The organism is Streptomyces sp. CB01580 (assembly GCF_001905795.1).
Classification (GTDB): Bacteria; Actinomycetota; Actinomycetes; order Streptomycetales; family Streptomycetaceae; genus Streptomyces.
Genome location: NZ_LIXJ01000005.1, coordinates 57,672 through 113,764 on the forward strand (window position 1 = coordinate 57,672; position 56,093 = coordinate 113,764).

55 protein-coding genes and 3 pseudogenes (2 of these 58 cut by a window edge) are annotated in these 56,093 nt (G+C 69.8%); 25 read left to right on the forward strand and 33 right to left on the reverse strand.

The window, feature by feature from the left end:
- Positions 1–174, reverse strand: the 5' portion of a protein-coding gene (locus AMK22_RS10440) for a flavin-containing monooxygenase (protein ID WP_073783699.1). It extends 1,626 nt beyond the left edge of the window; only the first 174 of its 1,800 coding nucleotides appear in the window; its start codon is at positions 172–174; the stop codon falls past the left edge of the window.
- A 236-nt stretch (positions 175–410) separates the two neighbouring features.
- Here AMK22_RS10440 and AMK22_RS10445 point away from each other — a divergent pair, with 236 nt between their 5' ends.
- Positions 411–1,421, forward strand: a complete 1,011-nt coding sequence (locus AMK22_RS10445) for an SMP-30/gluconolactonase/LRE family protein (RefSeq protein ID WP_073784029.1) — start codon at positions 411–413, stop codon at positions 1,419–1,421.
- 12 nt (positions 1,422–1,433) lie between these two features.
- On the opposite strand, the gene AMK22_RS10450 is transcribed toward AMK22_RS10445, so the two are convergent.
- The 6 genes from AMK22_RS10450 to AMK22_RS10475 form a co-directional block, all read right to left on the reverse strand.
- Entirely contained in the window at positions 1,434–2,015 is a 582-nt protein-coding gene (locus AMK22_RS10450) for a helix-turn-helix domain-containing protein (protein ID WP_073783701.1), read from the reverse strand.
- 376 nt (positions 2,016–2,391) lie between these two features.
- Positions 2,392–3,747: a DUF3100 domain-containing protein gene (locus tag AMK22_RS10455; RefSeq protein ID WP_073783703.1), complete on the reverse strand. Its 1,356-nt coding sequence runs from the start codon at positions 3,745–3,747 to the stop codon at positions 2,392–2,394.
- Positions 3,744–4,970 carry an amidohydrolase gene (locus AMK22_RS10460; RefSeq protein ID WP_073783704.1) on the reverse strand — a complete coding sequence of 409 codons (1,227 nt, stop codon included), beginning with the start codon at positions 4,968–4,970 and terminating at the stop codon, positions 3,744–3,746. The genes AMK22_RS10455 and AMK22_RS10460 overlap by 4 nt, the downstream gene beginning before the upstream one ends.
- A gap of 9 nt (positions 4,971–4,979) precedes the next feature.
- Entirely contained in the window at positions 4,980–6,536 is a 1,557-nt protein-coding gene (locus AMK22_RS10465; protein WP_073783706.1) for an aldehyde dehydrogenase family protein, read from the reverse strand.
- On the reverse strand, positions 6,533–7,420 hold the full coding sequence (locus tag AMK22_RS10470) for an NAD(P)-dependent oxidoreductase (RefSeq protein WP_073783709.1): 888 nt from the start codon (positions 7,418–7,420) through the stop codon (positions 6,533–6,535). The genes AMK22_RS10465 and AMK22_RS10470 overlap by 4 nt, the downstream gene beginning before the upstream one ends.
- A gap of 361 nt (positions 7,421–7,781) precedes the next feature.
- Positions 7,782–8,657, reverse strand: coding sequence for a MurR/RpiR family transcriptional regulator (locus tag AMK22_RS10475; protein WP_073783711.1), 876 nt, complete (start codon positions 8,655–8,657; stop codon positions 7,782–7,784).
- Positions 8,658–9,103: 446 nt separating this feature from the next.
- On the opposite strand from AMK22_RS10475, the gene AMK22_RS10480 reads away from it, so the two are divergent.
- The 4 genes from AMK22_RS10480 (at position 9,104) to AMK22_RS39985 (ending at position 11,902) form a co-directional block, all read left to right on the forward strand.
- Positions 9,104–9,898 (forward strand): alpha/beta fold hydrolase, encoded by a 795-nt coding sequence (locus tag AMK22_RS10480; protein ID WP_242433910.1) that lies wholly within the window; start codon positions 9,104–9,106, stop codon positions 9,896–9,898.
- Positions 9,899–9,944: 46 nt separating this feature from the next.
- Entirely contained in the window at positions 9,945–10,142 is a 198-nt protein-coding gene (locus AMK22_RS38240) for a transposase (protein ID WP_107430526.1), read from the forward strand.
- A 267-nt stretch (positions 10,143–10,409) separates the two neighbouring features.
- Positions 10,410–10,952 (forward strand): MOSC domain-containing protein, encoded by a 543-nt coding sequence (locus AMK22_RS10485; protein ID WP_073783715.1) that lies wholly within the window; start codon positions 10,410–10,412, stop codon positions 10,950–10,952.
- A 53-nt stretch (positions 10,953–11,005) separates the two neighbouring features.
- Positions 11,006–11,902 (forward strand): transposase family protein, encoded by an 897-nt coding sequence (locus AMK22_RS39985; RefSeq protein ID WP_073783717.1) that lies wholly within the window; start codon positions 11,006–11,008, stop codon positions 11,900–11,902.
- Here AMK22_RS39985 and AMK22_RS42265 read toward each other — a convergent pair.
- The 5 genes and pseudogenes from AMK22_RS42265 to AMK22_RS10520 form a co-directional block, all read right to left on the reverse strand.
- Positions 11,868–11,954 (reverse strand): annotated as a pseudogene (locus tag AMK22_RS42265) (adenylyltransferase/cytidyltransferase family protein); the annotation flags it as partial. The gene AMK22_RS39985 and the pseudogene AMK22_RS42265 overlap by 35 nt on opposite strands.
- 447 nt (positions 11,955–12,401) lie before the next feature.
- Complete coding sequence (locus AMK22_RS10505; protein ID WP_073783721.1) at positions 12,402–13,847, reverse strand: NF041680 family putative transposase; 1,446 nt, start codon at positions 13,845–13,847, stop codon at positions 12,402–12,404.
- Between the two features lie 194 nt (positions 13,848–14,041).
- Positions 14,042–14,392, reverse strand: coding sequence for a hypothetical protein (locus AMK22_RS10510; RefSeq protein WP_073783723.1), 351 nt, complete (start codon positions 14,390–14,392; stop codon positions 14,042–14,044).
- A 101-nt stretch (positions 14,393–14,493) separates the two neighbouring features.
- Positions 14,494–15,390: an aminoglycoside phosphotransferase family protein gene (locus AMK22_RS10515; RefSeq protein WP_073783725.1), complete on the reverse strand. Its 897-nt coding sequence runs from the start codon at positions 15,388–15,390 to the stop codon at positions 14,494–14,496.
- Positions 15,391–15,465: 75 nt separating this feature from the next.
- The gene (locus AMK22_RS10520; protein ID WP_073783727.1) at positions 15,466–15,846 is read right to left on the reverse strand and encodes a hypothetical protein; all 381 of its coding nucleotides are present in this window, start codon (positions 15,844–15,846) and stop codon (positions 15,466–15,468) included.
- A 791-nt stretch (positions 15,847–16,637) separates the two neighbouring features.
- On the opposite strand from AMK22_RS10520, the gene AMK22_RS10530 reads away from it, so the two are divergent.
- Entirely contained in the window at positions 16,638–17,276 is a 639-nt protein-coding gene (locus tag AMK22_RS10530) for a DUF998 domain-containing protein (RefSeq protein ID WP_158072035.1), read from the forward strand.
- A gap of 823 nt (positions 17,277–18,099) precedes the next feature.
- Here the strand turns inward: AMK22_RS10530 and AMK22_RS10535 are convergent.
- Positions 18,100–18,348: a MerR family DNA-binding protein gene (locus tag AMK22_RS10535; RefSeq protein ID WP_079186047.1), complete on the reverse strand. Its 249-nt coding sequence runs from the start codon at positions 18,346–18,348 to the stop codon at positions 18,100–18,102.
- Between the two features lie 22 nt (positions 18,349–18,370).
- On the opposite strand from AMK22_RS10535, the gene AMK22_RS10540 reads away from it, so the two are divergent.
- On the forward strand, positions 18,371–18,679 hold the full coding sequence (locus tag AMK22_RS10540) for a hypothetical protein (protein WP_199883182.1): 309 nt from the start codon (positions 18,371–18,373) through the stop codon (positions 18,677–18,679).
- A 268-nt stretch (positions 18,680–18,947) separates the two neighbouring features.
- Here AMK22_RS10540 and AMK22_RS10545 read toward each other — a convergent pair whose 3' ends face one another.
- Positions 18,948–19,841: a LysR family transcriptional regulator gene (locus tag AMK22_RS10545; protein WP_073783731.1), complete on the reverse strand. Its 894-nt coding sequence runs from the start codon at positions 19,839–19,841 to the stop codon at positions 18,948–18,950.
- A gap of 181 nt (positions 19,842–20,022) precedes the next feature.
- Here AMK22_RS10545 and AMK22_RS10550 point away from each other — a divergent pair, with 181 nt between their 5' ends.
- Genes AMK22_RS10550 through AMK22_RS10560 form a run of 3 tightly spaced genes read left to right on the forward strand, consistent with a single transcriptional unit; the run spans position 20,023 to position 23,854 of the window.
- Positions 20,023–20,820 (forward strand): enoyl-CoA hydratase/isomerase family protein, encoded by a 798-nt coding sequence (locus AMK22_RS10550; RefSeq protein WP_073783733.1) that lies wholly within the window; start codon positions 20,023–20,025, stop codon positions 20,818–20,820.
- Between the two features lie 41 nt (positions 20,821–20,861).
- Positions 20,862–22,499: an acyl-CoA synthetase gene (locus AMK22_RS10555; protein WP_073783735.1), complete on the forward strand. Its 1,638-nt coding sequence runs from the start codon at positions 20,862–20,864 to the stop codon at positions 22,497–22,499.
- Complete coding sequence (locus AMK22_RS10560; protein WP_073783737.1) at positions 22,496–23,854, forward strand: MFS transporter; 1,359 nt, start codon at positions 22,496–22,498, stop codon at positions 23,852–23,854. Before AMK22_RS10555 ends, AMK22_RS10560 begins: the two co-directional genes overlap by 4 nt.
- Positions 23,855–24,004: 150 nt before the next feature.
- On the opposite strand, the gene AMK22_RS10565 is transcribed toward AMK22_RS10560, so the two are convergent.
- Positions 24,005–24,481: a hypothetical protein gene (locus tag AMK22_RS10565; protein WP_073783739.1), complete on the reverse strand. Its 477-nt coding sequence runs from the start codon at positions 24,479–24,481 to the stop codon at positions 24,005–24,007.
- 248 nt (positions 24,482–24,729) lie between these two features.
- Here AMK22_RS10565 and AMK22_RS10570 point away from each other — a divergent pair, with 248 nt between their 5' ends.
- Entirely contained in the window at positions 24,730–25,119 is a 390-nt protein-coding gene (locus tag AMK22_RS10570) for a hypothetical protein (protein WP_073783741.1), read from the forward strand.
- Positions 25,120–25,176: 57 nt separating this feature from the next.
- On the forward strand, positions 25,177–25,665 hold the full coding sequence (locus tag AMK22_RS10575; protein WP_073783743.1) for a hypothetical protein: 489 nt from the start codon (positions 25,177–25,179) through the stop codon (positions 25,663–25,665).
- Positions 25,666–25,677: 12 nt separating this feature from the next.
- On the opposite strand, the gene AMK22_RS10580 is transcribed toward AMK22_RS10575, so the two are convergent.
- Positions 25,678–26,355 (reverse strand): LacI family DNA-binding transcriptional regulator, encoded by a 678-nt coding sequence (locus AMK22_RS10580; RefSeq protein WP_158072036.1) that lies wholly within the window; start codon positions 26,353–26,355, stop codon positions 25,678–25,680.
- Positions 26,356–26,437: 82 nt separating this feature from the next.
- Between AMK22_RS10580 and rhaI the strand changes: the two genes are divergently transcribed.
- From rhaI to AMK22_RS10595, 3 genes are read left to right on the forward strand one after another with little or no spacing between them, the layout of a single operon-like run.
- Entirely contained in the window at positions 26,438–27,601 is a 1,164-nt protein-coding gene (gene rhaI / locus AMK22_RS10585; protein ID WP_073783747.1) for an L-rhamnose isomerase, read from the forward strand.
- Between the two features lies 1 nt (position 27,602).
- The gene (locus AMK22_RS10590; RefSeq protein ID WP_073783749.1) at positions 27,603–29,639 is read left to right on the forward strand and encodes a bifunctional rhamnulose-1-phosphate aldolase/short-chain dehydrogenase; all 2,037 of its coding nucleotides are present in this window, start codon (positions 27,603–27,605) and stop codon (positions 29,637–29,639) included.
- Positions 29,636–31,060, forward strand: a complete 1,425-nt coding sequence (locus AMK22_RS10595) for a rhamnulokinase (RefSeq protein ID WP_073783751.1) — start codon at positions 29,636–29,638, stop codon at positions 31,058–31,060. The genes AMK22_RS10590 and AMK22_RS10595 overlap by 4 nt, the downstream gene beginning before the upstream one ends.
- Positions 31,061–31,675: 615 nt before the next feature.
- Here the strand turns inward: AMK22_RS10595 and AMK22_RS39455 are convergent.
- The 4 genes from AMK22_RS39455 to AMK22_RS10610 form a co-directional block, all read right to left on the reverse strand.
- On the reverse strand, positions 31,676–31,831 hold the full coding sequence (locus AMK22_RS39455; protein ID WP_158072037.1) for a hypothetical protein: 156 nt from the start codon (positions 31,829–31,831) through the stop codon (positions 31,676–31,678).
- A gap of 18 nt (positions 31,832–31,849) precedes the next feature.
- Positions 31,850–32,995 (reverse strand): CU044_5270 family protein, encoded by a 1,146-nt coding sequence (locus AMK22_RS10600; protein WP_073783753.1) that lies wholly within the window; start codon positions 32,993–32,995, stop codon positions 31,850–31,852.
- A complete protein-coding gene (locus AMK22_RS10605; protein WP_073783755.1) occupies positions 32,992–33,555 on the reverse strand; it encodes an RNA polymerase sigma factor in 564 nt (187 codons plus the stop codon). Before AMK22_RS10605 ends, AMK22_RS10600 begins: the two co-directional genes overlap by 4 nt.
- 265 nt (positions 33,556–33,820) lie before the next feature.
- Entirely contained in the window at positions 33,821–34,327 is a 507-nt protein-coding gene (locus tag AMK22_RS10610) for a hypothetical protein (protein WP_073783757.1), read from the reverse strand.
- Between the two features lie 454 nt (positions 34,328–34,781).
- Here AMK22_RS10610 and AMK22_RS10615 point away from each other — a divergent pair, with 454 nt between their 5' ends.
- Entirely contained in the window at positions 34,782–35,657 is an 876-nt protein-coding gene (locus tag AMK22_RS10615; protein ID WP_242433925.1) for an endonuclease/exonuclease/phosphatase family protein, read from the forward strand.
- Positions 35,658–35,731: 74 nt separating this feature from the next.
- Here AMK22_RS10615 and AMK22_RS10620 read toward each other — a convergent pair whose 3' ends face one another.
- Entirely contained in the window at positions 35,732–36,862 is a 1,131-nt protein-coding gene (locus AMK22_RS10620) for an RNA-guided endonuclease InsQ/TnpB family protein (RefSeq protein WP_073784031.1), read from the reverse strand.
- Positions 36,863–37,011: 149 nt separating this feature from the next.
- Here AMK22_RS10620 and AMK22_RS10630 point away from each other — a divergent pair, with 149 nt between their 5' ends.
- Both AMK22_RS10630 and AMK22_RS10635 read left to right on the forward strand, forming a co-directional pair.
- Entirely contained in the window at positions 37,012–37,455 is a 444-nt protein-coding gene (locus AMK22_RS10630) for an NUDIX hydrolase (RefSeq protein ID WP_073783761.1), read from the forward strand.
- Between the two features lie 421 nt (positions 37,456–37,876).
- A complete protein-coding gene (locus AMK22_RS10635; protein WP_143203541.1) occupies positions 37,877–39,097 on the forward strand; it encodes a hypothetical protein in 1,221 nt (406 codons plus the stop codon).
- A gap of 129 nt (positions 39,098–39,226) precedes the next feature.
- Here AMK22_RS10635 and AMK22_RS10640 read toward each other — a convergent pair whose 3' ends face one another.
- The 3 genes and pseudogenes from AMK22_RS10640 to AMK22_RS10650 all read right to left on the reverse strand — a co-directional run bounded on the left by AMK22_RS10640 (position 39,227) and on the right by AMK22_RS10650 (position 41,842).
- The gene (locus AMK22_RS10640) at positions 39,227–40,201 is read right to left on the reverse strand and encodes a helix-turn-helix transcriptional regulator (protein WP_073783765.1); all 975 of its coding nucleotides are present in this window, start codon (positions 40,199–40,201) and stop codon (positions 39,227–39,229) included.
- A 415-nt stretch (positions 40,202–40,616) separates the two neighbouring features.
- Positions 40,617–40,848 (reverse strand): annotated as a pseudogene (locus AMK22_RS42270) (3-oxoadipyl-CoA thiolase); the annotation flags it as partial.
- A 121-nt stretch (positions 40,849–40,969) separates the two neighbouring features.
- The gene (locus AMK22_RS10650) at positions 40,970–41,842 is read right to left on the reverse strand and encodes a 5,10-methylenetetrahydrofolate reductase (RefSeq protein WP_073783767.1); all 873 of its coding nucleotides are present in this window, start codon (positions 41,840–41,842) and stop codon (positions 40,970–40,972) included.
- A gap of 21 nt (positions 41,843–41,863) precedes the next feature.
- Between AMK22_RS10650 and AMK22_RS42005 the strand changes: the two genes are divergently transcribed.
- The 3 genes from AMK22_RS42005 (at position 41,864) to AMK22_RS10665 (ending at position 43,757) form a co-directional block, all read left to right on the forward strand.
- Entirely contained in the window at positions 41,864–42,061 is a 198-nt protein-coding gene (locus AMK22_RS42005; RefSeq protein WP_079186050.1) for a carotenoid oxygenase family protein, read from the forward strand.
- A gap of 246 nt (positions 42,062–42,307) precedes the next feature.
- Positions 42,308–42,850 (forward strand): GNAT family N-acetyltransferase, encoded by a 543-nt coding sequence (locus tag AMK22_RS10660; protein WP_073783769.1) that lies wholly within the window; start codon positions 42,308–42,310, stop codon positions 42,848–42,850.
- A gap of 364 nt (positions 42,851–43,214) precedes the next feature.
- Positions 43,215–43,757 carry a GNAT family N-acetyltransferase gene (locus AMK22_RS10665; RefSeq protein WP_073784032.1) on the forward strand — a complete coding sequence of 181 codons (543 nt, stop codon included), beginning with the start codon at positions 43,215–43,217 and terminating at the stop codon, positions 43,755–43,757.
- Here the strand turns inward: AMK22_RS10665 and AMK22_RS42275 are convergent.
- Positions 43,741–44,057 (reverse strand): annotated as a pseudogene (locus AMK22_RS42275) (transposase); the annotation flags it as partial. The gene AMK22_RS10665 and the pseudogene AMK22_RS42275 overlap by 17 nt on opposite strands.
- On the opposite strand from AMK22_RS42275, the gene AMK22_RS38255 reads away from it, so the two are divergent.
- Positions 44,017–44,436 carry a hypothetical protein gene (locus tag AMK22_RS38255; protein ID WP_242433912.1) on the forward strand — a complete coding sequence of 140 codons (420 nt, stop codon included), beginning with the start codon at positions 44,017–44,019 and terminating at the stop codon, positions 44,434–44,436. The pseudogene AMK22_RS42275 and the gene AMK22_RS38255 overlap by 41 nt on opposite strands.
- On the opposite strand, the gene AMK22_RS10675 is transcribed toward AMK22_RS38255, so the two are convergent.
- The 4 genes from AMK22_RS10675 to AMK22_RS10690 all read right to left on the reverse strand — a co-directional run bounded on the left by AMK22_RS10675 (position 44,333) and on the right by AMK22_RS10690 (position 46,379).
- Positions 44,333–45,043, reverse strand: a complete 711-nt coding sequence (locus AMK22_RS10675) for a hypothetical protein (RefSeq protein WP_242433913.1) — start codon at positions 45,041–45,043, stop codon at positions 44,333–44,335. The genes AMK22_RS38255 and AMK22_RS10675 overlap by 104 nt on opposite strands.
- Positions 45,040–45,549 (reverse strand): RNA polymerase sigma factor, encoded by a 510-nt coding sequence (locus tag AMK22_RS10680; RefSeq protein WP_073783771.1) that lies wholly within the window; start codon positions 45,547–45,549, stop codon positions 45,040–45,042. The genes AMK22_RS10675 and AMK22_RS10680 overlap by 4 nt, the downstream gene beginning before the upstream one ends.
- Positions 45,550–45,663: 114 nt before the next feature.
- Positions 45,664–45,957 (reverse strand): DNA-binding protein, encoded by a 294-nt coding sequence (locus AMK22_RS10685; protein ID WP_073783773.1) that lies wholly within the window; start codon positions 45,955–45,957, stop codon positions 45,664–45,666.
- A complete protein-coding gene (locus tag AMK22_RS10690) occupies positions 45,945–46,379 on the reverse strand; it encodes a hypothetical protein (protein WP_073783775.1) in 435 nt (144 codons plus the stop codon). The genes AMK22_RS10685 and AMK22_RS10690 overlap by 13 nt, the downstream gene beginning before the upstream one ends.
- A 145-nt stretch (positions 46,380–46,524) precedes the next feature.
- Between AMK22_RS10690 and AMK22_RS10695 the strand changes: the two genes are divergently transcribed.
- Both AMK22_RS10695 and AMK22_RS10700 read left to right on the forward strand, forming a co-directional pair.
- A complete protein-coding gene (locus tag AMK22_RS10695; RefSeq protein WP_199883183.1) occupies positions 46,525–46,983 on the forward strand; it encodes a transcriptional regulator in 459 nt (152 codons plus the stop codon).
- Positions 46,984–47,481: 498 nt separating this feature from the next.
- Positions 47,482–48,012, forward strand: a complete 531-nt coding sequence (locus tag AMK22_RS10700) for a DUF6985 domain-containing protein (protein ID WP_073783777.1) — start codon at positions 47,482–47,484, stop codon at positions 48,010–48,012.
- A 167-nt stretch (positions 48,013–48,179) separates the two neighbouring features.
- Here AMK22_RS10700 and AMK22_RS39995 read toward each other — a convergent pair whose 3' ends face one another.
- Positions 48,180–48,362, reverse strand: coding sequence for a hypothetical protein (locus AMK22_RS39995; RefSeq protein ID WP_073783779.1), 183 nt, complete (start codon positions 48,360–48,362; stop codon positions 48,180–48,182).
- A 291-nt stretch (positions 48,363–48,653) separates the two neighbouring features.
- Here AMK22_RS39995 and AMK22_RS10710 point away from each other — a divergent pair, with 291 nt between their 5' ends.
- Complete coding sequence (locus tag AMK22_RS10710) at positions 48,654–50,297, forward strand: alpha/beta hydrolase (RefSeq protein ID WP_073783781.1); 1,644 nt, start codon at positions 48,654–48,656, stop codon at positions 50,295–50,297.
- A 301-nt stretch (positions 50,298–50,598) separates the two neighbouring features.
- Here AMK22_RS10710 and AMK22_RS10715 read toward each other — a convergent pair whose 3' ends face one another.
- The 3 genes in view from AMK22_RS10715 to AMK22_RS39460 are tightly spaced (at most 1 nt apart) and all read right to left on the reverse strand, a layout consistent with a single transcriptional unit that may run on beyond the window.
- Complete coding sequence (locus tag AMK22_RS10715; RefSeq protein WP_073783783.1) at positions 50,599–51,048, reverse strand: hypothetical protein; 450 nt, start codon at positions 51,046–51,048, stop codon at positions 50,599–50,601.
- 1 nt (position 51,049) lies between these two features.
- Positions 51,050–51,967, reverse strand: coding sequence for a hypothetical protein (locus tag AMK22_RS10720; RefSeq protein ID WP_073783784.1), 918 nt, complete (start codon positions 51,965–51,967; stop codon positions 51,050–51,052).
- A protein-coding gene (locus AMK22_RS39460) for a hypothetical protein (RefSeq protein WP_158072039.1) crosses the window boundary here: on the reverse strand, positions 51,968–56,093 show its 3' portion. The gene runs 191 nt beyond the window's last position; the window shows 4,126 of its 4,317 coding nt (coding positions 192–4,317); the start codon falls outside the window, past its right edge; the stop codon is at positions 51,968–51,970.

Here is a 56,093-nt window from a genome sequence, read left to right on the forward strand (position 1 = left end):
ATGCACCGGTTCGCGCTCGGCCGCCTCTCCCACGTACGGATCGACGCCGTAGTGGCCGAACTCGGCGTCGGTGCCGCGGTACTGACGGGCTCCGTCGGGGCGTACGCGCCGTTCACGCTCGATGCGGTAGCGCTGCCTCAGCTCAGTGGGGGTCGGTTCTTGCGGGGGTGCCATGCGGGGCCTCAATCGTGTCGTTCTGCGGGCTGCGGCCGGGCCGCATGCGCAGCCAACTGCCGTGACAGTCATGGTCGTTCGTGCGGTCGTGAGTTACGGTAGCAATAACCGGACAGTGTTGTCCGGTTGGGTTGTGGATGTGCGGGCGACCATGCACGGCATGGCCGCGGCCGGCTGCGCTCCGCGCCCCGCCCGACAGCGACCTCCGCACACAACGGACAGAAAGAGTGGCCTCCATGCGACGCCTGAACCGTGCCCTCGCCCTGCTCGCCGCAATGGGCACGCTGGCCCTCACCGGGTGCGGCACGGAAACGGGAGGCCCGCGCGCAGCCTCGACGACCGCAGACCGAACCATCCATGCACACAAAGTCATGAAACTGACGACACCGCACGAACAGACAGGCATGACCCTCCTGGAGGGCCCCACCTTCGACCAGGACGGAAGTCTGCTCGTCGTCGATGTCACCGCCCCCGAGGGTGCGCCGAAGCTGCTGCGCGTCAACGTCGACAAGAAAACGTGGCGACCGCTCTTGAGGGCTGGTCAAGGGGCATACACATCAGCGCAGTTCAGTCCGCACGACGGGCGAATCTATTTGACGGACTACGCTCACGGAAAGATCGTGAGCCTGGCTCCCGACGGAAGCGATCCACGGATCTTCTTTTCCGGGAAGGTCGACGGAGTACATATGAAGCCGGACGACATCGCATTCGACAAGGAGGGTGATCTGTACATCAGCGACTCACTCGGTATGTCCGAGGGCAAGGCGCGCGGGCGTATCGTACGAATCGACCGTGACGGCAAGAAGACCGCCGTAGTGGCCGACGGACTGGCCTCGCCGAACGGAATCTCGTTCGACGTGGACCATCGCGGGCTGTGGATCAGCGAACTCACGCAGAACCGCATCTCCTACCTGAGCCTTGACGACCACGGATCGGTGGCTTCCCGGCACACTGCTGTCCGCGTCGACGGCGGGATCGCCCAGACGGACTCCATCGCCGTGGATGCCGACGGCAACATCTACCAGGCGCTGCACGGACGACCTGCGATGGTTGTCTACGACCAGTACGGTGAGCACTTGGCGACGGTCGAGATTCCAGGCCGCGTCAAAGGCCTCACGTCGGCGACGAACGTGGCGATCAAGCCCGGCACGACCACGGCGTACATGACCGTCAGCGGACCCGCCGGAGGGTATCTGTACACCTTCGACGCGTTGGCGAAGGGGATCCGGCAGTCCAACGGCGGCTGACGGTCCCGCGCCTCACTCGGCGAACGGTCGCACCGGCCCCACCTCGATGTCGAGCAGCCGCCAGGCAGCGAGCGCCCTGCGCTCCCGCTCTTCACGAGAAGGGCCGGTGGCCGCACCGGAGACCATGGCGACAGCCAGCATGAGGTCGTTCGCGGCACCCAGCCGATGGCCCTTCGGCAGGAGATCCCGCAAGACGCGCTCAACGCGTTCGGACAGCACGCGAAGGCTGGAGCGGCCACCTTCCTCATCCGGGTGGTGCAGGAGGCTGATGAAGGCCGCCGACTCCGTTATGTGCCATGTCAGCACGCCCAGGGCTGCGGCGAAAGTAGCGTCCTCGACGGCGGCTGCTTGCTCGACCTGCCGAACGTTCTCCCCCAGAACTGCGGACGCCACAGCAGCCCGGTCGGGAAAGTGCCGGTACAGGACGCCTTGCCCTACTCCGGCCCGGCGGGCAATCGCGGACAGGGGGGCGTCCAGGCCGAACTCCGCATAGATCTCCCGGGCAGCGGCGGCCAAGGCGGCCCGGTTGCAAGCGGCAGCCTTCGGCCCCTGATTCGCTCGCCGCCGCTCGTCCGACATGGGTTGCTGCGTCACTCCGAAAGGATACCGGGCCGGAGAAGCGGGACAGCGGCCTCATGAAGCCCGGGGATGTAGTGCTGTCGCGCGGACCGTCCGGCATGGCGCCGGCGCATCGTCCGGGCCGGTTCCGGCACAGCCGCCGAAGGCCCCATCGGGCCGGCGCCGACACCGATCACGTCGACGCCGGCCCGGACCGACACACGCGCCGTCGCCCGCCCGATGCCACCCCGGCCCCGGTCACCACGGCGAGCGGCTCCGCCGGGTCGAACGCGTTCCCGCTTCCCTCTCCATCCGCGGCGCACCGTGATCGTGCGGTCGGTCTCGGCCGGGAAGCAGGCGGCGCCGGTGGCGGAGCCGTCGCGCGGTCATGCCCGCGGTGTGGAGGGGGGAATCAGCCCCACGCACCGAGGGTGAACTCGGCGATCAGCACCGAGAGCAGGAACGAAGCGGTGATCGCGACGAGCCCGACCGGGACGATCTTCCAGCCGATGCGGCGCAGCAACGGCAGATCCTTGCCCAGCGACAGTCCCGCGAGGGTCAGCATGATCGTGGCGATGGACAGGAAGTCCACCGAGCCGACCAGGCTGTTGAGGCTGCCGGAGGCGAAGAACCACGGGCTGGACACGTACGCGCCCACCGTGGTGATCCACACGATGGCGGAGATCTTCCGGCTGACCTTGGCGAGGAACAGACCGAGCAGCACCAGGCCCAGCAGCACGGCGTAGCCGCCGATGATGTTCCAGCTGATCGCGCCGGCCGCGACCGAGGCGGTGCCGAGGCCTAGCACCGTCAGGACGCCGAGCGACAGCCAGAGCGGGATCCTGATCTCGCCCGAGGCGGCGGCGACTTCCTCCCGGAAGGCGCGGTTCGCGGCGGCGGCGTCGTCCGTCGGGGCGTCGGCGGCGTCGGGCGTCGTCGTCTCCGGCGTGCGGGTGTCCTGACGGCGGGTGAGGACGCGGTAGAACCGGTCCGCCAGCGGCAGTGCCACGTAGATACCCACGTAGACGCCGAGGATGGTGGTGATGAGGTTCGACACCGCCGCCATGCCGAGGATGGCCTCCTCGTGCCCCGGGTACGCGGCCACGATGCTGGCCGAGGACGCGGCCATCATCGATCCCGAGCCGACGCCGGCGCCCATGGCGAGGGCCAGTGGGTCGAAGATGTTCCAGTTCGCCACCAGCGAGGTCAGGAGCGTGATGAACACCGCTCCGAACATCGTGCCGAACACATACATGGCCAGGACGCCACGGTACTGGTCGGAGTCCGGCCCGTACTTCTCCGAGACCATCGCGAAGGACGGCTCGCGGTCCAGCGAGAAGGTGGCTCCGACCGTGGCCTTGCCCAGGCGCAGTGCGACGGCGAGCGGCAGGGCGAGGGCCACCGTGCCCAGCAGATGGCCGATCTCCTGGAGCAGCAGCGCGGGCCCGGCCTTGACGAGCGTCGGCAGGCTGGGGCCGATGTTGAAGGCGAGCCGGGCGACCAGGAGCATCACCGCCACGCCGACGAGCGCGGACGCCACTTTCTGGAGACGGATGCCGAGGGGCCGCACCTTCTGGAGCGACACCACCAGGCCCAGGATCAGGCCCCACACCATGGGGAAGACGATGACGGAGCCGACGCCCAGGTCGATCTCGAGCTGCCCGAGGGCCTGCACGACCAGGGCGATGACCAGGGCGAGGGCGGCGATCGGCAGGGTCTGACGCGACCCGGCGACGCGGTCCTTGGCCGCGGCGGTGAGGTTGCTCATCTCGCCACCGCCTCCTGACGGACGTCACGGCGGTAGGCCGCGGCGATGAATCGGGGCCGGTGCTCGGCATGGCCCGCCGCGTCGACGACGGTCCAGGCGAGCGCACGGGCCGCCTCGAACATCATGTCGTACGCCAGGGGTGTGTCGGCGACGGCCGCGAAGGCGTGGGAGTGGATGGGCGCGTCGGCTCCCGGAATGCTCAGCCATGGATGCAGGCTGGGGATGACCTGGCTGACGTTGCCCATGTCGGTCGAACCGCCGGCGAGCCGGCCGCCGGAGGTGACGTCCCGCCCGAAGGCAGCCATGGCCGACGTCCAGAAGCCCGCCAGCGCGTCGTCCTGCACGAGCGGCTCGTAGAGCGGCTCGGTGGCCTCGACGGTCAGCTCGGCGCCGGTCGCCAGGGCCGCGCCCTCGAAACACCGCCGGACACGCTCCAGCAGCGCCTCGTACTCGGGCAGGGTGAACGCCCGGCACTCGAAGTCGATGACGGCCCGCTCGGGGATGATGTTGGTGGCGACGCCGCCTTCGGAGACGAACAGCGCCACCCGCTGGTCGCCCGGCAGCTGCTGGCGCAGCAGGCCGACGGCCACCTGGGAGAGCGTGGCGGCGTCGGCGGCGTTCACTCCCTGGTGGGGTGCGGCCGCGGCGTGCGCCGCACGTCCCCGGAACACGGCTCGGTACCGGCCGACCGCCTGCGCGGTGCTCCCTGCGGGGTTGTAGCCGACCCCGTCCTGTACCGGGTGGACCATCAGGGCCAGGCCCACCCCGTCGAACGCGCCGGCCTCCAGCAGCAGCGCCTTGCCGCCGCCGTGCTCCTCGGCCGGGGTGCCTATCGCCTTCAGCGTGATGCCGAGTTCGTCGACGTAAGGGGCCAGGGCCAGCGCGGCGGCAACCGAGGCGCCGGCGATGAGGTTGTGGCCGCAGGCGTGGCCGACCTCGGGCAGCGCGTCGTACTCGACGCAGAGCGCGACCGTCAGTTCGCCGCTGCCCGCGGTGGCGGTGAACGCGGTCGGCAGGCCGCCCGTGCCGCGCTCGACCGTGAACCCGCCCTCGGTGAGCAGCTCGGTGATCGCCGCGGCGGACTCGGTCTCCTGGAAGGCGATTTCGGGACGCGCGTGCAGGGCGCGTGCCAGCTCGAGCACGCGGTCCTGCCAGTCCGACACGCCCGTGGAGGTGTCGGACTTGAGCCGGCTGTCGGAGCCGGCGGGATTCTTCGTGGCCACGGGTGCCTCCTAGTAGCTCAGTGAGGGGAACGGGGCGCCGGCGGCCCGGGTGGGCGTCCAGACGGCCTTGGTCTGCGTGTATTCGTCCAGCACTCCGGGACCGGAGGAGCGGCCGTGTCCGGAGTCCCCGAAGCCGCCGAAGGGCACCGCGACGTGGATGGTCTTGTAGGCGTTGATCCAGAAGGTGCCGGATTTCACGGCGCGCGCGACGTGGTGGGCGCGGGCGACGTCCTGGGTCCAGACCGCCCCGGCCAGGCCGAAGTTCGTGGCGTTGGCGCGGGCGATGGCCTCCGCCTCGGTGTCGAAGGCGTCGGCGCCGACCACCGGTCCGAATACCTCGGTGGTCTCCAGCGGGTTGGCGGGCGTGACCCCGTCCAGCAGGGTGGGCAGCACCCAGTGTCCGCTCGCCAGCGCCGAGTCGGTGAGCCGGTCGGGCAGCTGTGTGCCGGTCACCCGGCGGGCGCCGCCCGCGAGCCCGGCCTCGATCAGCGAGGTGACCGTGCCGAACTGGGGCCGGGTGATGATGGGGCCGACCTCGGTGGTGGGGTCGAGGGGGTCCCCCAGTCGCAGCCGGGACGCTCGCTCGGCCACGCGTGCGATGAACTCCGCGTGCACGGAACGCTCCACGAGCAGCCTGGAGCCGGCCACGCACGACTGGCCCGCTCCGGAGAAGACGGCCGACACGGCGCCGTCGGCCGCGCGGTCCAGGTCGGCATCGGCGAAGACGATGTTGGCGCTCTTGCCGCCGAGTTCGAGGACGGTCGGGATGCCGGCGCCCGCGGCGGCGACCGCCACCCGACGGCCGGTGGCGACCGAGCCGATGAAGGACACCTTGCCGACCCGGGAGTCGGAGGTGAGGGCGGCGCCGACGGTGGCGCCGAGGCCGGTGGCGACGTTGAACACGCCCTCCGGCAGCCCCGCCCGGTGGGCCAGCTGGGCCAGCCGCAGTGTGGAGGCCGGGGTGAATTCGCTGGGCTTGACGACGACGGCGTTGCCGGCCGCGAGCGGTGCGGCCGAGTTCCAGCCGCCCGTGAACAGGGGCGCGTTCCACGGGGTGACGGCCACCACGACGCCCCAGGGGACCCGCTCGGTGTAGGTGTGCCAGTTGCCCGGGACGGGGATCGTGTGGCCCAGCAGCTTGTCCGCCCAGCCCGCGTAGTAGCCGAACATCTCGGCGACCTTGGCGGCCTCGGCGCGGGTGTCGCGGACGGGCTTGCCCGTGGTGGCGGATTCGAGGAGGGCGAGTTCCTCGGTGTGCTCGCCGATGGTCCGGGAGACTTCACGCAGGATCGCGGCCCGTTCGAACGGGTCGGTCGCGGCCCAGACCTCGGCCCCGCGGACGGCGGAGGCCAGCACGGAGTCGGCCCCTTCGGCCCCGGCGTCGGCGTAGTCGGCGAAGCCCTCTCCGGTCGCGGCGGCGGTGAGGTGCACGGTCTCGCCGCGGCCGGTGACGACCCGACCGTCGACGAACGAGCCCAGGCCCTGCGGGAAAGCGGCGTCGAGAGCGGCGCGGGCAGTGACGGCGCCGGACGTGCTCAGGTTCGTCGGGAAGGTGGTGGTGCTCATGCTGCGGTGGCTCCTTCGGAGGTGAGGGAGGGGGCTACTGTGCGGGCGATCTCGGTGAAGTCGGCGCCGGGGCCGAGCGCGGCCAGGGCCTCCTGCCAGACGCGGCTGGCGGCGGCCAGCAGCTGCGGGGTCTCACCGCGCTGCCCGGCGGTCTCCACGGCGAGTGCGGCGTCCCGGGCCATGAGCCCCAGGGCGAAACCGGAGTCGAAGGTGCCGGTGAGCACCCAGTCCGGGTACATGGCCGCGGACGCCTTGCTGGCGCCGGACGCGCCGCTGATGCCCGCCGCGGCGGCGGAGGGATCGACGCCGTACGCCTTCGCCACGGCGAGGGCCTCGCCGACCGCGACCAGGTTGACCGCCGCAAGGGCGTTGTTGAGGAGCTTGACCACGTTTCCGGAGCCGGGGGCGCCGAGGTGGCGGTACTGGCCGCCGGTGAGTGCGTCCAGGACGGGCCGGGCCGCGTCGAGCGCGTCGGGGCCGGCACCGACGAACGCGGCGAGCCGACCATCGGCCGCGCCGTCACGGCCGCCCGAGACGGGTGCGTCCACGAAGGCCGCGCCCTTGTCCGCCGCCAGGGCCGCGCACTCGGCGGACGTGCCCGGCTCCGACGTCGTGGTGTCGACGATGGCGAGCGTGCCCGGCCGCGCCAGCAGAGCGCGCACGGTCGCCTCGACCACGCGGGCCGAGGGCAGCGACAGGACCACATAGGGCGTGCCGGCCAACTGGTCGAGGTCCTCGACGACCTCCACACCCGCCTTCGCGGCGGCGGACCGGGCAGCGGGCGCCGGATCGAATCCGCGCACCTGCCACCCCGCCCGCAGCAGGGCGGTAGCCATGGCACCGCCCATCGAGCCGAGGCCGACGACGGCGATGTGCTTGCTCATCAGTGCTCCTGTCATGAGGGGACGTGTGTACGGACACGGGCGAGGCCGGGGGGACGGGCCTCGCCGGCCCGGGGGGAAGGACGGTGTTCAGATGGGCCGCGGCGAACCTTGGGAAAGGGCGGCCGGGGCGGGCCCGTCGGCGCGGTCGGCGCTCATACACGGGCAGTGAAGGGGGTGTGTCGAAAGGCGCGCAGGCCACCGGCACTCCGAAGGCGGCGCCGGTCGGGCGGCGAGGGAGCGTGTGCGGTACGGCGACGACAGCCGGTGGGGCGCGCCGCCCGATAGGGGCCGTGCTGCGGGGCGTCGCCGACCGCGCGGACCGGATCGGACGGTCCACGCGATGCGACGGGGGGAGAGCGGTTCAGTCGAGGTAGACGTCCAGGTCCTTCCAGAGTTGCTGGGTGCGGCGGATTGCGGCACGGCTGCGCTCGGGTCGAGCCGTCTGCATGCCGGCGAGGAGTCCGTAGACCACCGAGGTGGCGGCCGTGACGGACTGGAAGAAGGAGATGCCCTCCGACGGCACGATGAGCAGATGGTGGGCGATGGAGGTGGCGAGCCGACCGCGCCGCATGTCGGTGATCGCCACTACCGTGGCGCCCGCCGCACGGGCCGCGTCGGCTGCGACGATGATCTGTTTCGTCGACCGCCACATGTTGACGACCACGAGCACGTCACCCGGACCGAGGCAGTTGACGGCGGTCGCCAGATGGACGCCGGCCCGGTGCTCCAGCGTGATGGGGTAGCCCATGGTGGAACCGAGGTGCGCCATGACACTGGCCGGACCGGCGAAGGAGCCGACCCCGACCACCAGGATCGACCGGGCCGAGGCCAGCGTGGCGATGGCCGCCTCCGCGTCGGTGGCGGAGTTGCTCTCCAGGGTCTGGCGCAGGTTCTCGATGTCGTGCGTGAGCGCGTCGTGCAGCGGGCTGCGGTGCTCGCCGTGTTCGGTCAGGGTCTCCTCGGTGGAGATGTGCACCAAGTAGCGGGCCCGCAATTCGCGTTGCAGATCCGGCCAGCCGCGGTAGCCCAGCGTCTGGGCTGCGCGCACCACCGTCGAACTGTTCACGTCCGCCCGCTCGGCGATCTCCGCGATCTCCGCGTACGAGGCCAGCTGCGGATTGCGGACGATGACGTCGACGACCCGGGCCTGAGCCTTGGACAGCGGCACATCGGGCAGGGCGTCGCCCAGCCACTGGCTGTCGCGGTCGGCGAGGTCGTGGTTCTGCAATGCGGACACAGGTCTTGCTCCCGGTACGAAACGCAGCGCGCTGCAAGCTTGATTGCAGAACCGTACATCGCAATTTCATTTGCAGGAAGCCCCCTGCGCTCCGGCCAGGTGAATCCGCGCATCGAGGTGCCGGTGCGGGGCGCCCGCCGGGTCGTGTGTTCAAAGTGCCTTCGCACGGCAGGCAGCACTTCGAAGACACGGCCCGGGGCAGGCGGGGGAAGACGGTGCAGGCCCGGCAGCCCGCAGGCGCGGCAACATGAGACCGGCCGGGGCGGCAACGGCCGATGCGGGATGTCGCTCCGATGCCTCGCCGAAGTCACCCGGTTGGATGCCGTTGCCGGGCCCGTTCGGTCCACCGCGTGAACGCTGAGGTGCCGTAGGCCCCCGTCGAGAGCGAGGTCGACATGACAACACCCGCGATACACGGCTCACCGCTCCGAAGCAGAACACTGCGCGTGGCGACGGCAGGGTGCGCGGTCACCGCCCTGTGCGCGCTCAGCACAGCCCCGGTAGCAGCGAACGGTGATGCGAACGCCGCCAAGCCGACCGTCGTCCTGGTCCACGGCGCCTTCGCGGACAGCTCCAGCTGGAACGGGGTGATCGAGCGGCTGCAGCGTCGCGGTTACACCGTGATGGCCCCAGCCAACCCGCTGCGCGGCCTGTACAGCGATTCCGCGTACACGGCCTCCGTCCTCAAGACGATCAAAGGCCCGATCGTGCTGGCCGGCCACTCCTACGGCGGTGCCGTCATCAGTACTGCCGCGGCGGGAAACCCCCAGGTCAAATCCCTGATCTACATCAACGCGCTGATGCCCGACGTCGGTGAGAGCGGTATGTCGCTGTCGGCCCGCTTCCCCAGCGCCCTGGGCACCGCCACGAACTCCGTGCCGTATCGGACGGCCGACACCGCCGGCACCGACCTGTACCTCAAGCGGGACAAGGTCCACCCGGTCTTCGCCAACTGCCTGCCGGAGAGCCGGGCGAACCTGTTGGGTGTCACCCAGCGTCCGGCGGCCACGACCGCGTTCTCGGAGACGGCCAAGGTCGCGGCCTGGAAGGAGATTCCGTCCTGGGCCCTGGTGGGACGGCAGGACATGACCATCAACCCGCAGCAGGAGCGCTTCGAGGCCGAACGGGCCCACTCCCACACGCAGGAGATCGACTCCTGCCACGTGTCTCTCATCGCCCGCCCCGACGCCGTGGCCGGCCTGATCCTCCAGGGTGCCACCGCGGCCGCAGGCGGCTCCTGACATCGAACCGGTCTTCCTGCCCACTTACGGCTCGTGGCTGAACTGGATGGAGTACGAATTCGCCGCCCTGCGCCACCTCGCCCTCAATGGAACCGACCACCGCAGCCACAACGCGCAGAACGCCGCCATCGCCGCCATCGCCGCCTGCATCCGCCGACGCGATGCCAGGCCCCCACCGAAGGCTCCTTTTGCCACCGACTCCCCGATCCTCCGGGAATGGACCGCACACCCCTCAGCGGCGTGAACCCTCCCCAAGGGCTGCCCCGCGATTGATCGCAGGGTGCTGTGCCCTGAGAACCGCGGGCTGGTGCTGTGGCCGGAATGGTTTGCTGGGAAGCTCGCGGCGTCCGGTGCGGTGCATCGCAAGGCGGAGGATCGCCCTCGTACGGGACGTACTCGGGTGATGCGACAACGCGGCGAGGTACCGTGCCGGGCGTCGCGAGCCGGTGAACCCTTCCGGTCGCAGCACTAGGCTCTTGGCGAATCATCGCTACCGAACGGGGGACGCGGAATGAGCGGGACGGTAACGGCAGTCAGCAGCAACGGCGAGTACTCGTTCACCAAGCCCAACCGGAGCAGCATCCTGTTGCTCGCCGGGCTCGGCGTAGAGGGAGACGTACACGCTGGCGTCACGGTCAAGCACCGCTCGCGTGTCGCGCAGGACCCCACCCAGCCGAACCTGCGCCAGGTCCACCTCATTCACGAGGAGCTCTTCACCGAAGTCGGCGAAGAGGGATTCAACGTGGCGCCCGGCGAACTCGGCGAAAACATCACTACCAGCGGCATCGACCTGCTCGGCCTGCCCGTCGGGACACTGCTGCGCATCGGCGACGAGGCGATCGTGGAGGTCACCGGCCTGCGTAACCCCTGCCTGCAGATCGACAACTTCCAGGACGGACTGCTGAAGAAGGTTGTCGGCCGTGACAAGGCCGGGAACATCGTGCGTAAGGCCGGAATCATGAGCGTCGTCCAGGTGGGCGGCGTAGTGCGTCCCGGCGACACGATCACAGCGGAGCTCCCGGAAGAGCCTCATCGGCCCCTCGACCGGGTCTGACCTCCTTCGCGAGCAGGTCGTGACGTGTCGATGGCCGCGCGGGTTCTTGTGGTGTGAACATCGAGCAGGCCCGCGCGACCATGGCTCATCATGCCTTCTGCGGTATCTCGCGCCAACATCTCGGCGAGTTGGTCGGAGGGCTCGCGCAGCACTGGGAAGCACGCTGCGAGTCCGGACGCGACGAGCGGCGTGGTGGTGCCCGGAAACGCGAGGCTGGAGCTGGCCCGAAGCACGAACTGGTCTTCATCGACCGGGTGTTGGCGACACTGGTCCATCTGCGGACCGGGCTGACGCATGCAGCGCTGGGCGTGATCTATGAGGTGGGCTCCTCCACCATCGGCCGGGCGATCAGCGAGGTCCGACCGATGCTGGCCACGCGCGGGTTCGCCGTGCCGAACCGGCCTGGCATCCGGCCGCGCACGCTGGAGGACGTATTCGCCTATGCCGACGCTGAGGGCGTGACCTTGCGCATCGATGGCATGGAGACCCAAGTTCGCCGCCCGAAGGTGGGCCGCCCCGGGAGGAGGGCGTTCATCTCCGGCGAGCGCAAGCAGAACACCATCAAAACGACCACGATCAGCGACGACCAGGGCCGGACCCTGTGGTCCGGTGCCGAGCGGCCCGGCCGGTTGCACGACCAGACAGCCGTGCGGACCGAGGGCATCGCGGAGCAGTTCCGCCAGTATCCGCAGGTCAAGGCCGAGGTCGACGAGGGCTACCGGGACCTGGCCAACGAGTTCCCCGGCCAGATCTCGTCCCCGCCCAGGAGGCCGAAGGACATCGACAGCGCGCGTGACGTTGCTCAGGTCAGTTGCTGTCGCGCGGAGCCGGTCCAGCCGTTCGGTGAATGGGGAATCGGCCGGTCTTGCTCAAATCGAACATCACGCAGACGACGACCTCGTCGAACAGGAGGGCGGCGCGGCGGAGAACGTCCTGGTGCCCTTGAGTGACCGGGTCGAAGGATCCTGGGAAGAGGGCTCGCGTGATCGGAAAGAATAACAAGCGGCCGGGCCCCGGTAGTGAAGTGCCAGGGCAGCCAAACCACCAAGATCAAGCGTGACGGGGAGAACGTCTGGCGAGACGGGACAACCGCAACGTCACACGTGGATTACGGCCACGTGGTACACGCTCTTGGTTCGGAGAAACTTGCGTCAGATGCTCGCTCTTTTGACCTGCCCCGGCCCAACGGGCACGGCTTGCCGATATCCGCGACAACTTGATCGCCCGAATCGTCGAAGCCGGGACGGAAGGCTGGCTCTGCGAGGTCGAAGTTCTCCAGGTCGGCCCGGCCGGCGCCGAGGAGAAGCTCCGCCGGCTCGATCGGGGCCACGGGCAGCAGACGGCCGTGGACCTTGGTATCCCCACCACGCGTGGTGGTCGAGGAACCCACGAAGGTGGGCTGTCGCACGGCCCTCAACCAAGATCGAGAACAAGTTCAAAGCTTGTTCTTTATGGTCCGAGTCGGTTTCGTTCAGTAATGCTTCCTGGTCTCCTCACGGTCTTGCCCACGTCGTAGTGGGTGGTGGGTTGCCGGTTCTTCGAGCCAAGCGGCCTTCCAGGGCCTGGAGCTGAAGGTTTGGGCGCACGTGCCGGGCAGAGCAAGTGCGGGCGGAGGTTCCTGAACCCCCGGCGGACTCGGGCCGGGGTGAGGCGGCCGGGCTCGGCCGGCTTCTCCCACGGCCGTCTCAGGTCGGTGGCCGCCTGGCGGAGGAGGCGGAGTTGGGTGTGGGCAGCGATGACGATCCAGGTCCAGCGTTCACCAGCCTCGGGGGTGCGGAGTTTCGGCCGGGTCCAGCCGAGGGTCTGCTTCATCAGCCGGAAGGTGTGCTCCAGGTCGAAGCGTCTCAAGAATGCCTGCCAGCGCACGTCGATGTCCTCGCTGTTCAGGGCGGTGGCCGACGACCACAGCCAGACCGGCAGGGGATCTCCACCGCCGGGAAGGCGGTCGACCTGGAGGCGGATCAGCGTGCCCTCGATGACGGGGAGTTCACCGGTGTGGTCGATCCAGGCGGAGCGGGTGGTCAGCCTCGGGTGGATGCGGTCCCAAGCCATCGCGCGGGCGGTGCCGTACCGGTCGGTGACCTGGACGGTGGCCGCGTCCGGCTCGCCCCAGGTCTCCGGCTTGGCGAAGCGGAACTCCTTGCCGTGCTTCGGCGGGCGCCCGCCCTGCGGCGGGGAGATCCAGGGCACCGGGACCGGCTTGCGCATCACCCGGTCCGTGCGCATCCGTCCGAGGACCTCGACCGGCAGGCCGTCGAGGAGGTGGGCCATGCGCGGGGCGTCGTAGCCGGCGTCGAAGACGACCAGGATGTCGTGGTCGCCGACGTGCCAGCGGCCCATCTCGATCAAGTCGGTGACCACCCGGCGGACCTGGACGGCGGTGATCTCGGCTACGTCGTCGGCGGGTCCGAGACGCACGGCGTCCAGGAGTTGGCACCAGGACGTCCGGCCCGATTCGAGAGCGGCGACGAACGAGTACGGCCAGCCGGGTATGAACTGGTCCGAGGCCCGTCCGCTGCGGCCGTAGACGTGGCAGAACAAACGCTCCGCGCTGGTCGGGGCGTCGGGACGGAGCCAGTTGCTGACGTCGACCGCTAGGACCAGGCGCCCGTCGGCGGCCTGCGGCATAGGCAGGCCCGCCAGCACCTGCCGCAGCCGGGGCACATCCACACTCCCGCGGTTCAGGGCGTCGTACAGAGCACCGTGCCCGCGCCGGTGCTCAGCCACCAGCGTCAGGTCCACCGGCGTCCTCACCGGCCCGTCCGCACACAGCAACGCGTCGGCGAGCTCGAACAGCTCGTCCCCCCGCGCGGTCAGGCAGTCGAATAAGTCCTCCCGGAAGCGTGACGCTTTCGCGAACGCCTCCCCGGGACTGGCATCAGGCAGCAGACTCACCTACACAGCCTTCGTCTTGATCGGTGCACCTTGGTCGGAGCACATGATCAGACGAAGGCCGCCTCAGCGTCCGGCGAATACCCAGGTCAGTGACCCAGTTCGAGGATCATTTCGACGAACAGGCCCACATCCCAGGCCGACACGCTGTCTTGTCTTCGCTGAGGTCTGGGAACGACGCCGTCGAGTGTGAGTGATCAGTCTCCCTGAGACCAGGCGGCCCTCGGCAGCGACAGGTAGACACCGAAATCGACGAGCCCGGTTGCGGCGCGGATGTCCGCGTGCAGCGCATCCACGCGCTCTTGGCGGTTGGCTTCCCTGCTGGTGGACCACTTCGACTTGATCTCGATCACCACCGTCAGGCCGCTACGGTCCAGCGGGCTCAGCGGCCGGAAGCGGATCTCGACATCCCCGGGTTGCAGCTCGCCGTCGTACGGCTCCTCGGGGCACTCCACAGCCAGGGACACCAGGTGTGGCAGCACCGAGCCGAGTTCACGTAGCTGGGACTCAGGGACCGTGGGCGCATAGGTCACTTCGACAAGCGGCATCCTCGACACCCTAGACGGAGACCAGGCCAAACTGGCAGCCAGAGAAGACCCTGATCACTCTACAAAAGCCGAAAGGTTAAAGGACAAGCAAAGAGAGTGCGTCAAACGCCCTTCAGAACACGATCAAGTGCCGCCCGGCCCGCAGGTCCCCAGTTCGGCTTGCCGCCGGGAAGGCCCCGATCTCCGTTCTGCCCCATGAGCATCAGGAAGAGGCTCTTCATAGCGGCCAGCCCGCGGGCGCGCCGGATCGCCGCCTCGTCTGCATGCGCGTACATGTCGAAGAACCGTGATGCCGTGCCCGCGGGTAGCAGCACCCATGCGGCGGCGAGGTCCCACGCCGGATCGCCGGCGAACATGCAACCGAAGTCGACGATGCCCGAGAGCGTTCCGTCCGAGACGACGACGTTCGCGGGATGGAGGTCGCCGTGCACCCACACCAGCGGGCCCTCCCACGCGTGGGCCGCAACGGCATCGTCCCAGACGGCCCGGACGTCGGCAGCGATGTCGTCGGGGGCAACGGCCTGGAAGAAGTTCTCGAAGTCGTCCGTGCAGTTCCTGGGATGGGCACCGCGGTCCGTAGCGATCGGCGCCTCGGCCGGCGCCTCCACATGGAGCGCTTGGAGGAAGCCTGCCAGCGTGTCGGCCGCGTGGGCGCCGCGGCTGATCGAGCCGTGGTCCAGCGGCTCGCCGGGAACCCACGTCATCACGGTCCAGTGCTTGGGGAAGCGCTCGGACGGTTCGCCGAGCCGCACCGGGGTCGGCACCGGGAGCGGCAGGCGCGGGGCCAGCACGGGTAGCCACCGCCGCTCGTTGAGCTGGAGCTCCGGGGTGGGATCCATACGCTGCATGCGCACGGCCAACTCGTCCCCGAGGCGCCACATTTGGTTGCCCCAGCCGCCCGCCACCTCGCGGATGGCCAGCCCTGCAAGGTCTGGATGTTGCTCCTGCAGCAGGTCGCGGACCAGGTCTGCGGTGATCTCGATCTCGGTATCGGTCATGCTAAGTCACAGTACCGAGGCGACAGGCGAAGCGGCTCTCGCTCTCCGGATCATCTCGCCGTGATTCCTCTGGCATCACCGGTTCGGCTTCAGAGAACTGCAGCTCAGAGGCTTTGGGACGGACCGGCCCCAAAGTTCGGAGAAGCCTGCATCCGATGCCCGGTTCTCCAGATCGACCACCGTCAACCGCTTGAGCCAGGGATCGTCCTGGGCGGCGAAGCCGAGCACCTGGCCGCCGCCGTGGAACCAGAGCATCACCGGCAGCGGTCCCTGCGCGGTTGCGGGCCGCAGCAGGCGGACCGGCACTTCGGGGCCGACCGCCCGGCCGACGCGGTGCTCCTCCGTGGTGACCGACGGGTCGTCGGGCTCGCTTTCGGCGATCGACTCGGCCTGGGCGCGATACGCCGCGCGCGTCGCGGGGATGTCGGTGAGGTCGGACCCGCCGTTGAACGTCATGGGGACGCCATCGAGCGCCCAGACGGCCGCGCGTACGCAGGGACAGGACGGAGTTGCGGCAGGCGGCGGCGATCCCCACGGCATCGACCGACACGTGGGCGCCGCCCCGGGTGAGGGTCTTCACCGCCTCCGTGGGCTCGTCCGTCGACTGCCCTGTCGGTCACGACTGCCCTGTCGGTCATGTCCAGCAGGCCCGCGGCACGCAGCTCGGCCGGCGGTACCTCGTGCAGCTGCGGCCAGACACCGGCCTCGGTCCGGTCCCGCAGCCGACGCCAGGCCGTCACACCGCTGCACCGACCTGTTCGGCCGGAACTTCCCGCCGGCTCACGCTCTTGCACCGCACGTAAACGATGCCCCGCAACGCGGCCCGGTCATCCGCCGACAACCATCCGGGATACCGAGGCCGCCGAGGCGGACGAGCAGGCAACAACAGGGCCACACGTTCCCACAGGTCGTCAGGCACGAGATCAGCAGACGCCCAACAGATCCTGCCGACACAACACCCAACTTCCGAGACCCACAACAAACTTCATTCTGAAACGATCAGTGAGTGCCCATATCGTGGGCAACGCGTGTGGCGCCACATGTGATGGGACTCGGTTCGTGGGGTCGTGAGCCTTGCCCGGAGAACTCCTGTACCCGGCCGCAGTAGGGTCTGCACCACCCTGTTCCAGGGGGCTTGTCGGAGTGCCTGACTCCAGCACCGCATGATCGGCTGTCCGCACGGGATTCATGTGGCGGAAGGAGGACGAGTGAGAGTCCGGATCGGGTACTCGGCATGGATCGTGGGCGTGGTGCAGTTCTTCGTCATCCACGGGATTGCCGAGTCTGCTTGGGCGAGACCATATAGCTGGGCTCGGAACAACATCAGCGACTTGGGCAACGCTCACTGCGCTCTGCAGTCAGACCCTGAACCGCGGTATATCTGTTCCCCCGAGCACGGTCTGATGAATGTTTCGTTCGTCGTCCTGGGAGTGCTGCTCGTTGTTGGCGCCGCGCTGACCGGTGGTGTCCTTTGGCGCAGGAGCCGGGCGGCTGTTGTGGCCCGGCTTCTGGTCGCCAGTGCTGGCATGGGATTTGTGTTGGCTGGGCTGGCTCCTGCGGACGTCAACGAGAACCAGCATGTCCTGGGTGCCCTCTTCATCATGGCAGCGGGCAATATCGGTCTCGTCGTGGCGGGGTTCGGCCTGGGAGAACAAGTTCCAGCCCCCCTGCGGTCGGGCACCAGCCTGCTGGGAGTCACAGCGATCACGGCCTTCGGGCTGTTTCTCTCCCACCACTACCTCGGTCTCGGGATGGGAGGTATGGAACGGGTCGCCGCTTTTCCTCTCCTGTTCTGGGCGCTGGCTGTCAGCGTTCGTGGCCTCACCCGTTGGGCAGGTCATATGCGGGAGGCGGTGCCGGCAGAGCGTCTCAGCCGCGCTGGTTGAGAGCCATGGTCAAGTACCGGTGGGCCAATACTGCAATCACAGTTATGGGATGTGGCCTCGTCGTTTGTAGTGGCTGTAGCGGGTGCGGGTTCGGCTGAGTCGTCTCCACCATGACCAGTGCAGGTGGTGGGTAGGGGCGAGGTGTTGTGGGTGGAGGAGAAGTCCGAAGTTCGGTGTCGGACGACCTGTGGGAGCGGATCGAGTCCCTGCTGCCGACCAGGTTCGCGCGGGGCTGGGGCCGGGGTCACCAGCGGCGGCCACCTGCTCGGGCGGGACTCCGATGCCGTGGCCCAGTCCCTTCAGTCCCTGCGGGAGAACCTCGACGCCCCTCCCTGGAGACGGGCGGGATCGGCGCGGGCTTCACCTTGACGTGGGCGGCCTGGCGCACGGGGGCCGCCCAGGAGGGCCACGGCCCTCGTGGCGGATCCGGCGGGCGCGGTGACGGCCGCCCCTCGGCAGTGCGTGGTCCGCTGCGTCGCGGGCCTGGTGCTCGCGTGCGTCGGCTCCACCAGCCACTTCGCGCGGCCGTGGCCCAAGTCGGGGAGCTGAGGCTCCCGCGTCCAACTGAAGCGGTTGTCGGGGCCTCCGCACTTTCGGAGGGCTTACAGGCATCCCGATCGCCGGGGCGCCCACCCGGCCCGACGGCCCTGCCCCGGGCCGTGGCCCACAGTCCGCGGCGGGGATGGAGACACAACGGTGAACCCAACCCGACGTAACGTCGTGGGTACGGCCGTGGCTGCTCATTGCTGACCGTTTCAAAATGCGGGCGAGCGTTGGAGCATTGGTGCTTCGGCAGTTGCGTGGCCGTCGGGCGCGTCTGCGGTCAGGGTGCTGCGTCGGTGGTGTCGAGCAGTACGCACTGATCGAAGTTCATGCAGCCGCACTCCAAACAGTCCGCGACTGCCTGCCGCAGGGCCTGGGTCTGGGCGATGTGCAGGTCGAGCTCGGGCAGCTTGCGCGTGGCCATGTCCCGCCACTGACGGGTGGCGGATGGTATGGCGTCGTCGGCCAGCAGCTGCGTGATCTCGGCAAGGGTGAACCCGGCCCGCTGCGCCATCCTGTCCTTCGCCATCACGGACACCGCCCTTCCTTCCTTGACCGGCTTCGCTTTCGCCGGACTCGTCTATGGCCCCTACTCCGCACTCTCCCTCACCCTGATCCAGCACCATGCACGCGCCGAATCGCTCACCACGGTCCTGGCTGCGCGCAGCGCCGTACTCCTGACGGCTTCCCCCCTCGGAGCGGGGCTCGGCGGTTTTCTCCTCGACCGGGCCAGTGCCCCCGCCGTCCTCATCGGCTGCGGTGCACTGATGATCGTCATCGTCCCCACCGGCACCGTGGTGCTGAAGCTCGCTGCAGGTCACCGACGAAACCGTCGGCCCTCACACGCCCCGACCGGGTGAGAAGGACCCACCGCTCGAGATCGGGCTGGCGCCAGGACGCGATCGATCCCGGGTGGTGCGCGGCCCGGGACACGAAGTGGCATTTTGCCCACGCGGACCCGCCGGTCCGCGCCCGGTGGCGTTCCTGCGCGGGCAGCAGGTGGCGGCCGTCGCGACGACCGACGACCGGTGCACCGCTGTGGCGCGGCTGCGCGCGACCGGGAGTCGGGCGGGGTCGTGCAGCCGATGGACAGCGCGACTCAGGTGTCGCCCCCGCGCGACGGGCCGCTCAGCCGTCGGCTCCGGAAAGGCTCTCCGAGACCGCTTCGGCGAACGACGCGATCGCTTCGTTGTCCCGGCTCGGCACCCATACCACCGAGGTCAGCCACGCAAGTGGCGCCCCCTCCAGTGGACGCCACACCAGACCGTCGATGAGCGGGGTGACCGGGGCCTCGTTGAGATGGACGCCACGACCCGCGAGTACCAGCCCGTGCACGAAGTGGGGGTTGCGCGCGTGTCTGATCGATCCGGGCAGGAATCCCTCGTCCCGGCAGATGGTGAGCATGTGGTCGTAGAGGCGCGGCGCCATCGCACGCGGGAAGATCACCAGTGGCGTCCCGTCGAGGTCCCTCAGCCGGACCCCACCGCCGCCCGCTGCCGCGGCATGGTCCGACCGCAGCACGACGCCCAGTTCCCGCCGCACCACAGGACCCGACTCCAGGCCCACCGTGTCCGACGGGTGCCGGACCACCCCCGCGTCCAGTTCGCCCTCGCGCAGCCGGGCCAACTGCTCGTCCGTGGTGAGCTCATGGAGATCGAGTAGCACATCGGCCACCCGGTCGGCAAAGCCGACGGTGAGATTCCGCAGCACCGTCGGGCCGGTGTCCGGCGGTACGCCGACCCGCAGCACGCCTGCCTCGCCGGGCCGGATCCTGCGCATCGCCTCGCGCGCGGTGTCCACCCCGGCGAGTACCGGCCGCACATGCTCGAGGAGCAGTGCCCCGGCCTCGGTCAGCTGGACGCGGTGCCGCGTCCGGTCGAAGAGCCGTACCCCGAGTTCGCGCTCCAGGTCGCGGATGCGCTGCGACAGAGGCGGCTGGGCCATGTGCAGGCGTTCCGCCGCACGGCCGAAATGCAGTTCCTCGGCAAGGACGGCGAAGTAGCGCAGGTGGCGGAGCTCCATGAGCGGACCATATCGCTCCGATATCACGGCCAGTCCCGATTGGTGTTGGCCAGTTCACATCCCCGCCTGTTTGCATGACTGCTCACGGGACGCCCGCTCACGGACATCCGCCCGTAACTCCGCTTCCCTTCGGCTCCATCACCTCCTTTCCCCCTGCCCATCCCGAGAAAGGCATGCCCTCATGACCGAGAAGAGCACCGTCGTCGTCACCCGGCACCCGGTGACGGCCACGACCGCCGATGTCTACGTCGCCGAGGTCACCCTCAACCGCCCCGACAAGCTCAACGCCTGGACCGGCGAAATGCGGAGCCAACTGGTCACGGCACTCGACGCGCTGGGGGCGGACGAGCGGTGCCGCGCGGTCGTTCTCACCGGCGCCGGCCGCGCGTTCTGCGCCGGTCAGGACCTCGCCGAGACCGCGGCGATCGATCCCGACGACCACGCGGCCGCCGAGGCATGGATCGACGACTTCGGCCGGCTCTTCCGCGTCGTACGCAGCCTGGACAAGCCGGTCGTCGCCGCCGTCAACGGCGTCGCAGCGGGCTCGGGCTTCCAGTTCGCTCTGCTCGCCGACTTCCGCATCGGCCACGCCGCGGTCCGGATGGGGCAGCCGGAAGTGCTGTCCGGCATCCCCAGCATCACCGGCATCTGGGCGATGCGGGGCATCCTCGGCCGGGCGAAGACCGCCGAGTTCGCGCTCGGTGGCCGCCTCGTCGACGGCACCGAGGCCGAGCGGCTCGGTCTCCTCACACGTCTCGTCGCACAGGAGCAGGTCAAGGCGGAAGCGCTGGCCGAGGCAACCCGCCTGGCCGAACTCCCTCCCGGCGCGGTCGCGCTCACGAAGGGGCGGCTGCGCGAACTGGACGACGCGGACCTCGACGACGCGATCGAGACGGCCAAGAAGGTGCACACCGCCGCGTATGCCACGGGTGAGCCCCAGCGCGAGATGGCCCGCTTCCTGGCCGGCCGCCGCCGCTGAGTCCGCCGCATCCCCCCTCGTCCTCAGGAGAGGAACCCTCAATGACCACCAGCCTCACGCCGCACACCGGCGCGGCCTTCGACGGCGAGAGTGCCTACCGCCATCTCATCGAAGAGCACCGGTGGACCGTCCCCGACCGCTACAACATGGCCGCTGATGTCGCCGACCGCCATCCTGGCGACCGGCTCGCGCTCGTCTTCGAGGACCACACCGGTCACCGCGAAGAGGTCGTCTGGCAGCAGATCCAGGACCGCTCCCGGCAGATCGCCGCCCATCTGCACACACTCGGGGTGCGCAAGGGCGACCGGGTGGCAGTGCTGCTCCCCCAGCGCCCCGACACCCCGGCGACTTATCTCGGCGTACTGCGCACCGGCGCCGTCCTGGTGACGATGTCGTTGCTGTGGGCCGACGACCCCATTCGCTACCGGCTGGCCGATTCCGGCGCCACCGTTCTGGTCACGGAGGCCTCCGCAGGCGACCGCGCCGCCGGTTTCAGCGGCACGGTCGTGGACATCGACGACCCGGCCATCAGCGCGCTGTCCCCGGTGTACACCACGGCCGACACCGCCCCGGACGACCCGGCGCTGATCTTCTACACCTCGGGCACCACAGGTGCCGCCAAGGGCATTGTGCATGCCCACCGCACCCTGCTGGGGCACAACGAATTCCGCTACTGCCACGATCTGCGACCGGGCGACGTGTTCTACGGAGCCGGTGACTGGGCCTGGTCCATGGCCAAATTGATGGGCCCCCTCCGTGCGGGCGCCGTGCACCTCGTGTACCGGCCGGCCGGCGGCTTCGACCCCGCTGGGCTGCTGGCGGCCATGTCCCGTAACAAGGTGACAACGGCCCTGGTCAACCCAACATTCCTCCGTAAAATGATGCAGGACGTCCCGGATGCGGGCAGTCGTCATCCCCAGTCGCTGCGGGTGGTGTGCTCTTCGAACGAGCCGCTCACCCCAGACCTCATCGAGTGGTTCCGTGCTCAGTTCGGCGTCACCCTGCTGGACTACTACGGGTCCACGGAGTCGTATCCGCTGCTCGGCAATTTCCCCGGTGTACCGGTCAAGCCCGGTTCGATGGGCCGCCCTCTTCCCGGCTGGGACGTGGCGCTGCTGGACTCCGACGACCACGAGGTGCCGGTCGGGCAGCCCGGCGAGATCTGCTTGCGCGCCGGATCCAACCCGCAGTTCCCGCTGGGCTACTGGAACCGCCCCGAGGCATCGGCCGAGTCGTTCGGGGGCACGTGGTACCGCACGAAGGACCAGGCCGTCATGGACGAGGACGGGTACTTCTGGTTCCTCGGCCGGACCGACGACGTCATCAAGACGTCCGGCTACCGTGTGGGACCGTACGAAGTGGAGGCCGTGCTGCGCGGTCACCCCGCGGTCGCCGACGCCGGAGTGGTCGGCGTCCCCGACCCGGTTCGCGGACAGGCCGTCAAGGCATGGATCGAACTCAACCCCGGCTACGAACCGGACGAGGCCCTGGCACAGGCCATCACCCGCTTCGCCCGCGCCGCCCACTCCCGTTTCGCCTATCCGCGCCTGATCGAGTTCGTCGAAGAGCTGCCTCGATCAGCCACCGGAAAGATCCAGCGAGCTGCTCTTCGCGCCCGAGACCTGAGCCCTGCCGGGCCCGACGTCGCGGCACCATCCCGGAAGGACGGACGGACATGACGACCGACACCAGTGCTGCGGTGTCCGCACCCCAGTCGGCGAGACCCGTGGAGCCCGAAACCGCCGTCACCCCGGGCGTACGCCGCAAGGTGGCCACGGCGACGGCCATCGGCAACTTCGTGGAGTGGTTCGACTCGGGGGCGTACGCCATCATGTCCGCGACCATCGCCGGGCTCTTCTTCCCCCAGTACGACAAGACCGCGGCGCTCCTCGCCACCTGGGCCGTCTTCGCCGGCGGCTTCATCGCCCGCCCTCTCGGCGCCGCGTTCTTCGGCCGCTACGGCGACCGCATCGGGCGCAACCGCATGCTCGCGCTGAGCGTGCTGTGCATGAGCGGTTCGACCCTGCTCATCGGTCTGCTGCCCAGCTACGCGACGCTCGGCATCGCAGCCCCGGTCCTGCTCTTCCTGCTGAGGGCCATGCAGGGCTTCTCCACGGGTGGCGAGTACACCGGGGCCTCGGCGTTCATCATGGAGTACGCCCCCGAGGGGCGCAGGGCCCGCTATGCCAGCGTGGTGCCGCTCACCGTCGGACTGGCCTCCGTCGCCGGTGCGTCGACCGGCCTGCTGATCACCTCCTTGCTCGACGAAGCGGCGCTGAACAGCTGGGGCTGGCGCGTTCCGTTCCTGCTCGCCGGGCCGCTCGGCCTCATCGGCCTGTATCTGCGCAGCCGTATCCAGGACACTCCGGTCTTCCGGGCGCTGGAGAAGGACGACGTGGTGCAGAAGGCACCGCTGCGCGAGGCATGGCGGGTCTGCCGACGCCAGGTGATGACGCTCTTCGGCTACAGCATCACCAACGCCGTCGGGTATTACCTCATGAGCAGCTACATGATCGCCTACATGTCCGAAGAGGTCGGGTACACCAAGTCGCAGGCCATGCTGACCAGCATGGTGGCGATGCTCGTGTACAGCCTGGCATGCCCGCTGATGGCCGCCGCCAGTGACCGGTTCGGCCGCAAGCCGATGCTGCTCATCGCGTGCGGCGGCTTCACCGTGGCCACCTTGCCCGCATTCTGGCTGATCGGTGAGGGGCTGACGGGCGCGATCGTCGGCACGGCGCTGCTGGCCGCACTGGTCGCGGTGATCGGTACCTCCAATGTGCCCGCGATGGTCGAGATGTTCCCCGGCCAGCTCCGGGCGAGTGGTTCGGCCATCGGCTACACAGCCGCGTACGTCCTCTTCGGCGGCACCGCACCCTTCGTCGCAACCGGTCTGGTGTCCCTCGGCGGCACTCCCCTGGCGCCCGGCTTCTACCTGATGGGGCTGGGGCTGGTATCCGCGCTGGTGGTGCTCTTCTCCTTCCGGGAGACGCGGCACCTGCCGCTGACACGCACCACCGTGCTCGAAAAGTAGCACCGTACCGACGAACGGTGGCGGCCGTCCCAGGAGCTCCGGACGACCGCCACTGCTCCCCCATCACCGCTTCGTGGCTCTGTCGTGGACGGCCTGCGGCCTTCGGAGCCGGCACGGCTTCCCCTCCTGCTGCTGGTGATCCGGGGGGCGTCACCGGGTCCGAGGCATCGACGGGCCTGCGGGCGTCCCTCCGCCCTTGCGACGCACCGCATCCGACGCCGCGCGCCGATCCACCAGGGATTGCGGGACAGCCCTCAGCCACAGCTCCGCGAGCTGTTCGCAAAACTCCGGGCCAAGCGAGGAATCGTCCCGGCGGTCGTCGGCCGGCCGACCCGGGTCGAGGCACCGCAGCGGGCGGTCGCAAGGAACACGGGCCGCCCGGCCGCCCATACGTCCGGCCTGACGACGCAACGAATCGCCGGCCTCTGCCCGGGCGAGGTCAGGACCGATGCGAGGAAACGCCACTCTGCGGTCCACGACGATCGTCTCGGGAATCACGACCGGCCGGACGGCCGCGCCGTTGAGGCGCTCGTCAGTGCCATCGGTCGAGAACAGCCGACGGTCGTGGGCGTTCTCAAAGGCCGTGTTCAAGAACAGCGTGCGGCCCGCAACGCCGTTCGCGCCCACCGCCAAGGGCGCGGTGCGGTGAGGCCGGGCACCTGAAACGCGCCAACAGCCTCTCGGGACGCGGCTCGACGGTCGACGCCCTCGCGACCGATGCGGAAGTCCTACCGGCCGTCATAAGGCACTTGGCCCCCCGTCGGCACAGGGGATGTGCTCTCCGGTCCGTCTCTCGTGACGCGCCTGGCTCCGGCGTCGATACGCCCGGGGGTACCTGGGCTATGGTGTCGAGACCGAGGGACGGGGGAACGGCGATGCATCGCAAGCGGCACGGTGCCATGGGCGCCGCCCTCGCGCTGCTGACCCTGCTGGCCGCACTGTTCTGCGCCACGACCGCCTCTCCGCCCGCGTTCCGGGCGACACCCTCCTCGGCGGCTGCCGACCTGCACATGGCGCCACGTCACGAGGCGCTGGACGACGCCGGCCACGACGCACCTGTCTCCGCAGGAAAGGCGTCGTGCCTGAAGAAGGTTCAGCCGAAGCAGGAACACCTGCGGTTCCATGCGCTGCTCGAACGTGCTCTGCCGACGCAGGCCGATGACATGACACCTCCGGTGCGGGGCCCCGGGCGCACGGGGGTCCAGTACTTCGGGCCGAGACCGTCTCCTCCCGATCTCACCGAACTCTCCGTACGGCGGGTATAGACCCGCGCGTTGTCTCCGCGCGTCCCTGTCACCCCGTTCAACCGGAAGAGTCGTTCGTTGTCTGTCTCCCGCTCCCCCCGTGCGGCGTGGGCCGCCCTGCGCTGCTGGCCCCGACGCCGATATGCCGCTCTGGCGGCGGCCACGCCAGTGGCGGTCCTGTTCCTGGGCGTGCCCACCGCCCTCATCCCGACCCCGCTGTTCTCCCGCTCGGTGCCGCCGGTGTGGTGGAACTACCCGGTGCTCGTCCTCGCCGGCGTGCTGTCGGCCGTGGTGTTCGCCACCTATGTACGAACCCGGCCCGTCTCGCGCCGTGACGACGCAACCGGGCGTTCGCTCGGGTCGGCCGGCGCGGTGCTGTCCTTCCTCGCCGTCGGCTGCCCTGTCTGCAACAAGGTGGTCCTGCTCCTGTTGGGGGCCTCGGGCGCGCTGAGTTACTGGGCACCCCTGCAGCCCGCGATCGCGGTGCTCTCCCTCGTCCTGCTGGTCGAAGCCGCCCTGCGACGCCTGGCCGCCGAGGCGGCCTGTCCCGTGCGGCCCGCTGCCTGACCACCGCTTTCCCTACGTCGCACATCTCGCTTCGAAGGTACTGCGCGGAGACTGCCTGGCGGCCTTCCGGGGCCGCCCGCGCACCGCGCACGCCGCCCCACCACGCGCGACCGACACCAGCCGGACACGGAGAAGCCGATCCGCGTGTGCCCGAGGCCGAGCAGATGCTCCACCGCGGCGCGCGCCCTCCACGTCGTCCCCCGCCACGGCGTCGAGGTCCCTGCCCTTGGGCCGGTGGTCGAGGAGCACGACACGGGTGCCGTGGTCGACGAGTATGCCGATGTTGTCGCGGGTGCCCCGTGACGAGGTGAGCATCACGCCCTGGAGCCGCTGCTGCGCGAACTGTTCGAGGATCCTGCGCTCACGTGCCGGGTCGGCGTCCGAACTGCTGAGGACCATGGTGAGCCCGGCCTCGACGAGCCGGTCCTCGGCACCGCGCGCCATCTCGGTGAAGAAGGGGTTCGCGATGTCGAGGACGAGGACACCCGCCGTCCGGGAGGCGCCCTCGCGCAGTTGGCGGGCCGATGCGTTGGGGACGAAGCCGAGCCGCCGGATGGCGTCCTCCACGCGGGACCGCGTCCGTTCGGCGACGATGTGCGGCCGGTTGAGGACGTTCGACACCGTCACGACGGACACGCCCGCATGGCGCGCGACATCGCCGATGCGCACCGATTCGGCAGAAACCGTCACGACCCCCCTCCTGACCAAACGCTTGCGATCAGTGTAGGAGAAGTGTTTGAATCGATTCATAACCCCTCGCAAGGGAGATGACATGGTCGATTTCGCCGACGTCACCCCGCGCCTGTCCCAGCTCGCGATCGAGCTTCCCTCCTGGGCCTTCGGAAACTCCGGCACCCGCTTCAAGGTCTTCGGCACCCCCGGCACGCCACGCACCGTCCAGGAGAAGATCGCCGACGCCGCGACCGTCCACCGGTTCACCGGACTCGCCCCCACGGTGGCACTGCACATCCCGTGGGACACGGTCGACGACTTCGGCGCGCTCCGCGCCCACGCCGAGGAGCAGGGCGTCGCGCTCGGCACGATCAACAGCAACACCTTCCAGGACGACGACTTCAAGCTCGGCAGTCTCACCCACTCCGACCCGAAGGTGCGCCGCAAGGCGGTCGACCATCACCTCGCCTGTATCGAGGTGATGAACGAGACCGGCTCCCGCGACCTCAAGATCTGGCTCGCCGACGGCACCAACTATCCCGGCCAGGGGGACATCCGGGCACGCCAGGAATGGCTGGCCGAAGGGCTGGCGGACATCTGTGCCCAACTCTCCGGCGACCAGCGGCTGGTGCTGGAGTACAAGTTCTTCGAGCCGGCGTTCTATCACACCGACGTGCCGGACTGGGGCACGTCGTACGCACACTGCGTCGCCCTCGGCGAGCGGGCGGTGGTCTGCCTCGACACCGGGCATCACGCGCCGGGGACGAACATCGAGTTCATCGTCGCCCAGCTCCTGAGGCTCGGGAAGCTCGGCTCGTTCGACTTCAACAGCCGCTTCTACGCCGACGACGACCTGATCGTCGGCGCAGCCGATCCCTTCCAGCTGTTCCGGATCCTCGTCGAGGTCGTCCGGGGCGGCGGCTACGGGCCCGGCTCGGACGTCGCGCTCATGCTCGACCAGTGTCACAACATCGAGCAGCGGATTCCGGGACAGATCCGGTCCGTGCTCAACGTGCAGGAGATGACCGCTCGTGCGCTGCTCCTCGACACCGAGGCACTCGACGCGGCGCGCACCGCAGGCGACGTCCTGCTCGCCCACGAAATCTTCACCGACGCGTTCTACACCGACGTACGACGTGACCTCGCCGACTGGCGCGAGTCCCGCGGCCTCCCGGCCGACCCGATGCGGGCCTACCTCGCCTCCGGCTACCAGAAGCAGATCGAGGCGGACCGGGTCGGCGGTCGCCAGGCAGGATGGAACTGACGTGAACAACACCGTCGTCGAGGCACTGATCAGCCGCTCGAACCGGCTCGGCAGCGACCCGAGGAACACCAACTACGCCGGCGGCAACACCTCCGCCAAGGGCACCGAGAACGATCCCGTCACCGGCGAGCCGGTCGAGCTGCTGTGGGTGAAGGGGTCCGGCGGCGACCTCGGCACACTGACCGGATCCGGGCTGGCGGTGCTGCGCCTGGACCGGATGCGCGCACTCGTCGGCGTCTACCCCGGCGTCGAGCGCGAGGACGAGATGGTCGCCGCGTTCGACTACTGCCTGCACGGCAAGGGGGGCGCGGCCCCGTCGATCGACACCGCCCTGCACGGCCTCGTCGACGCGGCGCACATCGACCACCTCCACCCCGACTCCGGCATCGCGATCGCCACCGCCGCCGACGGCGAGGAGCTCACCGAGAAGATCTTCGGCGACCGGGTCGTCTGGGTGCCCTGGCGTCGCCCCGGATTCCAACTCGGTCTCGACATCGCCCGCGTCCGGCGGGACAACCCGCAGGCGATCGGCGTGGTGCTCGGTGGCCACGGCATCACCGCCTGGGGCGACAGTTCGGAGGAGTCCGAGCGCAACTCGCTGTGGATCATCAACACCGCGGCCGCGTACATCGCCGAGCACAGCAGGCCCGAGCCCTTCGGACCGGCACTGGACGGGTACGGTGCCCTGCCGGACGACGAGCGCCGGGCGAAGGCCGCCGCGCTCGCCCCGACCATCCGGGGAATCGCCTCGCAGGACCGGCCGGTGATCGGCCACTTCACCGACTCCGACATGGTCCTCGACTTCCTGGCCCACGCGGAGCACCCGCGACTGGCGAAGCTGGGCACCAGCTGTCCCGACCACTTCCTGCGTACCAAGGTCGAGCCACTGGTCCTCGACCTCCCGGCGACCGCCTCGGTGGAGGAGTCGATCACACGGCTCAGGGAACTGCACGTCGCCTACCGCGCGGACTACCGGTCCTACTACGAGCGGCACGCCACCGAGGACTCGCCCGCGATCCGCGGCGCGGACCCGCTGATCGTGCTCGTACCGGGCGTCGGCATGTTCAGCTTCGGCAAGGACAAGCAGACCGCCCGGGTGGCCGGCGAGTTCTATGTGAACGCGATCGACGTCATGCGCGGCGCCGAGGGACTCTCGACGTACTCCCCCATCGACGAGGCCGAGAAGTTCCGCATCGAGTACTGGGCGCTGGAGGAGGCGAAGCTCCGGCGCATGCCGGAGCCCAAGCCGCTCGCCACCAGGATCGCACTGGTCACCGGCGCCGCCTCCGGCATCGGCAGGGCGACCGCGAAGCGACTCGCCGCCGAGGGCGCCTGCGTGGTGATCGCCGACCTCGACCTGGCGAAGGCCGAGGCCGCCGCGGCGGAGATCGGCGGTCCGGACGTCGCCGTCGGGGTGGCCGCGGACGTCTCCGACGAGGCGGCCGTGCGGGCGATGACCGACGCGGCGGTACTCGCCTTCGGCGGCCTCGATCTGGTCGTGAACAACGCGGGTCTGTCGCTGTCGAAGTCGCTGCTGGAGACCACCGAGCGGGACTGGGACCTTCAGCACGACGTGATGGCCAAGGGCTCGTTCCTGGTCTCGAAGGCGGCCACGAAGGTGCTGATCGACCAGGGGATGGGCGGAGACATCGTCTACATCTCCTCGAAGAACTCGGTGTTCGCCGGGCCCGACAACATCGCCTACTCCGCGGCCAAGGCCGACCAGGCCCACCAGGTCCGGCTGCTGGCGGCCGAGCTCGGGCAGCATGGCATCCGGGTCAACGGCGTCAATCCCGACGGTGTGGTCCAGGGCTCCGGCATCTTCGCCGGCGGCTGGGGTGCCAAGCGGGCAGCGGTGTACGGCGTGGAGGAGCAGGACCTGGGCAAGTTCTACGCCCAGCGCACGCTGCTCAAGCGGGAGGTCCTGCCGGAGCACGTCGCCAACGCGGTCTTCGTGCTCTGCGGTCCGGACATGACCCACACCACCGGTCTGCACGTGCCCGTCGACGCGGGCGTGGCAGCGGGCTTCCTCCGATGACCTCGGTGCGGGTCGCGGCGGTCGACCTCGGCGCGACCTCCGGACGGGTGATCGCCGCCGAGGCGGGCCCCGGCCTGCTCCGCCTCGATGAGGTGCACCGGTTCCCCAACGACCCGGTGCGCACCCCCGACGGGCTGCACTGGAATCTGCTGGAGCTGTACCGCCAGGCGCTGGCCGGCCTCCAGCGGGCGCACCGGTCCGGCGGCGGGCTGGCCGGTGTCGCCATCGACTCCTGGGCGGTGGACTACGGCCTGTTCCGGGACGGCCGGCTGCTCGGCGTACCGTTCCACTACCGCGACGAGGTGCGTGGGGCGGCGGGTGTCGAGCGGGTGCACGCAGCGCTGCCGCGCGCCGAGTTGTTCGCGCGCAACGGCCTGCAGTTCCTGCCGTTCAACACGGTGTACCAGCTGGCCGCCGACCCGTGGGCCGAGCTCGCCGACCGCATGCTGCTGGTACCGGACCTGCTCGGCCGGTGGCTGACCGGAGCGGAGGCGACCGAGCGGACCAACGCGTCCACCACCGGGCTGCTCGATGTCCGCACCGGGGAATGGGACCGCGAGCTGGCCGACCGGCTCGGGCTGCCGCGGCGGGTGCTCGGCGAACTCGTCGACCCGGGCACGAGGATCGGCGCGCTGCGGGGTGACCTCGCCCGCGCCCTCGACCTGCCCGAGCTGCTGGTCACGACGGTGGGATCCCATGACACGGCCTCGGCCGTGGTGGGTGTGCCGATGACCGGGCCCGGCGCGGCGTACGTCTCCTGCGGCACCTGGGGCCTGGTCGGCGCGGAGCTCGCCGAGCCGGTGCTCACCGAGGCGGCGCGCGCGGCGAACTTCACCAACGAGGGCGGTGTGGACGGCCGGATCCGCTTCCTCACCAATGTCATGGGTCTGTGGCTGCTGAGCGAGAGCATGCGCTGGTGGGCGCGGGACGGCGGATCGGTGTCGCTCACCGATCTGCTGGCCGCGGCCGCCCGGCTCCCCGGGGATGTCGAGGTGTTCGACGTCCAGGACTCGCGGTTCCTCGCCCCCGGCGACCTGCCGGGGCGCATCGCGCAGTGGTACGACGAGCACGGGCTGCCGGCGCCCACGGACCGGCCGTCCCTGGTCCGTGCTGTCCTGGAGAGTCTCGCGCAGGCGTTCACCGACGCCGTCGAACGCACCCAGGAGCTGTCCGGTGAGCGGATCGACCGGATCCACGTCGTCGGTGGTGGCTCGCTCAACGTGCTGCTGTGCCAACGTCTGGCCGACCGGTCGGGCCGCAAGGTGCTGGCCGGTCCCGTCGAGGCCACCGCGCTCGGCAACGTGCTGGTGCAGGCGCGGACGGCCGGTGCTCTCACCGGCACGCTCGAAAACCTCCGTGACCTGGTGGCCCGGACCCACGCCCCGATCGTCCTCACTCCGTGCCCGCGGCGGGCCGGCTGATCCGGGGGCGCCTCCGCGCCGACGGCCTCCGGCCCGACGCGCGGTGTTCCCGAGCCTCGCCCGGTGTGCTCCGGTCCGGTTCGCGGGCGCGGGCGAGTGGGGCAGCGGCCGGCATGCTGCGGTCCAGGGAGGAGCACGACCCGGCCGTGCCGGCGGACACGCTACGTTTTCGGGGGTGCGAGAAGGCCCGGATCCGAAAGGGGAGCGCAGCCCCGCCCGGTCCTGTCAGCGGACGTGGCTGCGCATCCCTGTCTATGGGCCGGGCACGGTTGACGCGACCGGTGTCGGGCGATTCGGTGGCCGGGCTCCCTCGTACGGGTGTCTCTCCAGCGGCCCTCGCCTGGTGGGCGGGGCTTTCAACTCGCCGTACTGCTCTGCACTTCAGGCGTTCGGGTGACTACTCAGCAGGGACAGGCGCGGGGCCACGGTCCCATACGTGGCGGGCCGCGTGACACACCGCGGGTCCGGGGGCGCAACGATGACTCCCTCGGTGCCCAGAGCCAGGGCTTCGGTGGCCTCGCGAACGTGGTCGAACCATCCGCCAGGGCTGCCGAAGGAGCGCGTACTCGAAGCCGCCTGCCGCGACAGCGCTCCTCGGACCACGACGGGACCGGCTCAACCTCCGCAGCCGAGCCGGATGTCGATGTCGGATATGACCCAGCCGCCCGCCTGCTTCTTCCAGGTGAGGGAAGCCGCGTTCGTGTCAAAACCGCCGTCGTCGTTCTCGTGGCACTTTTCCAGGCCCGCCCACATGTTGTTGCCGTAGGTCACTTCAAGACGAGAACGGCCTCAGCGGGCCGGCTTGGGATCCGGCGCCTCGTCCGGAGCGGAAACCGGGCCCGGGTCCTCGGTGTCGGTGTCGAACGGCGGTGCCTCCTCGGTCCACTTCATCGACGTGATCGTCGTGTAGTCCCGCACCTCGCCCTTGCTCGCACCGTCACCGCCCCGGGTGGCCACCTTCTCGGTGCCGAGTGGCAATCCCGTGGACTTGTCGAAGATCAGGCGGAGTTCGGCGGGTTCGTGAGGGCTGGGGAGGGCGACGGCGTAACCGGTGCGGCCGGTGTGGTCCTTGACGTCGCCGAGGGAACGCACGCCGGGTTCGGCGGCGAGGAGGCGGTAGGCGGCGGCGCGCAGGGCCGGGGTGGACGGGAAGGTCGTGGCGAGTCGGACGGCCGTGTCGACGACGATCCGGTCGAGGATTTCCTCAGGGGCGTTGTAGTCCTTGTCGACCAGGGCGAACAGGCGCTTGCGGAGGGCCTTTTCATCGGTGGGCAGCGTGGCCAGGAGGCGGAGGGGGAGGTCGCCCATCGTGACGACGTCCGCGCTTCCGCCGGGGGCGTCGTGCTGGATCTCGCCCCTGCCGGCGTAGGTGACGGTCTCACCCATCAGGTTCCACGACGTGGGGGAACCGTCCGCCTTCCATGCCGCCTCGTCGGCCTTCGTGGCCGGACGGGCCCCCAGGTCCAGGAGCTGCGACCACTGCTTGTTCTTGGCGGCGGCCGTCCAGTACCGCTGCTCGGTGCGAACGTCGACGGTGTAGTTCTTGCCGGGGATCTTCTGGAGGGAACCGAGGTGCTCCTCCACGTACCAGTACGTGCCGGAACCGGCCGGTTGCTGCTCAACGTGGGAGGCGGCAGCGAGAAGGACCTGGCTGCCGGAGCCCGATGTCGCGGAGGGCGCGGGTCCTGGCAGCTCCGGCGCGGTGTGAGTGATCACCACGGCCGCCACAGCCGTCGCCGTGGCCAGGGCGAGACCCGAGACGAGAGGGCGGCCCACCCTCCGCTGCCGGGCGGTGGCGCGAGCCGTGCGCGTCGCCCACGGACGGCTCATGACCGTTGCGAGCTCCTCTCCCCGAACCGGCGACGGCGTGGGGCGGTCGGGGTCGAGGTGGGCGGGGCGGGCGGCTGTCAGGCGGTGCAGGATGTCGTTCTTCACCGGGCTTCCTTTCCTACGGCGATCCGGACTCGGGTGGACACGCGCCGCACGTCTGCGGCCTCCTCCGTGAGCGGGTGGGCGGAAGCCGCCTGGGTGAGACGTTTGCGCGCCCGGTGCAGACGGACCCGCAGGGTGATGGGCGAGCAGCCGACCACCGCGGCCGCCTGTGCCGGGGTCAGGCCCTGCCACCCGGAGAGGATCAGTAGTTCCCGATCGTCCTCCGACAGCGTGGCCAGCGCCTTGAGCAGCGCGCTTCGCTCGGACACCTCCTCGGCGATGTCCGCCTCGACGGATTCCGCCCAGGAGCGCAGTTCGGCGGCGAACGACGCGCGCCTGGCCTCCGCCCGGATACTGTCCCGCAGGATGTTGCGGGCGACTCCGAGCAGCCACGGCAGCGGCGGCTCGGGGACGTCGTCCAGCTTGCGCCAGGCCACGGTGAACGTCTCGTTCACCACTTCGTCGGCGACCTGTCGTCCCGCACGGCTGACCACGTAGGCCCACACGCGTTGCCGGCAGCCGTCATAGATGGCGGTGAAACGATCCGCGTCGTAGTCGGGCACTGCCGCACCTCCTGTCCCTCCTGGTGTGTTCTGTCGTTGGGTAGTGGGCCGAACGGGGCGATCGTTACAGCGGCATGTCGGAGAACACGCCCGTGGGACGAGGCGTACGTCACATCAGGGTCCGCAACGGTGCCGCGCAGGGCGCGGCGGCCGGAAGTGGGGTGCCGCGAGTGGTGCAGGCGACGTGGAGGACAGGCGAGGTCCACTCGGTGACGAGGTGGGGTTCGAAGGTGCTGCGGTGGCCGACGCCGTCGCGGATGCTGCGCTACCCGCGTGTCGCGTGCATCTCCTGGAACAACTCGAACTCGCCGTCGGGGGCGGCACTGAACCCCTGCCAGCGGAACGAGGTCGCCGTGACGTCGGTGAACGTCCACCGCGAGCGACTGCCCTCGGAGTCGGTACCCTCCTGGATCATCCCACCAGCGCCGTCAGGCCGGCCGATCTGGGAAAAGTACGACGGAAGCTTCGGTGAGATCCACGTGATCTGCCACAACCCGGTCGTGATGTCGTACATGCGGATGGTGGTGCCGGGATACCGACCGTGGAACTCCGGGCAGAAGAGCACGTCCTGCACCACCCGGCCGCCCAAGGCCCAGCCGAAGCGCCACTCACCCGCTGCGGTACGCCACTGCCCGTCGGGATACCGGTATCGGTTGCTGATGTTCCAGGTTCCGACCAGCCTGCCGTAGAGCATCATCGCCTCGGCATGGTCCGGATCCGGGCCGTCGGCCGAGAGCAGTTCCAGCATCGAGTCACGGGACGACACAGTCATCAGGCTCTCAAACCTCCTGCTGATGGAACGCGATCGACCGGCAGAGGATAGCGCTCCCCGCTGACACAGCGAGCGTTGCCCGATGCGGCACTGAGCCGTGTCGTCGTGTTGCGGGAGGCCGGACGGCGCGAGCGGCGGACTGCGTGGACGCGGGCGGTGAGGACATCGGTCGTCCACACACCGTCGAGGCCCCGGTGGTCGCTCGCCGCCGAAGTGGTGCGGGCGCGGCGGGAGCAGGGCTGTCGAAACTGATTTCCCTCATGCCTCGTCTTGAACAGCAAGGTCAAACGGATGGAACGCCATGGTGGAGCAGCAGGCAGCAATGGCCCGGTGGACGCGATGCCGATCCGGGCCGCGGGCCGCGGGTGGGAGTACGAAGCGGGATCCGGGGTGCCGGTCGGTCTGGAGGCGGGGGCGGGTGCCCTCCGTGTTCGCGGTGCTGACGGCCGGGCTCATGGTCTTCCACCGGGCGGTGCCCAACTCCGTGGGCCACCTGGGCAGTCTGCTGGAAGCATTCCTTCCGTGGCTCGGCCCGGTGGTCGTGGTGCTGCTCGTCCTGGCCCTGCTGCGCCGTTCAGCGACCACGCTGGTGGCGCTGCTGCTGCCGACGGTTGCCTGGGCGCACCTCTTCGGCGGGCTGCTGCTGCCCGCGGCGGCTCCCGGCCCGCACGACCTGGTCGTGGTGCAGCACAACGTCAGCGACGAGAACACCGACCCGGCGGGCACGGCACGCGCCCTGGCCGGCGCCGGGCCCGACCTCATCGGGTTGGAGGAGCTGGTGCCCCCGGCACTGGCGGTCTACGCGCGGACCCTCGCCCCGAACTACCCGTACCACGCGGTCCGGGGCACCGTCGGAATCTGGTCGAAGCATCCGCTGACCGGTACCCGGCAGGTGGACATCAAACCCCGGGCGATCACAGAGACGTGGAGTCGCGGGCTGCGGACCGTGGTCCACACCCCGCACGGCGATATCGCGGCATACGTCGCACACCTGCCCTCGGTCCGGGTCCGCGCGAGCGGCCTTGCATCCTCCCGGCGGGACGAGAGCGCCGGTCTGCTGGGCAGGGCCATCGCCGCCGAGAAGCTGAAGACGGTCCTTCTGCTCGGCGATCTCAACGGCACCGTCGAAGACCGTGGGCTGGCCCCGCTGACCTCACGGATGAACACAGCGGAGCGAGGTTTCGCCTTCAGCTTCCCCGCCGCCTTCCCCATGGCGCGTATCGACCAGGTCATGGCCCGCTCGGCGGCGGTCCGTCAGATCCGCACCTTGTCGCCCACGGGCAGCGACCACCTGCCGGTCATCGCTCGGGTCACAGCGGGGTCAACTTGACCCGGCCCTGAAGGACCGGGCTTGGAGGTAGTGCCCGGCTGGCTGCTGGGGTGGACTCCTCCGTCCAGACACCCCTATGGGGTGGCAGGGACGCGTGACTCACGCCCCGCATTCCACACGCTCTCGCCACGGGTGGCGATGTTGTGGGAAGCATTCCGGTCGGCGTGGGCAACGACCCCGCACCTCCGGCAGATGAAAAGCCCCTGGTCGACACGGTTTCGCCTGTCGACGTGGCCGCACTCGGCACACGTCTGCGACGTGTACGCGGGATCAACGAAGACCAGGGGCACCCCGGCCCGCATGGCCTTGTAGACGATGAAGTCTCCGAGCTGGGCGAATGCCCAGGAGTGGAAGGCGACCCGTTGGGGCTTGCGGAGCCGTACCCGGTTGCGGATGCCCTTGAGCTCTTCGAGGGACAGGCCGCGTCCGGTGCGTTCAGCCTCGGTCACGATCGTCTTGGAGATGATGTGGTTCTGGTTGGCGGCGTGCCGCGCCTCTTTGCGGGCACGGGCCTTCAGCCGCCGCTTGGCGCTCTTGGTGCGCTTCTTCTGGAGCTTGGCACGCAGGGCAAGCTGTCGCTTGCGGTACCGGTTGAGCCCCCGCCCGGCGGCAAGGTAGCCGGTGGAGGCGGTGGCGACGTTCTCGATCCCGAGGTCCACGCCGATGAAGCCATCCGGCTCGTACTGCTCGGCCTCGGGCACGTCACAGGTGGCGACGAGGTAGAACACGCCGTCGCGCTCGATCAGGTCGGATTCGCCCTGCCGGTGCGCCTGGAGCATCTTGAGCTCGTCCGGGGAGCACACGAACGGCACGTTCTTGACCCGGCCGTCCACGGTCCAGATGGACACGGTCCGCCGGTCGTACTGCCAGCTCAAACACCGGTCGTCATACGGCTGTGCGGCCTGAGGCCGGAACGTGATCGGCTTGGACTCGGCCTTGCGGCGACGCTCAGAGCCTTCCTTGCCGAGATTCCCGGCACGGATGTTGGCCTTGAGCGTGGTATACGAGTCGCGCACCTTCTTGATGACGTGTTGCGCGGCCTGCGCTCCCAGCCCACGGGCTTTGAGTTCGGCGTAGGTGTGCTTGCGCAGCTCGTACTCACGCGGCACGCCGTGCTCGAACGCCACCTCCGACACCCAGTTCGCGGCGTCATTGACCGTGCGCAGGGTGCGCTCAAGCACGGATACCCGCACGGCATCCGGCATGAGTTTGACCTGCGTCACGATCTTCACAAGCGTGATCGTAGCGTTGATCTATGTCACCACGCTGGGAGCCAAAACCCGGTATCCGCAGGGGCCGTAACGTCGCCTACACCCTCCACGCACACTTGGTCTTCACCCCCAAGTAACCCAGAATCCGTGTCGCCGCGTACGTGATCCGGCATCGTGCGGTCCCCGAACTACTGGTGTTCGACCACGTAGGCATACCGGAAGCAGGCGCCCAGGTCCCCGCGGGAGGGGTCAGGACAGGCGAAGGTCTGGAAGACGCGGCTCTTCGGGAGGTCGCCGAGGAAACCGGCCTGCTGACAGCGACGGTGGTGAGGCGGATTGCGGTGGAGGACAAGCCTCACCCCGACACGGGTCAGCCGCGGCGAACCAGCTTCTTCCACCTCCAGGCACCCGCGGACACACCCGAGGCTTGGGACCACCACGTCAACGGCGATGGTGACGACGCCGGACTCACATTCGGCTGCCGGTTTCTCCCTCTCCCTCTCAAGCAGTCCCTGGCCGACGATCAGGACGCCTGGCTGGACCGCATCGACCCTCGCTGGATCACGGTCACCCGGAACCACCAGTAGCGCGCGCCGAACACAACCGGCCCAACAGGTGGGCCCGTCGGTTCCGGGACCGCTCAAGCCGCTGTCGATCGAGGAGCGCCGCCCTGGAAGGACCAACAGGCCGACCGGGCGCGCCGGGCGGCCGGGCGGCCGGGCGGGGGGAAGTTCGTCCCGGCTTCGTCTCCGAATCCTGTCGGCTGCGGTTTGCCCGCCGCCTGGCCACCTCCCCCGCCCATCGCGTACGAGGGCAGGTGCGGTCGAACCGGTCGGAAGCGCGTGGAGCGGGCCGTCGGCAGCGGACGCGTGACCGGATCCATGAGCATGTCAGGTTCCAGACATGCCGGTTTCAGACAGTGAACGACCGTTCTTGAGACGGTGGTTGGCCTTACAGACTGGGCGTCGCCCTTGGATGCCCTACCGGGCACCCTCGAAAGGAGACCTCGTGAAGAAGACCCTGTCTGTGGCAGCGAGCCTGGCGATCGCCGCGACCTGTGGTTTTGGTATGGCGCTTCCCGCGCACGCCGCTGACGCGACCGGCCTCACGACTGCGGCGAGCCAATCGCTGCAGTCCTCCATCGACACCTCCTCCATGGACCCGCAGCATCAGGCCATCGTCGACCGGATCCTGGCCAAGCTGCCCGCCGACTGGGAGGCCCGCCTCGACGCGGCCAAGGCCAAGTACGGCCTGAAGGGCGAGGAGTGGCAGCAGATCCGCGACAGCGCGATCAACCCCGGCGACTACCAGTGCCAGACGACCGATCTGTCGAAGTACGCCAACTCCCTCCTCGATGGCGCCCAGGACCCGTGGACCGTCTTCATCCTTTCGCTCTTCGGTGGCTTCGACATGCCCACCTACGACGCGCTGATCTACGGCAAGGAGTCGTCGTCGAACACGTTCGGCGTCAAGGGTGAGTACACCCAGCAGCTCAACTCCGAGATGAAGAACCTCAAGCGCTTCTGGGACATCGACTCGGCACGCATCGAGCTGATCCCCATGCACGGCGCGGACGTCTTCGCCAGCCCGGACCGGCTCGCCCGGACGCTCTCCGTGCTGTACGGAGGCACTCCCGAGGGGAACCTCGACCTGGCCGACATGCTCATCGAGCTGGTCGACTCGGAGCCGGTCCTCCAGGGCGGCGCCAACCCGATCTTCTCCTTCAACGCCTTCGCCTACAGCGAGAAGGACGACCCGGAGCCGCTCGGCATCTCGGACCGGATCATCATGGGTGACGGCATCCTGCAGGGCATGGACGCGGTGAACCTGGGCGATGTCGCGCCGCGCGGCATCCTGGGCCATGAGTTCGGTCACCACGTCCAGTACCAGAAGAACCTCTTCGAGAGCGACCTGACCGGTCCGGAGGCCACCCGCCGCACCGAGCTCATGGCGGACGCGTTCGGGACGTACTTCCTGACCCACGCCCGCGGAGAGTCGCTGAACGCCGCCCGCGTCCTCAAGTCCGAGAAGTCGTTCTACCAGGTCGGCGACTGCAGCTTCACCAGCTCCGGTCACCACGGCACGCCCGACCAGCGGTTCAACTCGGCAACCTGGGCGGCGGGCGTGGCCAACGAGGCGCCGAACCAGGGCCACATCCTGCCCGCCCTCGCGTTCGACAAGCTCTTCGAGGCCAAGCTGCCCGACCTGGTCAAGCCGGACAGCAAGTAAGGATCACCACCGCACCGCAGGGCGATGAGCGCCTGAGCGGCTGAGGACCCGCGCGGGGCGGGCCGGATCACGCACCGGCCCGCCCCGCGCGCCCACGTGCCCGTGCCACGGGTCGGTAGCAGCCCGGGGTCACAGCCAGCCGCGACGGCTGGCCTGGACGCCGAGCTGGAACCGGGTCTTGGCACCGAGCATCTCCTGGAGTCGGGCGATGCGCCGGGCGACGGTGCGCTCGCTCACCCCGAGCTCACGCGCGATCGACTCGTCGGTCAGCCCGGTGCTGAGGTAGCTCAGGAGCCGCCGCCCCTCGGGCGTCGCCTCGCTCTTGACGGCCTCACCGACCGGTGGGAGCGGAACGGCGATCTGCCAGTACGACTCGAAGACGCCGATCAGCCCGTCCAGGAGCCCCGACGGCTGCACGACGACACTGTGGTGTCCCGTACGGTTCGGGGCGGCGACGGACACCACGGCGAAACGGTCGTCGCAGACCAGCACGTTCAGCGCGACATCGGGGAAGACCCTGGCCTGTTCTCCCCGGGCCACGCACTCGTGCGCCACTTCCAGCGCCTTGGGGTCCTGCAGGATGTTGGCGCTGTACACCACCCGGTAGGCGATCCCGCGGTCCAGCGCGTCCAGCGTGCCGGGGCCGACCTCCGGCATCCGGTCGCCCCCGCCCACCGGCCCTATCGACAGCGCACGCACCCGGGACACGGCCCCGTTGTGCACCCGCGACTGGATCTCCCCGCGCCGCTCGGAGGTGTCGACGACCTCGACGTAGGTCGCTCCGGCGGTGTGGTCGAGCCAGTACTGCGACAGGGCCGTGGCGCTCTCGTAGGCGATCCGGGCCTGGTGCGCGCGCCGCTCGGCGACCGCCTCCAGCACCGCGCGGGGCGGCTGGGCGATCAGCCTCCCGTCCGTACGGGACACCAGGCCGATGTCGCTGAGTTCGGCGACGGCGTCCTTGAGGCCGTCGAGCGGTGACCCGACCAGTGTCGGCCGGTCGGTGAGCTCGGTCAGGGTCTGCGGACCCCGTTCCACGAGCGCGAGGTAGGCGGCCTCCGCTGTCGCGGAGAGACCGAGATCCTGCAACGGGCGCAGCGTGTGCATGTCCCCCCAACCCGGCGGCGCCGCACGCCACCACCCACCGAACCCACATATCCGGTGGCTGTCATTCCGCCAAAGATCGTCACCCTAGCACCGGCGTGATCACGCGGACCGGTTGACGACATCGGCCGGTGTCCTGGAGCCGCCCGCGCCGCTCGCGTTCCCTGCTTCCTGCTTCTTCCGTGTCTCGGCTTCGGTGTCCGTGGCCGTCTCCGGATGGGCTCCCGGGGCGGCGGCCCGTGCGCGCCGGCCCGTTCCTGGGCGCTCGGCCGCAGGTGTGCGAAGACGTCCTCGATCCCCAAGTCATCCGCTCGCCGGCTTCGGCGTGATGACGGCGCGCACCGCGTCCTGACCGACGCGCGTGCCGAGCGCCTCGTGGGCGGACACGAACCCGCGGGAACGGAGGGACCGACCGCCGTCAGTGTTCACTGCTGAGGACGAGCCCCCGACCGACGCCGATACGGAGGGCGGCGACACCGGTGCCGCCGCCCCGGCGAGCGAGTCGGTGGGCGACGGTGCCGACGAGGTGGGCACCGGAGGCCCCCGGCGGATGCCCCAGGGCGATTGCCCGCCCTGGAGGTTGAGCACCGCGTGATCGAGATCCGTCATTCGGTCGGATAACCCCGGGCCTGGGCGGCGAACGCCTCGTGGGGATGCTGACGGGCAGTCGGCCCTGATGCCGGTGGCGTCGGCGCCCTGGATGATCGGCGACGCCTGGTGGACCGTCCCCTGCTCTTGGCGGACGGGCGGGCGAGGGCGGTCTGGGGGCCGTCATGCGAGGGCTTCCTTCCTGAACCGGGCGACCCACTCGGAGGTGGCCTTCAACCCGCCGAATGTGTAGAAGTGGATCTTCACTTCGCCATGGCGGGCCGGGTCGTAGCCCTCGGCGACGGCGCGCAGGAACCTGTCCGGCCCCGCGGTGCCCATGAGGTTGGTGATCGACAGGCCGTACTTCTTGGCGATGGAGGCGCTGGTGACCACGCCGAACCGGGCGGCGTAGGACATCAGCCGCCGCACTCCCGCCGGACCGGGAACGCCGATGCGGACCGGCAGCGTGATGCCGTGGCCGCGGACCTCTTCGATCCAAGCGAGGACCGGGGCGACGTCGAAGCCGAACTGGGTGATCACGCTGCCGGAGAGGCCCTGGGCGGCGAGGGCTGCGCTCTTGCCCCGCAGGGCGGTCCACAGCGCGTCGTCGGCGATGGCCGGGTGGCCCTCCGGGTAGCCGCTGATGCCCACGTGCCGGACCGCGTACTGGGTCAGCAGGCCGGTATTGATGAGGGAGAGGGAGTCCTCGTACGGCCCTTCGGGATGGGCGGGGTCGCCGCCGACGGTGAAGACGTCGGTGCCGGTGGCGTCGGAACGCAGTCCGGCGAGGAACTGCTCGAAGTCGGCCTGCGAGCCGAGGCGTCGGGCGGAGATGTGCGGGACGGGCATGAAGCCGAGGCGCTTCACGGTTCGGGCGGCCTCCAGTCTCATCCGCAGGTTCTCGTTGCCCAGGAAAGTGACGTTGATCCGGGTGCCCTGTGGGATGAGGCCGGCGGCCTCTTCCAGGTCGGGTATGTCCTTGCCGGTCATCTCCAGGGAGAAGTCCTCCAGCAGTGACGTACTGACCGCCGGTGATGCTGCGCTGAGGGGGTTCATCGTGCTCCTAGTGAAGGCGGGGTGCGGTCGGCTCCGGCCGTCCGGGGGCCGGCCTGGGGCGGCGCCCGGACGGCTGCGGCAGGGGACCGGACGGACAGCTCCCGGCTGCTCGTGCCCGACGCCTCCGATCTGGACCTGCCCCCGGTGGCCACGGTCCACCTCCCGCGCCGCGTCCCTGCCATGATCCACGGCTCCTGGATCCCGGACACCGTCCAGTAGCGGTTCCCTCGCCCGCGGCGGCGTCAGTGGTTGGCGCACTGGTCCCTCGCAAGCCGCGGTGGGGGCGGCAGGGGCGAGGGTGGTCACCGCCGCCATGCCGTCCGCGGCAAGCCCGGGCAGGCCGTCAGGGATCACTCCAGTCCCACCAGGTCAAGGCCCAGTGCGGCGCCGCTTGTTGCGGTGCCCGAGGGACGCCGACCTTCTAATGGTTTGCCGCCGGCCGGCCCGGTCGGATAAGAAGCTCGCATGCTAAGGGGCAGCAAGGTCGGGCTCAGGGCCCGGCACGAGGACGACATCCCGATCCTGCGGGCCGAACTCTACGACGACGTGGTCAACTCCTCACGGTCCGAAGGCCAGCCGTGGCGGCCGATCACGCCTGGCTCGAAGGACCCGCGGCTCGTGGTGGACGACAAGGAGCAGGGGCACGTCCCGTTCTCCGTGGTGGAGCTGGACGGCGGCACGCTGGTCGGTACCGCGACGCTCTGGGGCATCGACAACCACAACCGGTCCGCGCACATCGGGCTGGGGCTGCTGCCGTCCTCCCGCGGCAAGGGCTACGGCACCGACGTGGTCGCGGTGCTCTGCCACTACGGCTTCGTGGTGCGCGGCCTGCAGCGGCTGCAGATCGAGACGCTGTCGGACAACGCCGCGATGCTGCGCTCCGCCGAGCGCAACGGCTTCGTCCGCGAGGGCGTGCTGCGCTCCTCGGCCTGGGTGATGGGCGAGTTCCTGGACGAGGTGCTGCTCGGGCTCCTCGTCCAGGACTGGAAGCAGGACTCGAAGGGCTAAGGGCTGTCCCGTAATCCCCGGCGGGCGCACGGCGACAGCTACGGCGCCTCGCCGCGTTGTCGGAACCCCCGAATACATCCAGTATGCGGGCGCCCCTCCGCCTTGCGACGCACCGCATCCGACGCCGCGCGCCGATCCACTGGGGATTGCGGGACAGCCCTACGGATCACCGGCAAACTCCGAGCTATCGGTGCTGTGATGGCTTCGCCCTGAGCATTGTGCGACCAGGAACCACATCGAGGTGTGGCATGAACACATGCTGCCGCCGGGGTCGGAACGGATCAGGTTCCGGACGGCGCCAGGGCGTTATCGAAAGTGCCTGGTGAGGATGACGGAGAGCCCATGCGTGATCCAGAATGATTGGATGGTCACGCTTGAGACTCCCCGTCTGATCCTGCGTCGCTGGCGCGAGGAAGACGTTGCGCCCATGGCTGCCGTCAATGCCGACCCCGAGGTCATGCGGTGGATCCGTGACGGCAGCGTCCGTGACGAACAGCAGACTCGCGACGGGGTCCGGGCATGGGAGAGCGAGTGGGAGTCACAGGGCTTCGGCCTGTTCGCCGTGGAGATCCGGTCCACTGGCGAGCTGGCCGGGTTCACCGGCCTTTCGGTGCCCCACTTCTTGCCGGAGGTACTGCCGGCGGTTGAGATCGGCTGGCGGCTGGGACGTTCCCACTGGGGGCAGGGCTTGGCCACGGAGGCCGCTGCGGCCGCTGTACGGTTCGGGTTCGAAGAGCGAGGGCTGGAGCGGATCGTCAGCATCGCTCAAGTGGGCAACGACGCCTCCGAACGGATCATGACCAAACTGGGGATGCATCCGGTCCGTGAGACCGTCAATCCCACCTGCGGTCGGCGAGTACGGGTGTTCGAGTTGTCGTCGGAGCAGTACGTCACAACCACTCGTTGACGGCGGCAACGAGGACGGTAGCCTCGTAGTGGACCGCGAGTTGTCGTGCCTGGTGGCCATGGCTCGATGTCTCTTGAAGCGATTGATGCCGCACTCGACCGCGTGCCGGGCCTTGTAGTCCTCTGGGGCGAACTTCGGTGGCCGGCCACCGCTGGACCCGCGCTTCTTGTGGTTACGGACCTGGTCGGCCTTGTCCGGAATGATGCAGCGGATACCGTGACCCCGCAGGTAGGCGCGGTTCCTGCGGAACGCGTACGCCTTGTCCGCCCGCACCCGTCGCGGGCGCACGCGGGGCCTGCCGCTGACCAACCCGCAGGCCGGCCTCGGCGAGGAGGCGGCGGCCAAGGTCGAGCCGGTGGTCGTCACCGTCTCCGAGGCCAGGGTCTCCGAGGTGCTGTCCGGTGACGTGAAGCCTGGCGACACCGTCGATGTGAGCCGGCTCGGCGGCACGCTGGGCGACGTCACCCACAAGGAGAAGCACACCACCAAGGAGAAGCACACCACCCTGGGGAACAACGGCACGCAGTACGTGCTGATGCTCGCCAAGCACGACGCCGCCGCGCCGTACGACCTGCTCAGCCCCGAGCAGGCGCTGTGCCGGTCAGCCGGAGCGCCTTCAGGACCCCCGGGCTCAGCGTCACCGCGTTGTCCCCGGTTGGGACGGCCCTGTCGCCGCTGACGCCGTAGGATCCCTGGGCCGAGTTCACCAGCGTGAACCGGCCGTCGTCCTGCCGCTCCAGCAAGAACACGTACTCCTCCCCCGCCTCGAGCGCGGCCGTCTCGGGCCCGCCCGAATCGGGCGGGGTGTACGAGACGGTGACCCGCCCGCCCGGCGCGGTGCCCTTGGCCGTCGCCAGCACCTCGGCGGGCGCCTCCGTGGATGTGATGTCGTCCACGGTCCGCTCCGCTCCCTTGCCCAGCTTCGCCCGGACGATGAGGTCGGCCGCGCCCTCCAGCTCGGCCGTCGAGGGGTAGTGGGGCTCGTCGGCGACGAGTCCGCCGCTCGGCTCGTCGGGACCGGAGGCCGCGAGCACGGCGACGGCCGCCACCATCGCGGCCGCGCCGCAGGCGACGGCCCCGATCAGCACCCCACGCCGACGCGGGCGCCAGGTGGGCGGGACGGGACGGGCCTCGTCCACCAGGAGCCCCAACTCCCTTCTGGCACGCGGCGACAGACCCTCCTCCGACGCGTCGGTCGGCAGCGGATCGGCGTGCCGGACCAGCGAGGCGACGCCCTGGGCGGACATCGCGGATTTCTTGACCTGCTTGGACTGCGAACGCTTCATACCGACTCCCGGGACGAGATGTAGAGCTCACGGAACGCCTTGCGCGCCCGGTGCAGACGGACCCAGACGGCGGGAGCACCGCAGCCGAGCATGCGGCCCGCCTCCGCCGCGGAGAGGCCGTCCCAGTAGCTGAGCAGCAGCACCTCGCGGTGGTGGTCCGCCAGCCGGTCGAGGGTGTCCAGGACCGCCGAGTCCTCCGCGGACGCGGGGGCGCGACCGATCTCCTCACCGATCCGCCGGTGCAGCTCGGTCAGCCGGGCGGTGGCCCGGTAGTGGTTGCCGAGCACGTTCCTGGCGGTGACGAACAGCCACCCGGGCGTCGCCTTACCGTCCTTGAGCACGTGCTCCCACGCGATCCGGAACACCTCGGCGGCGATCTCCTCGGCCGCGCTCCGGTCCCCCGTTCTGCGGTGCGCGAAGGCGTGCACCCGGGGGTACTCCCGCGCGTACAACGCGGTGAACCCCGCACTGCGGCCCGAGTCCGTCACGGTCTGGTTGCTCTCCACACCCCGTACATGTCATGCGTGGGGCGAATCCTTACAAAGCCGGGGAGGTTTTCCGCGCTTCTTTTCCCCGGCCCCGTCCGCGCGCGTCCTTCGCGGTCCTTGCCCGGGAGCAGGTCACGCGGCGACGCGCCGGACCCGGTCACCGCACAGCTTGTGCATGTCGTCTACGTCGGAGGTCAGCACGATCACCGGGCGCCGCTGCCGAAGGGCCGCCTCAGCAACAGCCGCGTCGAGCGCGTACTCGTGGCCGCGCGGCCCGGCCGCCATCAGCAGCACCGAGGCCGCCCTGGCCTCCTCCTCGCCCACCGGCACCACGCGGAGACCGGACAACACCCAGCCCGATCGGGCCTTGTTCGTCCGCGCGGGCACGGCCTCGATGAGGGTGGGTGCGCTCATCACCACGTCCATGCCTCAGGACCGCGCCTCGGCAACCAGGGCCGCCACCGTCTCGTCGTCGCCGAGCGGCCTGGAGAGGCCCTCGCTGTCGAGGACGAGAGGGGCGAGAACTGCGCGCCGAGCCGATCGGTCAGTCCCTGCCGCCGGGCGTGCAGTCGCGACAGCGCCGTCCGCTGGTCGACCACCAGGTACGGGTAGGTGGCCTCGCCCCATTGGCTCAGCAACTCCGCGTGCTCATCAGTACCGGCGTCCTCGGTGTCGGCGATCCTCGCCTCCATGATGTCTCCGGTGCTGAACATCGCCCACCACAGCAGCGGCGGCCAGTTCTTGGCCTCCAGTTCCATCGCCCCGTCGAAGAAATCGGCCCATTCACCCGCCGACCGGTTCGGCGTACGCGGCTCCCGGGCGCTGTCCAGATAGAGGCGCAAACTCATTTCGGTTCCCCACCTTCACTTGCGGATGCGCCGACCACTTGCGGATGCGCCGGCCATGGGCCACCGGTGGCCGCTGCAGAACCATCGCCCACCATCACGGCTTCCTCCCCTGTCGCCGACGAAGTCTCCCGCTGCTTAGGTGCCGGTGACCGTCGCGCGGGAGGTGATCGCCGCCGCGGAGGACACGTCGCTCGACCACCACATGCGGCTCGGCGCGGCTGCCCGGGCGCTGCCGCACGCCCCGGGGCCCGCCGAGGACGACGAGGCGACCGGGATCGCGCGACGCTCGGTGGACGCGTTGTTGGAGCAGTTGGGCTGGCGCGGCATGGACGACGAGCTTTTCCCCGCCCTCGGCACGCTCGTCGCCTCCGTCGCCGCGCTCGTCCGCCTCGGCTACCCCTGCGACACCGCGCGCCTGCCGCCGTACGGCCGCATCGCCGCCGAACTCGCCGTCGCCGACCTGGACGTGGTGGAGGAACAGCCTACGGCGGCCGGGCAGATCGAGGCGGCCGTCGCGCTGACCGTGCTGTACGAACCTGTGTTGCTCAGCCTCCGCAGGCTGGCGCACGTCCAGGAATCGGCCCGGCGGTTCGGGGGCTGCTGACCCAACGAGCCGGCCGCATGCCTATGGCCGGGCCTGAGCGACGACTGCCGAGCCTCATGCCTGGGGAGAGCGGTGCCTCGGGCCTGTGCGGCCTTCCCCGGTCGCAGCGTCCACAGCACCGGGCCTGTGTCCGTCAGCCATGCATGCGTCGGCCGACGCTGCACAACATGGGCGCGCAGCGAGTGCTTCGGGACCATTCCAGGCCCGAGCACCGACGGCTGCGCGGCCGGGGACGCGCGGCCCCGGGCGGAGTGCGCCGAGCCGAGCGCCTGCTCGCGCACGGCCGGGTCGTCGTGATCGCTGCGAAGGCGCAAAGGCAGGTACGGCGAGGGGCCCGGTCCGGTCGGCGCCACCGTCGGGCACGCGCTTGGACCACAGGGGCACGAGGCACAACTGGACGTCGGTCAGGGGCTGCCGTCAGGTGCGAGGGCGGCGAGGTGCCGCAGTTGTCGTCGGACGCACGTCAGGGATGACGGGCCAGCCCATAGGGTGACCTCCATGGAGATACCCGGTCTCGGGACCGTCGAGGACGATGACGATTCCTATGTGAGCGACCCGGTCACCGTGCCGGTACTGGGCGACGCGGAGTGCCAGTTCATCGTGGTCGGTTACGACGACGATGACGCACAGGAGGACTTCCACGCCGCGATCGACGCGTTCCTCGCTCTCGACGCCTCGGCGTTGCGCGCGGCAGAGCCATCCGTCTTCGCCTACTACCAGGACGTCCGGTCAAGGCTGGCCGAGGTCGGCATCGATCGCGTCGTGGCCATCGCCGGGCCCGACGACGTATGGGACCACGTCGAGTTCGGCTGGGAGGTGACGGTCGAACGGGACTGGTCCGGCGATCGGCAGGTGTGCCTCTCGACCGGGTCGTCCTGCGCCTGGGAGCGGGAACACGGTCTCCAGATCGTCTTCCGCGGCGGCCGCACGGTGACGAAGGTCGGCCCGTTCGACGGGCACCTGAGCAACGCGTCCGCCTACGGCCGTGACGAGCTCGCGACGTCGTCTACCACCGCCGCCGAACCGTGACGGACGAGCCGCTGGGCCCGCCGGCGCGCTGATGCGGCCCCTGTCCCGGCGCGCCTCCTGCCTCCGGTCCGCCGCCCATGGCGGTGGGCTCGGGACGGCGGACCGGGCCCGGAGGGGCAGGCGGCGAAGCCGATGTTGGTGACGTACTCGTACGGGCCCCGCTGGGATCAGTACTCGTACTGGCCCCGCCGGGATCCGAGGTCCGCAAGGGCGTCGGCGGTCCACGCGCTGTCGAGACCCTGGTGGCCGCCCGAGGCCCAGGAGCCGACTATGCGGTCCCAGCGGCGGACGTTCATCGTGCGGTGCTCGACCACCCGCCGGAGCGGGCACGGGACCTGGGACCGGTTCATCAGGGGGTATGTCCCCCTGATGCCGCCGCCCGCGTCGAGACGGCGCAGCAGGGGGCCGGCGACGTTCTGGCGGTAGGCGGCCGTCGGATGCGTTCCAGGTTCGTTTCCGACGGACGGCGCTGTTCGCCACGTCGCCGAAGGCAGTCCGTCCCCTACAACTCGAGATCCAACCACGGCTGTTGTGTCATTCCCAGGGTGGAGGGGAGGTGCAGCCCGGCGGGGGATCCGCATACGTGACCGGTTCCTGAATGATCTTTCCTGTCCGAACATACGACCGGAAGGATCGATATCGTGCGCAGACGACATCTCGCGCCCCTGTTGGCCATGAGTGTCACGGCCACGCTGGCTCCCGTGCTCGCCACCTCGACGGCCACCGCCGCCACGGCCGCCACTCCGTCGACCGCCTCCTCGTCCGCGGCCACAGGCGCGCTGGACCGGTATGTGAAGCAGAAGCCGCAGTGGAAGCGGTGCGAAGCCGACGCTCCGGCGGAGTTCGAGTGCGCCACGATCAAGGTCCCGCTGGACTACCGGGTTCCCGGGGGCAAGCGGATCGACTTAGCGATATCCCGGATCCGGAGCACCGCACCCGACAAGCGGCACGGTGTCCTGTTCTCCAACCCCGGCGGCCCGGGGGGACAGGGGCTCTACATGCCGCTGGAGATGCAGGAGATGCTCCCCGAGTCCGCACGGCAGAAGTACGACCTCATCGGCTTCGACCCGCGCGGTGTGGGACGGAGCAGCCCGGTCTCCTGCGATCTGGAGCCGGAGGAGGAGAACTGGCTGCGGCCGTACAAGGAGGAGATGTTCGACAAGGACGTCGCCTGGGCACGCGAGGTCGCGGACAAGTGCAGGGAGAAGGCGGGCGACACGCTCCCGCACATCACCACGCGCAACACCGCGCGCGACATGGATCTGCTCCGGGCGGTCCTCGGTGAGAAGAAGATCTCGTACGTGGGCTACTCGTACGGCACCTACCTGGGCGCCGTCTACACCCAGCTCTTCCCGGGCCGGGCCGACCGGTTCGTGCTGGACAGCGCGGTCGATCCGGCGCGCGCCTGGCGAGGGATGATCCAGTGGTGGGCGGAAGGCGCCGAGCCCGCGTTCGACCGGTGGACCGAGTGGGCCGCCGCGCGTTCGGAGAAGTACGGCCTCGGTGACACCCCGAAGGAGGTCGACCGGACCTTCTGGGACCTGGTCGCGCAGGCCGACGAGGAGCCCATCGAGGTGGACGGGCAGCCGACCACCGGTGATGACATCCGAAGCGGTATACGCGGGGCGGTCTTCAGCCCGGAGTACGCCACCGAGGCAGTCGTGGAGCTGAAGAAGGCCGCGGCCGGCGAGCCCGCCTCCGCGAAGAAGCTCGCGGCGTTCACCGGATCCGGGCAGGCCGGAACTGCGGGCACCGCCGATGCCGCCGAGGCGCCGGACGACAACATGACGGCGAGCTTCTGGGCCGTGGTGTGCGGCGACAACTCGGCCGCGTGGTCCCGCGATCCTGAGAGCTACCGGCAGGACGCCATCGAGGACAAGGGCCGCTACCCGCTCTTCGGTGACTTCGCGTCGAACATCAAGCCCTGTGCGTTCTGGGACAAGTCCGTGGAACCCGCGACCAGGGTGAACAACAAGGTCGGCTCCCTGGTCGTCCAGAACGAGTGGGACTCGCAGACCCCGCTGCCCAGCGGTCAGGCCCTGCACGCCACCCTGAAGGGCTCGAAAATGGTCACCGTCCTCGGCGGCGAGGGCCATGGCGTCTATCCGAACGGCAACGCGTGCACGGACGGTACGGTCACCGGCTACCTGCTCAACGGCAAGCTCCCGGCGAAGGACGTGACCTGCGAGGCGACCGCCGACTCGAACGCGGAGGGTCGGAAGAACCAGAAGCGGGACGTGCTCCCCGGGTCTCCGCTCCCGGAACGTGCCCCGGACCGTTTCTGAGCCCGGTCGCATGGCCCATTGCCACATGACCCATTGAAGACGGGGCGGGACCTCCCGGCGGGGTCCCGCCCCCATCGTGCGCCGTCGGCGCGGCCGGGCGCCGACGACGGTGCGGACGCGGCAGCCGCCCGAGTCGAGCGGTCCCGGGTCGTCCGACAGCCGGGGCACAGATGTCTGCTCCCGTCGAGGAGTCGCCCCGTGGCGGGCGTGGAACTCGCGGAAAGAGCCTCACGGACGGACTCGCCCCGGCCACCGCCCTCCGAGACCACCGTCCCATGGGCTCCGGGAGGCGAGCCGTCAGCTACTCGTCGTCCGACCGCACGGCCCCGGCCTGCCGGAGCCGCCGGGAAATGGCCCCCCGTATCTCGTTCCCCAGCCGTTCCCGCTCCGCCGCCTCCTCCGCTTCCCGGTCCCGCGCGATCAACGGCCCCAGCTCCCGCCGCACCCGCGCGATCACGTCATCCACCCGCTTCCCGCTCTCCTCCCCCGGCTCCTGCACCCACGCGTCGAATACGTGCAGGGCGTTCCCGAGCAGTTCCCGGTCCCCGGCGGTGATCCCCCGAAGGCTGTGCGACACATCGACATCCCCTCCCGCCGCACCGGCCGTGCCCGACCACTCACCGATGGCGGCAAGCGCCTCCTCCCGTACCCGCCGGGCATCACTCCCCTGGGCCGCGGATGCGACCATCAGCGCCCGCAACGACTTCAGAAAGCGATCCGCCGTCTCCGCACCATCCGTGTCGGAACTCATCTCAGACACTCACTCCTTCGGGCGGCTCTTCGGTGTCCAGTCGGGTCTTGACCTCGTCGACGATGGTCCAGCACTCCAACTCGTACGGCCAGAGCCGGGGCAGATGGGCGCGTGCCTCGTCCGGATCCATGAAGACGAAGGCCACGTTGTCGACCGGTCGGTCAGGACCGAGCGCCTGATCACGTCGCACCGCGCAGGCGTCGCGCATCTCGACCGGCGACACGGTCCGCCCGAGGACGACGACTTCCAGCACCCGGCGTTCCGCGTCGTAGAAGCCGCGGATGTCCTTGTCGTAGACGTACGGCTCCTGCAGGTATCCCCCCTCATCCGTGATGCCCATACGCAGGTGTGCCGGTTTCGCCTGCTGGAGTGCGGCCGACGCGTCGAGGTCCAGATCGTGGAACTGCACGAGGGTGGTGTCGTTCGGTCCGCGGTGCAGCCGCCAGCAGTCCTGGTCGAGCCAGCGGCGGGAGACCAGGGAGCGATGCCCGGGGCCCTGGAAGGCACAGGCCCAGCCGTGCCGGAGGTGATGTCCGCCGAATCCGGGTGCCCGGTAGAACAGCGGGCCACGGGTGCGCCATTGCGCATGGAGTGTCTTGAACGACGCGACGCGGAAGGGCAGCTCGCTCAGCAGCCCGACCACCTCGGCCGGGCCGCCCTCGAAGTCGAAGGCGGCGTCGACGTATCCGCCGGCGCGCACGACGAGGCGGTGCTCGGCGTCCTCGTCGAAGTACGCAGCGACGGTGTCCCCCGTGCCCGCGAAGCGCGCGATCCAGTCCGGCGAGGGGCGTGCGCTGCGGGAGTCGACGTCGACCTCACGCGGTGCCTGTGCGTCTCCCCACAGCCGGTGCTCCCACAGGGCGTGAGCCGCCGCGGTCGCGTCCGGGGTCTCCAGCGCCACCGTGATCCGTCCCAGCATCTACTGTCCGCCTCCCGTTGCCTCGGCCGTCCTGCCGTCCAACCATGCCTTGAAGTCACGCCCCGCCGCAGTACTGAAGTCCAAGGAACTCCAGTCCTCCGGGGTGAGCACCCTGGGATCCCCGCGGGCGTTGAACACGTGGAGTTCGAGGTCCGCTTCCGAGTTGGCCTTGAGGAACTTGAAGAGCCAGGGCGCGTTGCTGTGCACTCCCTGCGGATCCAGGAAGGCCACGCGTACGAGATTGATCGGCCGCCTTTCTCCACCCACCGATATGTCTTTCCCGGGTATCTTGATCAGGTCATTGAGCTGGCCTTCTATTTCCTTGTCGTACTTGGAGATGTTCTTGATCTCCACGATGGTGTCGTCCTCGACGAGGTCGAGCCGTCGAGGTTTTTCCAGGGTGACACCGTCGACGGCGTCCTTGGGGATCACGACCTGGGAGTTTGCGTCGGGCGCGTGATTCTTCTCGTACCAGGCCTCACCCAGGGGTCCGCGGTCGGATCCGTGCAGCTCCTTGCTGATACGCAGAAGATCGGCGTGACTTCCGACCTTTTCGGCCAGCTGTTTCGCGAAGTCTATTTTCGCGACATGCCGCACGTCGTCGTAGAGGCGACCCGCCGGATCCGGCATCTTCGCGATGAAATCGGCCTCCGAGCCGATGACTCCATTGTCCTTGAGGACCTTGATGAACTTGCCCAACGGCTTGCTCTCGTCATTGCCGCCCAGCTTGTCGAACGCCTCCTCCCGCGTGATGGACGGGTCGGCATCGAACCGCGGCTTGGGGTTGGCGGCGGTCTCCGGCTTCTGGTCGACGATGCTGCCGAGCGGATTCTCGTCGGTGGGCGGGATGAACCAGTGCTTCTTTGTCGAGGAATCGTTCTGGACGAGCTCCAGCGGTCTGCCCTTGGGCTGGCGCCAGACATGACCGTCCGGCAGGTCCGCTTCGGTGTAGCCGAGGTTCTTGGCTGCCTTCAGCCCCTCGCTGTCCGCGGCGACATAGCCTCGCCCGGGGTCCAGATTCCATTCCTTGAGGGTGTTGGCGTGGGTGTTGACCTGCTGGACGAGGAAGCTCAGTTCGGCTTCGAGTTCGGAGCGGGCGGCGGGGTCGGCATCGGCGTAGGTGCGGGCGCGGTCGGCGATGACGGCAGGGAGCTTGCGGAGTTCGAGGCGGGCTTCCCAGGCCATCGAGCCGACGGGTGGGGAGCCGTGGATGCCGGCCCATTCGGTCACCTGGCGCAGGAGTTGGCGCACGCGGCCGGAGAGGCCGCCGTAGCGCATCATCGTGCGGGCGGTGGGGGCGTGGAGGCGGATGTCGGTGGGGGTGGCGGAGGGGCCGACGGCCATGCGGACGTTGGTGATCAGGCCGTTGTCGTCGATGTCGTAGTGGACGCGGACGGTGCGGCCGGGGAGTTCGGGGTCGATCCTGACGTCGACCCGATCGCCCAACGGGCCGAGCACGCTGCGGAGTTCTGCTTCGACGTCGGCCTGGTCGCGAGGGCGTACGGGGCCGTCCGCGCTGCCCTTGCCACCGGTGGGGTCGAGGCTGGAGCCGTCCCAGGAGGTGGCACCGTCGGGGCCGCGGCCCGGCTGCGGGCTGCCGCCGGCGTCACCGTCGGGCCTGTGACCGGGACCGTCGACATCGGGCTTGACTCCGGGGGTGCCGCCGGGTGCCGGGCCCGAGCCGTCGGGCCTGGGCCCGGTTGGGGCGCCGGGCACGTCGATGTCGGGCGCCTTGGGGACGTTGACGTCGGGGGCGCCGGCCGCGTCGGGGGTTTTGACATCCGTGGGGAGCCCGGGGACTTCGATGCCGAGCTTTCCCAGGCCGGCCGTCACGCTCGTGGAGACCCGTTCGGTCATGGCGTGCACGCGCGGATGGGCCATCACGCCGGTGACCGCCACCGATGTGGCCACGCCGATCAGCGCGTCCCGCAAGGTGTAGCTCTGGCCGGTGATGGCGGCGTCCGCGGCGCCGAGGCCGACCTCGACCCCCGCCTCGACCGTCATCTCGATACCGACGCGGACGCCCGTACTCAGCGCGGTCTTCGCGACGGCCGCCGACACTCCGCCGCCGATCGCCCCGCCGATCGCCCCGAAGAGGGCCGCCTTGCCGACCCCCTCCAGCGGCGGCAGGCCGTAACAGACGTTGCTCACCACTTGGCCCACGGCCCCCGCCACCGCCCCCACGACGGCTCCGCCGACGACCGTTCCGATCACCCCCGCGGCGGCGGCACTCGCCCCCATCGCCCCGGCCAGCGCCCCGATCGGACCAATGATCAAGGGGCCGAGCACCAGCGTCAGCGCGATGACGACGACGATGACCAGGACGACGACGAGGACGGACACCCAGCGCGGCTTGACCTTGGCGGCTGCCTTGTCCGCCTCCTCGGTGATCTTCGGGTGGATCTCGTCCTTCCCCGTCCCCGTGGCCGCCTTTTCCAGGCCTTCCGCAACGGCCTCGACCTGCCCGTCCGCCCCCTCCTTGAACTTGCCGGAGAGTTCGGTGTACGCCTTGTCGAGCCCCTGCAGTACCTGCTTGTTGGCGTCCTCGTGACCGCTCCGCATGGTCTTGGCGGTCTCGGCGAAGTACTGCTGGACCTCCCGCAGCCCACTCGCTGTCCGTGTGGCGGTGGTGGTCAGCGTCTGTCCGGTGGACGTCGCGGTCTGCTGCGCGGACCGCGACGCGGCGGAGGAGGTCTGCGAAATCCCCGACGCCGTACGCTCACCCAGCGCCGCCAGCGACCGCCCGGCCTGCGCGGCCCGCGCCCGCAGCCCTTCGGCCGTCCCCTCCAACCGCTCGTCGAACCGGTCGCCGGTGTCCCGTAACACCTCCTCGAGCTGGTCGGGATCGGGTGCCTCGTCCGTGCCGAGGATCCGTACGAACTCCCGCAGGCTCCGGTCCAGCCCTGCCCGCGCCGCGGCCAGGCTCCGGCCGATCGCGGCGTTGGCACCGGCGGCCTGGCGTTCGGCGGCCTGCCGCTGCTGCGCCGCCTGCGCACGAATCGCCGCCAGTTGCGACGTCTCCAACCGCGCCAGACCCGCCTCGGCGGAACTCACCGCCCGGCCGATCCCCTGGAGCGCAGCCGCCTTGGCGTCGTCGGCACTCCCGGCCGACTGTCGGTGCGCATCGGCCAGGCCCTGCTGACTCTGCTTCAGCACCGAGTCCAGACTCCCCCGGACGTCGTCGGAGATCTTGCGGACCGTGTTCTCGGCGTCCGGCCGGCCTTTTCGTATGTCGCCGATGGGCTCGTCCGCGGCCTTGGGCAGTTGCTCCTTGTACCCGTCGCCGACCGCCTTGGCGGCATCCGCCCTTGCCTTGCAGCGGTTGTCGGTCAGCGGACCGTCCCAGAAATTGTCGTCGCGGTGGATCATCTTCGCGCGGTACTGCTCGGCCCGTTTCCTGGCCTCGCCGACCGCCAGGTCCCCCGCGTGCGTAGCGGCGTCCCGGATCCGTTGTTCCGTACGGGCGTAGAGGTCTCCGAGCGCCGACAGCTGGTCGTTCTGCTTGCCGGTGACGGCCTGGTCCGCCGTACGGGCTCCGCCGTCCATCGCGGTCCGCGCGCCCGAGGCCGCCGTTCCCATCGCCGCGACCGCCGCCGCGTGACGGGCCTCCACCTGGCCACGGGCTGCCCGCGCCTGCGCCTGCACGCTCGCCCTGGCACTGCGCACGGCCGCCCGCACCGCCTCCGCACCGGAGGTCTCGGCAGACCTGATCTCCGCCAGCGCCGTCGCCTTGGCGCCATTGACCTGCCCGGTCAGCTGGGGGCCGAGCGCCGCCAGTCGGCCCGATTTCGCCCGGCGACCGCTGACGAACGCGGCAACCATCTCCTTCCCGGCTCTTCGGTCCCGCGCCAGCCCCTGCTTGTAGTCCTGTACCTCCGCCTCGTGCTCCTGCGGTGACTGCCCCCACAGCGGTGGCAGCAGCGGCTCCACGTCCAGCTCCACGAAGCCGACCCCGTCGCCGCCTCCGCCCTCCCGGCCTCCCCCGTCCGGCCTGCCGGGGTCCTGCCCCGACTGCCCTTCCCGTGGCTGTCCTTGGGATCTGCCGTGCTTCGGTACGCCTTCCGGGTCCGGCCCCGACGCCCCGCGCTGCCCCCGGCCCCCGTCCGTGGCCTTCGTGCCCGCCGTG

Coding starts and splice junctions, on each gene's coding strand:
- AMK22_RS10515 (WP_073783725.1), bottom strand. CDS start 15,390: ATGACCGATACCGAGATCGAGATCACCGCAGACCTGGTCCGCGACCTG.
- AMK22_RS10455 (WP_073783703.1), bottom strand. CDS start 3,747: ATGAGCAACCTCACCGCCGCGGCCAAGGACCGCGTCGCCGGGTCGCGT.
- AMK22_RS10700 (WP_073783777.1), top strand. CDS start 47,482: ATGGAGATACCCGGTCTCGGGACCGTCGAGGACGATGACGATTCCTAT.
- AMK22_RS10545 (WP_073783731.1), bottom strand. CDS start 19,841: ATGGAGCTCCGCCACCTGCGCTACTTCGCCGTCCTTGCCGAGGAACTG.
- AMK22_RS10510 (WP_073783723.1), bottom strand. CDS start 14,392: ATGCCGCTTGTCGAAGTGACCTATGCGCCCACGGTCCCTGAGTCCCAG.
- AMK22_RS39995 (WP_073783779.1), bottom strand. CDS start 48,362: ATGAACCGGTCCCAGGTCCCGTGCCCGCTCCGGCGGGTGGTCGAGCAC.
- AMK22_RS10595 (WP_073783751.1), top strand. CDS start 29,636: ATGACCTCGGTGCGGGTCGCGGCGGTCGACCTCGGCGCGACCTCCGGA.
- AMK22_RS10640 (WP_073783765.1), bottom strand. CDS start 40,201: ATGCACACGCTGCGCCCGTTGCAGGATCTCGGTCTCTCCGCGACAGCG.
- AMK22_RS10465 (WP_073783706.1), bottom strand. CDS start 6,536: ATGAGCACCACCACCTTCCCGACGAACCTGAGCACGTCCGGCGCCGTC.
- rhaI (WP_073783747.1), top strand. CDS start 26,438: ATGGTCGATTTCGCCGACGTCACCCCGCGCCTGTCCCAGCTCGCGATC.
- AMK22_RS10665 (WP_073784032.1), top strand. CDS start 43,215: ATGGTCACGCTTGAGACTCCCCGTCTGATCCTGCGTCGCTGGCGCGAG.
- AMK22_RS10445 (WP_073784029.1), top strand. CDS start 411: ATGCGACGCCTGAACCGTGCCCTCGCCCTGCTCGCCGCAATGGGCACG.
- AMK22_RS10555 (WP_073783735.1), top strand. CDS start 20,862: ATGACCACCAGCCTCACGCCGCACACCGGCGCGGCCTTCGACGGCGAG.
- AMK22_RS10535 (WP_079186047.1), bottom strand. CDS start 18,348: ATGGCGAAGGACAGGATGGCGCAGCGGGCCGGGTTCACCCTTGCCGAG.
- AMK22_RS10560 (WP_073783737.1), top strand. CDS start 22,496: ATGACGACCGACACCAGTGCTGCGGTGTCCGCACCCCAGTCGGCGAGA.
- AMK22_RS10520 (WP_073783727.1), bottom strand. CDS start 15,846: ATGACGTTCAACGGCGGGTCCGACCTCACCGACATCCCCGCGACGCGC.
- AMK22_RS10685 (WP_073783773.1), bottom strand. CDS start 45,957: ATGGACGTGGTGATGAGCGCACCCACCCTCATCGAGGCCGTGCCCGCG.
- AMK22_RS10675 (WP_242433913.1), bottom strand. CDS start 45,043: ATGAAGCGTTCGCAGTCCAAGCAGGTCAAGAAATCCGCGATGTCCGCC.
- AMK22_RS10660 (WP_073783769.1), top strand. CDS start 42,308: ATGCTAAGGGGCAGCAAGGTCGGGCTCAGGGCCCGGCACGAGGACGAC.
- AMK22_RS10485 (WP_073783715.1), top strand. CDS start 10,410: ATGAGCGGGACGGTAACGGCAGTCAGCAGCAACGGCGAGTACTCGTTC.
- AMK22_RS10470 (WP_073783709.1), bottom strand. CDS start 7,420: ATGAGCAAGCACATCGCCGTCGTCGGCCTCGGCTCGATGGGCGGTGCC.
- AMK22_RS10610 (WP_073783757.1), bottom strand. CDS start 34,327: ATGACTGTGTCGTCCCGTGACTCGATGCTGGAACTGCTCTCGGCCGAC.
- AMK22_RS38240 (WP_107430526.1), top strand. CDS start 9,945: ATGGAGTACGAATTCGCCGCCCTGCGCCACCTCGCCCTCAATGGAACC.
- AMK22_RS10615 (WP_242433925.1), top strand. CDS start 34,782: ATGGTCTTCCACCGGGCGGTGCCCAACTCCGTGGGCCACCTGGGCAGT.
- AMK22_RS10715 (WP_073783783.1), bottom strand. CDS start 51,048: ATGAGTTCCGACACGGATGGTGCGGAGACGGCGGATCGCTTTCTGAAG.
- AMK22_RS10690 (WP_073783775.1), bottom strand. CDS start 46,379: ATGAGTTTGCGCCTCTATCTGGACAGCGCCCGGGAGCCGCGTACGCCG.
- AMK22_RS10620 (WP_073784031.1), bottom strand. CDS start 36,862: ATGCCGGATGCCGTGCGGGTATCCGTGCTTGAGCGCACCCTGCGCACG.
- AMK22_RS10650 (WP_073783767.1), bottom strand. CDS start 41,842: ATGAACCCCCTCAGCGCAGCATCACCGGCGGTCAGTACGTCACTGCTG.
- AMK22_RS10720 (WP_073783784.1), bottom strand. CDS start 51,967: ATGCTGGGACGGATCACGGTGGCGCTGGAGACCCCGGACGCGACCGCG.
- AMK22_RS10550 (WP_073783733.1), top strand. CDS start 20,023: ATGACCGAGAAGAGCACCGTCGTCGTCACCCGGCACCCGGTGACGGCC.
- AMK22_RS10570 (WP_073783741.1), top strand. CDS start 24,730: ATGCATCGCAAGCGGCACGGTGCCATGGGCGCCGCCCTCGCGCTGCTG.